The organism is Burkholderia sp. Tr-20355 (genome assembly GCF_017104685.1).
GTDB classification, from domain to species: domain Bacteria; phylum Pseudomonadota; class Gammaproteobacteria; order Burkholderiales; family Burkholderiaceae; genus Burkholderia; species Burkholderia seminalis.
On record NZ_JAAGPK010000035.1, the window covers coordinates 1 to 57,244 of the forward strand.

Annotated in this window: 50 protein-coding genes; 32 read left to right on the top strand and 18 right to left on the bottom strand. The window is 68.2% G+C overall.

Going from position 1 to position 57,244, the window contains the following annotated elements:
• Both G3N62_RS11960 and G3N62_RS11965 read left to right on the top strand, forming a co-directional pair.
• A partial coding sequence (locus G3N62_RS11960) for a methyl-accepting chemotaxis protein (RefSeq protein ID WP_206141239.1) occupies positions 1–969 on the top strand: 969 nt, incomplete at its 5' end.
• 411 nt (positions 970–1,380) lie between these two features.
• The gene (locus G3N62_RS11965) at positions 1,381–2,925 is read left to right on the top strand and encodes a PAS domain-containing methyl-accepting chemotaxis protein (RefSeq protein WP_059558971.1); all 1,545 of its coding nucleotides are present in this window, start codon (positions 1,381–1,383) and stop codon (positions 2,923–2,925) included.
• Positions 2,926–3,039: 114 nt separating this feature from the next.
• Here G3N62_RS11965 and gabD read toward each other — a convergent pair whose 3' ends face one another.
• Both gabD and G3N62_RS11975 read right to left on the bottom strand, forming a co-directional pair.
• Positions 3,040–4,509: an NADP-dependent succinate-semialdehyde dehydrogenase gene (gene gabD / locus G3N62_RS11970; protein ID WP_124670358.1), complete on the bottom strand. Its 1,470-nt coding sequence runs from the start codon at positions 4,507–4,509 to the stop codon at positions 3,040–3,042.
• 100 nt (positions 4,510–4,609) lie between these two features.
• Positions 4,610–5,893 (bottom strand): 4-aminobutyrate--2-oxoglutarate transaminase, encoded by a 1,284-nt coding sequence (locus G3N62_RS11975; RefSeq protein WP_124670357.1) that lies wholly within the window; start codon positions 5,891–5,893, stop codon positions 4,610–4,612.
• Between the two features lie 126 nt (positions 5,894–6,019).
• Here G3N62_RS11975 and G3N62_RS11980 point away from each other — a divergent pair, with 126 nt between their 5' ends.
• A complete protein-coding gene (locus tag G3N62_RS11980; RefSeq protein WP_034187780.1) occupies positions 6,020–7,528 on the top strand; it encodes a PLP-dependent aminotransferase family protein in 1,509 nt (502 codons plus the stop codon).
• A gap of 65 nt (positions 7,529–7,593) precedes the next feature.
• On the opposite strand, the gene G3N62_RS11985 is transcribed toward G3N62_RS11980, so the two are convergent.
• Positions 7,594–8,430 carry a DMT family transporter gene (locus tag G3N62_RS11985; RefSeq protein WP_069706909.1) on the bottom strand — a complete coding sequence of 279 codons (837 nt, stop codon included), beginning with the start codon at positions 8,428–8,430 and terminating at the stop codon, positions 7,594–7,596.
• Positions 8,431–8,545: 115 nt separating this feature from the next.
• Here G3N62_RS11985 and selD point away from each other — a divergent pair, with 115 nt between their 5' ends.
• The 3 genes from selD to G3N62_RS12000 all read left to right on the top strand — a co-directional run bounded on the left by selD (position 8,546) and on the right by G3N62_RS12000 (position 11,582).
• The gene (selD, locus tag G3N62_RS11990) at positions 8,546–9,610 is read left to right on the top strand and encodes a selenide, water dikinase SelD (RefSeq protein ID WP_063851213.1); all 1,065 of its coding nucleotides are present in this window, start codon (positions 8,546–8,548) and stop codon (positions 9,608–9,610) included.
• A 72-nt stretch (positions 9,611–9,682) separates the two neighbouring features.
• A complete protein-coding gene (locus G3N62_RS11995; RefSeq protein ID WP_059558966.1) occupies positions 9,683–10,273 on the top strand; it encodes a LysE family transporter in 591 nt (196 codons plus the stop codon).
• Between the two features lie 229 nt (positions 10,274–10,502).
• Positions 10,503–11,582: a purine nucleoside permease gene (locus tag G3N62_RS12000; protein ID WP_034187784.1), complete on the top strand. Its 1,080-nt coding sequence runs from the start codon at positions 10,503–10,505 to the stop codon at positions 11,580–11,582.
• A gap of 208 nt (positions 11,583–11,790) precedes the next feature.
• Here G3N62_RS12000 and G3N62_RS12005 read toward each other — a convergent pair whose 3' ends face one another.
• Positions 11,791–12,084, bottom strand: coding sequence for a DUF4148 domain-containing protein (locus tag G3N62_RS12005; RefSeq protein ID WP_034187785.1), 294 nt, complete (start codon positions 12,082–12,084; stop codon positions 11,791–11,793).
• Positions 12,085–12,526: 442 nt separating this feature from the next.
• Positions 12,527–13,531: a putative multidrug efflux transcriptional regulator CeoR gene (gene ceoR / locus G3N62_RS12010; RefSeq protein ID WP_034187786.1), complete on the bottom strand. Its 1,005-nt coding sequence runs from the start codon at positions 13,529–13,531 to the stop codon at positions 12,527–12,529.
• A 174-nt stretch (positions 13,532–13,705) separates the two neighbouring features.
• On the opposite strand from ceoR, the gene G3N62_RS12015 reads away from it, so the two are divergent.
• The 4 genes from G3N62_RS12015 to opcM are packed head-to-tail and all read left to right on the top strand — an operon-like array spanning position 13,706 to position 20,608.
• A complete protein-coding gene (locus G3N62_RS12015; protein WP_034187787.1) occupies positions 13,706–14,566 on the top strand; it encodes an alpha/beta hydrolase in 861 nt (286 codons plus the stop codon).
• A 32-nt stretch (positions 14,567–14,598) separates the two neighbouring features.
• A complete protein-coding gene (gene ceoA, locus G3N62_RS12020; RefSeq protein WP_034187788.1) occupies positions 14,599–15,816 on the top strand; it encodes a multidrug efflux RND transporter periplasmic adaptor subunit CeoA in 1,218 nt (405 codons plus the stop codon).
• A 45-nt stretch (positions 15,817–15,861) separates the two neighbouring features.
• A complete protein-coding gene (gene ceoB, locus G3N62_RS12025) occupies positions 15,862–19,062 on the top strand; it encodes a multidrug efflux RND transporter permease subunit CeoB (RefSeq protein WP_034187789.1) in 3,201 nt (1,066 codons plus the stop codon).
• A gap of 10 nt (positions 19,063–19,072) precedes the next feature.
• Positions 19,073–20,608, top strand: a complete 1,536-nt coding sequence (gene opcM / locus G3N62_RS12030; RefSeq protein ID WP_034187790.1) for a multidrug efflux transporter outer membrane subunit OpcM — start codon at positions 19,073–19,075, stop codon at positions 20,606–20,608.
• Between the two features lie 94 nt (positions 20,609–20,702).
• On the opposite strand, the gene G3N62_RS12035 is transcribed toward opcM, so the two are convergent.
• Complete coding sequence (locus G3N62_RS12035; RefSeq protein ID WP_059558960.1) at positions 20,703–21,299, bottom strand: TetR/AcrR family transcriptional regulator; 597 nt, start codon at positions 21,297–21,299, stop codon at positions 20,703–20,705.
• A 129-nt stretch (positions 21,300–21,428) separates the two neighbouring features.
• Here G3N62_RS12035 and G3N62_RS12040 point away from each other — a divergent pair, with 129 nt between their 5' ends.
• Positions 21,429–21,860: a hypothetical protein gene (locus tag G3N62_RS12040; protein ID WP_034187792.1), complete on the top strand. Its 432-nt coding sequence runs from the start codon at positions 21,429–21,431 to the stop codon at positions 21,858–21,860.
• Positions 21,861–21,925: 65 nt separating this feature from the next.
• Here the strand turns inward: G3N62_RS12040 and G3N62_RS12045 are convergent, their stop codons facing one another.
• Entirely contained in the window at positions 21,926–22,816 is an 891-nt protein-coding gene (locus tag G3N62_RS12045; protein WP_124670356.1) for a LysR family transcriptional regulator, read from the bottom strand.
• A gap of 98 nt (positions 22,817–22,914) precedes the next feature.
• On the opposite strand from G3N62_RS12045, the gene G3N62_RS12050 reads away from it, so the two are divergent.
• Positions 22,915–23,355: a PACE efflux transporter gene (locus G3N62_RS12050; protein ID WP_124670355.1), complete on the top strand. Its 441-nt coding sequence runs from the start codon at positions 22,915–22,917 to the stop codon at positions 23,353–23,355.
• Between the two features lie 102 nt (positions 23,356–23,457).
• On the opposite strand, the gene G3N62_RS12055 is transcribed toward G3N62_RS12050, so the two are convergent.
• The 5 genes from G3N62_RS12055 to G3N62_RS12075 form a co-directional block, all read right to left on the bottom strand.
• On the bottom strand, positions 23,458–24,309 hold the full coding sequence (locus G3N62_RS12055; RefSeq protein ID WP_059558958.1) for an alpha/beta hydrolase: 852 nt from the start codon (positions 24,307–24,309) through the stop codon (positions 23,458–23,460).
• A 239-nt stretch (positions 24,310–24,548) separates the two neighbouring features.
• Positions 24,549–24,878: a DUF3579 domain-containing protein gene (locus G3N62_RS12060; protein WP_049029252.1), complete on the bottom strand. Its 330-nt coding sequence runs from the start codon at positions 24,876–24,878 to the stop codon at positions 24,549–24,551.
• 25 nt (positions 24,879–24,903) lie between these two features.
• Positions 24,904–26,265, bottom strand: coding sequence for a sigma-54 dependent transcriptional regulator (locus tag G3N62_RS12065; protein ID WP_059558955.1), 1,362 nt, complete (start codon positions 26,263–26,265; stop codon positions 24,904–24,906).
• Positions 26,255–28,141, bottom strand: coding sequence for an ATP-binding protein (locus G3N62_RS12070; RefSeq protein ID WP_124670354.1), 1,887 nt, complete (start codon positions 28,139–28,141; stop codon positions 26,255–26,257). Before G3N62_RS12070 ends, G3N62_RS12065 begins: the two co-directional genes overlap by 11 nt.
• Positions 28,142–28,286: 145 nt before the next feature.
• Complete coding sequence (locus tag G3N62_RS12075) at positions 28,287–29,651, bottom strand: 2-hydroxycarboxylate transporter family protein (RefSeq protein WP_049028681.1); 1,365 nt, start codon at positions 29,649–29,651, stop codon at positions 28,287–28,289.
• A gap of 430 nt (positions 29,652–30,081) precedes the next feature.
• Between G3N62_RS12075 and G3N62_RS12080 the strand changes: the two genes are divergently transcribed.
• The 11 genes from G3N62_RS12080 to G3N62_RS12130 all read left to right on the top strand — a co-directional run bounded on the left by G3N62_RS12080 (position 30,082) and on the right by G3N62_RS12130 (position 41,172).
• The gene (locus tag G3N62_RS12080; protein ID WP_069706916.1) at positions 30,082–30,912 is read left to right on the top strand and encodes a MetQ/NlpA family ABC transporter substrate-binding protein; all 831 of its coding nucleotides are present in this window, start codon (positions 30,082–30,084) and stop codon (positions 30,910–30,912) included.
• An 11-nt stretch (positions 30,913–30,923) separates the two neighbouring features.
• Entirely contained in the window at positions 30,924–32,351 is a 1,428-nt protein-coding gene (locus G3N62_RS12085) for an LLM class flavin-dependent oxidoreductase (protein ID WP_124670352.1), read from the top strand.
• A gap of 18 nt (positions 32,352–32,369) precedes the next feature.
• The gene (locus G3N62_RS12090) at positions 32,370–33,545 is read left to right on the top strand and encodes an ATP-binding cassette domain-containing protein (RefSeq protein ID WP_034187800.1); all 1,176 of its coding nucleotides are present in this window, start codon (positions 32,370–32,372) and stop codon (positions 33,543–33,545) included.
• A complete protein-coding gene (locus G3N62_RS12095; RefSeq protein ID WP_034187801.1) occupies positions 33,538–34,194 on the top strand; it encodes a methionine ABC transporter permease in 657 nt (218 codons plus the stop codon). The genes G3N62_RS12090 and G3N62_RS12095 overlap by 8 nt, the downstream gene beginning before the upstream one ends.
• Before the next feature lie 53 nt (positions 34,195–34,247).
• Entirely contained in the window at positions 34,248–35,090 is an 843-nt protein-coding gene (locus G3N62_RS12100) for a hypothetical protein (RefSeq protein ID WP_034187802.1), read from the top strand.
• The gene (locus G3N62_RS12105; RefSeq protein WP_059558948.1) at positions 35,087–36,298 is read left to right on the top strand and encodes an acyl-CoA dehydrogenase family protein; all 1,212 of its coding nucleotides are present in this window, start codon (positions 35,087–35,089) and stop codon (positions 36,296–36,298) included. Before G3N62_RS12100 ends, G3N62_RS12105 begins: the two co-directional genes overlap by 4 nt.
• A 178-nt stretch (positions 36,299–36,476) precedes the next feature.
• Positions 36,477–37,685: a zinc metallochaperone GTPase ZigA gene (gene zigA, locus G3N62_RS12110; RefSeq protein WP_185733095.1), complete on the top strand. Its 1,209-nt coding sequence runs from the start codon at positions 36,477–36,479 to the stop codon at positions 37,683–37,685.
• A gap of 60 nt (positions 37,686–37,745) precedes the next feature.
• Positions 37,746–38,666, top strand: coding sequence for a GTP cyclohydrolase FolE2 (gene folE2 / locus G3N62_RS12115; RefSeq protein ID WP_185733094.1), 921 nt, complete (start codon positions 37,746–37,748; stop codon positions 38,664–38,666).
• The gene (locus tag G3N62_RS12120) at positions 38,660–39,241 is read left to right on the top strand and encodes a 6-carboxytetrahydropterin synthase (protein ID WP_124670349.1); all 582 of its coding nucleotides are present in this window, start codon (positions 38,660–38,662) and stop codon (positions 39,239–39,241) included. Before folE2 ends, G3N62_RS12120 begins: the two co-directional genes overlap by 7 nt.
• Positions 39,238–39,798, top strand: coding sequence for a carbonate dehydratase (locus G3N62_RS12125; RefSeq protein ID WP_034187807.1), 561 nt, complete (start codon positions 39,238–39,240; stop codon positions 39,796–39,798). Before G3N62_RS12120 ends, G3N62_RS12125 begins: the two co-directional genes overlap by 4 nt.
• Before the next feature lie 3 nt (positions 39,799–39,801).
• On the top strand, positions 39,802–41,172 hold the full coding sequence (locus G3N62_RS12130) for a dihydroorotase (protein WP_124670348.1): 1,371 nt from the start codon (positions 39,802–39,804) through the stop codon (positions 41,170–41,172).
• On the opposite strand, the gene G3N62_RS12135 is transcribed toward G3N62_RS12130, so the two are convergent.
• On the bottom strand, positions 41,169–41,633 hold the full coding sequence (locus tag G3N62_RS12135; protein WP_034187809.1) for an Lrp/AsnC family transcriptional regulator: 465 nt from the start codon (positions 41,631–41,633) through the stop codon (positions 41,169–41,171). The genes G3N62_RS12130 and G3N62_RS12135 overlap by 4 nt on opposite strands.
• 155 nt (positions 41,634–41,788) lie before the next feature.
• Here G3N62_RS12135 and G3N62_RS12140 point away from each other — a divergent pair, with 155 nt between their 5' ends.
• Complete coding sequence (locus G3N62_RS12140) at positions 41,789–42,418, top strand: LysE family translocator (RefSeq protein WP_034187810.1); 630 nt, start codon at positions 41,789–41,791, stop codon at positions 42,416–42,418.
• Between the two features lie 6 nt (positions 42,419–42,424).
• Here G3N62_RS12140 and G3N62_RS12145 read toward each other — a convergent pair whose 3' ends face one another.
• On the bottom strand, positions 42,425–43,273 hold the full coding sequence (locus G3N62_RS12145) for a helix-turn-helix transcriptional regulator (RefSeq protein ID WP_124670347.1): 849 nt from the start codon (positions 43,271–43,273) through the stop codon (positions 42,425–42,427).
• A gap of 200 nt (positions 43,274–43,473) precedes the next feature.
• Here G3N62_RS12145 and G3N62_RS12150 point away from each other — a divergent pair, with 200 nt between their 5' ends.
• Both G3N62_RS12150 and G3N62_RS12155 read left to right on the top strand, forming a co-directional pair.
• Positions 43,474–44,427, top strand: coding sequence for a DUF2167 domain-containing protein (locus G3N62_RS12150; RefSeq protein WP_034187812.1), 954 nt, complete (start codon positions 43,474–43,476; stop codon positions 44,425–44,427).
• Entirely contained in the window at positions 44,424–45,149 is a 726-nt protein-coding gene (locus G3N62_RS12155; protein WP_124670346.1) for a site-2 protease family protein, read from the top strand. The genes G3N62_RS12150 and G3N62_RS12155 overlap by 4 nt, the downstream gene beginning before the upstream one ends.
• 54 nt (positions 45,150–45,203) lie before the next feature.
• Here the strand turns inward: G3N62_RS12155 and G3N62_RS12160 are convergent, their stop codons facing one another.
• Positions 45,204–46,598: an MFS transporter gene (locus G3N62_RS12160; protein ID WP_124670345.1), complete on the bottom strand. Its 1,395-nt coding sequence runs from the start codon at positions 46,596–46,598 to the stop codon at positions 45,204–45,206.
• A 248-nt stretch (positions 46,599–46,846) separates the two neighbouring features.
• Here G3N62_RS12160 and G3N62_RS12165 point away from each other — a divergent pair, with 248 nt between their 5' ends.
• Together G3N62_RS12165 and G3N62_RS12170 are read left to right on the top strand one after the other, a co-directional pair.
• Complete coding sequence (locus G3N62_RS12165) at positions 46,847–48,424, top strand: aldehyde dehydrogenase (NADP(+)) (RefSeq protein WP_049028986.1); 1,578 nt, start codon at positions 46,847–46,849, stop codon at positions 48,422–48,424.
• 193 nt (positions 48,425–48,617) lie between these two features.
• A complete protein-coding gene (locus G3N62_RS12170) occupies positions 48,618–49,169 on the top strand; it encodes a hypothetical protein (RefSeq protein ID WP_124670344.1) in 552 nt (183 codons plus the stop codon).
• Positions 49,170–49,309: 140 nt separating this feature from the next.
• On the opposite strand, the gene kdgD is transcribed toward G3N62_RS12170, so the two are convergent.
• Positions 49,310–50,224 (bottom strand): 5-dehydro-4-deoxyglucarate dehydratase, encoded by a 915-nt coding sequence (kdgD, locus tag G3N62_RS12175; RefSeq protein WP_049028984.1) that lies wholly within the window; start codon positions 50,222–50,224, stop codon positions 49,310–49,312.
• Positions 50,225–50,454: 230 nt separating this feature from the next.
• Between kdgD and garD the strand changes: the two genes are divergently transcribed.
• From garD to G3N62_RS12195, 4 genes are all read left to right on the top strand, one after another.
• A complete protein-coding gene (garD, locus tag G3N62_RS12180) occupies positions 50,455–52,008 on the top strand; it encodes a galactarate dehydratase (protein WP_049028983.1) in 1,554 nt (517 codons plus the stop codon).
• A gap of 204 nt (positions 52,009–52,212) precedes the next feature.
• The gene (locus tag G3N62_RS12185; protein ID WP_034187819.1) at positions 52,213–52,605 is read left to right on the top strand and encodes a nuclear transport factor 2 family protein; all 393 of its coding nucleotides are present in this window, start codon (positions 52,213–52,215) and stop codon (positions 52,603–52,605) included.
• 79 nt (positions 52,606–52,684) lie between these two features.
• Positions 52,685–53,140: an RbsD/FucU family protein gene (locus tag G3N62_RS12190; protein ID WP_034187820.1), complete on the top strand. Its 456-nt coding sequence runs from the start codon at positions 52,685–52,687 to the stop codon at positions 53,138–53,140.
• 194 nt (positions 53,141–53,334) lie between these two features.
• Positions 53,335–53,772, top strand: coding sequence for a DoxX family protein (locus G3N62_RS12195; RefSeq protein ID WP_049028982.1), 438 nt, complete (start codon positions 53,335–53,337; stop codon positions 53,770–53,772).
• 118 nt (positions 53,773–53,890) lie between these two features.
• On the opposite strand, the gene G3N62_RS12200 is transcribed toward G3N62_RS12195, so the two are convergent.
• Positions 53,891–55,201, bottom strand: a complete 1,311-nt coding sequence (locus G3N62_RS12200; RefSeq protein ID WP_034187822.1) for an MFS transporter — start codon at positions 55,199–55,201, stop codon at positions 53,891–53,893.
• Between the two features lie 321 nt (positions 55,202–55,522).
• Entirely contained in the window at positions 55,523–56,659 is a 1,137-nt protein-coding gene (locus tag G3N62_RS12205; RefSeq protein WP_124610063.1) for a branched-chain amino acid ABC transporter substrate-binding protein, read from the bottom strand.
• Positions 56,660–57,244: the final 585 nt, after the last annotated feature.

The window sequence follows — 57,244 nt, forward strand, 5'->3', positions numbered from 1 at the left end:
TCGCTCGCGGCGTTCGCCGCGGTGACGGCCGGCGTGGCGGCCGCGGCCGGCTGGTGGCTCGACGCGCAGATCGTGCAACCGGTGAAGCGGTTGCACGAGCAGGCGCTGAACGTCGCGACCGGTGAAAGCCGGCGCGGCGTGCGGATGAACCGCGTCGACGAGATCGGCATGACGCTGCGCACGATCAATCAGCTCGGGCTGATGTTTCGCTGGCTCGTCGACGACGTCAGCGAGCAGGTGCACAACGTGCAGCGCGCGAGCAACGAGATCGCGCAGGGCAACAACGACCTGAGCGCGCGCACCGAGCAGGCTGCGTCGAGCGTGCAGCAGACGGCCGCATCGATGGCCGAGATGACGGCGACCGTGTCGAGCAATGCGGAGACGGCCCTGCAGGCGAACCAGCTGTCGGTGTCGGCGAGCGACGCGGCCGAGCGCGGCGGGCAGGCGGTGAGCGAGGTCGTGACGACGATGAGCGAGATCACCGACAGCTCGCGCAAGATCGCCGACATCATCGGCGTGATCGACGGCATTGCATTCCAGACCAACATCCTCGCGCTGAACGCGGCGGTCGAGGCCGCGCGGGCCGGTGAACAGGGGCGCGGTTTCGCGGTGGTCGCGGGCGAGGTGCGCGCGCTCGCGCAGCGCAGCGCGAACGCGGCGAAGGAGATCAAGACGCTGATCGGCGCGAGCGTCGAGCGCGTGGAATCGGGCGCGCGGATCGTCGACGGCGCGGGCAAGACGATGGAGGATATCGTCACGCAGGTGAAGCGCGTGTCGGACCTGATCGCGGAGATCAGCTCGTCGACGGCCGAGCAGAGCACGGGCGTCGCGCAGGTCGACCAGGCGGTCGTGCATCTGGACAACATCACGCAGCAGAACGCGGCGCTCGTCGAGCAGAGCACGGCGGCATCGGAGAGCCTGAAGCAGCAGGCGACCCGGCTGGTGGATGCGGTGAACGTGTTCCGCTGATGGCCGCAAGCGTGCGCGACGGGCGGATTCGATCGAAGATTTCCGAATGTCGCGCACCCTGCGCATGGCTTTTTTTGCTTCAATCGAAATTCGATAAACGAGAAATATTCGTATTCCGATTTTTCCGGCGGCGCATTAAATGGAATTGGCCGAATCGAAATCAATAATCAGACGAATACCCGTTAAACCGTTGTCCGGCAAGGCTTTTGTTTCATCCATAAACAAACGATTCGGCAAAAACAAGATGATGCAAATTTAATGAATATTTTCCCGAATACACCGTAATGTTTTCGTGGAATTTGCCGAAAGCGCAGGAGCACGGCTCACGCGCATGCGAATCGACAGCAATGCGCGCGGGTCTCGAATCAATCCACAAGCGGGCGCAAGATCCGCCATCCGGAGCTCCTCACCATGCGCAACAACCAGCCCGTCACGCAACGCGAATTCGATTTCCCCGATGACGCGACGCTGATGTCGACGACCGATGCCGACAGCTACATCACGTACGCCAACGCGGCATTCATCCAGGTCAGCGGATTTTCTCCCGACGAAATCGAACGTCAGCCGCACAACGTCGTGCGCCATCCGGACATGCCGAAGGAGGCGTTCGCCGACATGTGGGCGACGCTCAAGGGCGGCGAGCCGTGGACCGCGCTCGTGAAGAATCGCCGCAAGAACGGCGATCACTACTGGGTGCGCGCGAACGCGATTCCGGTGATGCGCAACGGCCAGCCGAAAGGCTATATGTCGGTGCGCACGAAGGCGACGCGCGACGAGATCGCGGCCGCCGAAGCGTTGTATCGCGATTTCCGCGAAGGCAAGGCCGGCAATCGCCGCTTCCACAAGGGGTTGATCGTCCGCACGGGTGTGATGCGCGTTGTTTCGCTGTTCCAGACGATGTCGGTGCGCGCGCGCGTGCATGCGGCGCTGGGCGCGCTGGCGCCGGCCGTCGTCGGCGCCGGCTGGGCCTGCGGGCTGACCGGCGGCGCGCTGGCGGCGTTTGCCGGCGCGGCGGTGGGCGTGACGGCGGTTGCCGGCTGGTGGCTCGATGCGCAGATCGTGCAGCCGCTTCGGCAATTGCGCGACGAGGCGCTGCGCGTCGCGACCGGCGAGAGCCGCAGCAGCGTGCGGATGAACCGCGTTGACGAGATCGGCATGACGCTGCGCACGATCAATCAGCTCGGGCTGATGTTCCGCTGGCTCGTCGACGACGTCAGCGAGCAGGTGCACAACGTGCAGCGCGCGAGCAACGAGATCGCGCAGGGCAACAACGACCTGAGCGCACGTACCGAACAGGCCTCGACGAGCGTGCAGCAGACGGCCGCGTCGATGGCCGAGATGACGGCGACCGTGTCGAGCAATGCGGAAACGGCGCTGCAGGCGAACCAGTTGTCGGTGTCGGCGAGCGATGCGGCCGAGCGCGGCGGGCAGGCGGTGAGCGAGGTCGTGACGACGATGAACGACATCACCGCCAGTTCGCGCAAGATCGCCGACATCATCGGCGTGATCGACGGCATCGCGTTCCAGACCAATATCCTCGCGCTGAACGCCGCGGTCGAGGCCGCGCGCGCGGGCGACCAGGGACGCGGTTTCGCGGTGGTGGCGGGCGAGGTGCGCGCACTCGCGCAGCGCAGCGCGAACGCGGCGAAGGAGATCAAGGCGCTGATCGGCGCGAGCGTCGATCGCGTGGAATCGGGCGCGCGGATCGTCGACGGCGCAGGCAAGACGATGGAGGATATCGTCACGCAGGTGAAGCGCGTGTCGGACCTGATCGCGGAGATCAGCTCGTCGACGGCCGAGCAGAGCACGGGCGTCGCGCAGGTCGACCAGGCGGTCGTGCATCTGGACAACATCACGCAGCAGAACGCGGCGCTCGTCGAGCAGAGTGCGGCGGCGTCGGAGAGCCTGAAGCAGCAGGCGGCGCGGCTCGTGGAAGCGGTGAACGTGTTTCGTTGATCGCGGCAGGGAAGGTGACGCGGGCGCGGCGGAGAGGGGCGCCGGCCCGCGTCGGACCGCCCGGTTCCGGCCGGGCGGTCAGGGCCTGTCGCCGAAGCGGCAGGCCCCGAGCCGTCAGACGGCGAGGCAGAGGTACTTGATCACGACGTAGTCGTCGATGCCGTAGTGCGAGCCTTCGCGGCCGAGGCCCGACTGCTTGACGCCGCCGAACGGCGCGACTTCGTTCGAGATCAGGCCCGTGTTCACGCCGACCATCCCGTATTCGAGCGCTTCCGCCACCTTCCACACGCGGCCGATGTCGCGGCTGTAGAAGTAGGCGGCCAGGCCGAACTCGGTATCGTTCGCGAGGCCGATCACTTCCTCGTCGCTGCTGAACTTGAACAGCGGCGCGAGCGGCCCGAACGTCTCTTCCTTCGCGACCTTCATCGCCGGCGTGACGCCCGTCAGCACGGTCGGCTCGAAGAAGCCGTGGCCGAGCGCGTGGCGCTTGCCGCCCGTCACGACGGTCGCACCCTTCGCAAGCGCGTCCTCGATGTGCGCCTCGACCTTCAGCACGGCCGCTTCGTTGATCAGCGGGCCCTGCGTGACGCCCGGCTCGGTGCCGCGGCCGACCTTCAGCTGGCCGACGGCGGCCGCGAGCTTCTGCGCGAACGAGTCGTACACGGCTTCATGCACGTAGAAGCGGTTCGTGCACACGCAGGTCTGGCCGCTGTTGCGGTACTTCGATGCGATCGCGCCCTGCACGGCCGCATCGAGGTCGGCGTCGTCGAACACGATGAACGGCGCGTTGCCGCCCAGCTCCAGCGACACCTTCTTGACCGTCGCCGCGCATTGCGACATCAGCAGGCGGCCGACCGGCGTCGAGCCCGTGAACGACAGCTTGCGCACGATCGGGTTCGACGTCATTTCGCCGCCGATCGCCTTCGGGTCGCCCGTGACGACGCTGAACACGCCGGCCGGCACGCCCGCGCGTTCGGCCAGCACGGCCATCGCGAGTGCGGAGAACGGCGTGGCCTCGGCCGGCTTCACGACGATCGGGCAGCCGGCCGCGAGCGCCGGGCCGACCTTGCGCGTGATCATCGCCGCCGGGAAGTTCCACGGCGTGATCGCCGCGCACACGCCGATCGCTTCCTTCGTCACGACGATGCGCTTGTCGCTCGCCGGCGTCGGGATCGTGTCGCCGTACACGCGCTTGCCCTCTTCCGCGAACCACTCGAGGAACGACGCCGCGTAGCCGATCTCGCCCTTCGCCTCGGCCAGCGACTTGCCCTGCTCGGTCGTGAGGATCAGCGCGAGGTCGTCGGCGTTTTCGATCATCAGGTCGTGCCACTTGCGCAGGATGACCGCGCGTTCCTTCGCGGTCTTCTTGCGCCACGCCGGCCATGCGGCGTTCGCGGCGTCGATCGCGTGACGCGTCTCGGCCGTGCCCATCGCCGGCACGGTGCCGAGCAGGCCGCCCGTCGCCGGGTTGCGGACATCGAACGTCTCGCCGTTCGTTGCGCCTTGCCATTCGCCGTTGACGTACGCCTGCTGGCGGAACAGCGACGGATCTTTCAGTGCCAGGGTTTCCTGAACGGTGCTCATATGAATCGCCTGCTTTGAAAAGGACGGATAAGGACGGATGAAAACGGCCGCCGCCGTCTTCACGACGGCGGCGGCCCATTCAGTTGAAGTGGGCGGGCACTCAGGCCGGCACGCCGACCGTTTCCTTCAGCACTTCCTCGAGGATCGCGAGCGCTTCGTCGAACACGGGCTGCGTGATCGTCAGCGGGAACAGGAAACGCACGACGTTCGAGTACACGCCGCACACGAGCAGCAGCAGGCCGCGCTCGAGCGCACGCGTCTGCACGCGCTTCGTGAATTCGGCATCCGGCTCGCCCGAGCCCGGCTTCAGGAACTCGACCGCGATCATCGCGCCCGGGCCGCGCACGTCGGCGATCTGCGGCACGTCGGCCTGCAGCGAGGTCAGCTTCGCCTTCAGCACGTCGCCGAGCTGCGTCGCGCGTTCGCACAGCTTTTCCTCGTCGATGATCTCGAGCACCGCGTGCGCCGAGGCGACGGCCAGCGGGTTGCCCGCGTACGTGCCGCCGAGGCCGCCGGGCGCTGCCGCGTCCATCACGTCCGCACGGCCGACGACGCCCGACAGCGGCATGCCGCCCGCGAGGCTCTTCGCCATCGTGATCAGGTCGGCCAGCACGTCGTAGTGCTGCATCGCGAACAGCTTGCCGGTGCGTGCGAAGCCCGTCTGGACTTCGTCGGCGATCAGCAGGATGCCGTGTTCGTTACAGGTCTTGCGCAGCGCGCGCACGAATTCGGCCGGCGCCGGGTTGAAGCCGCCTTCGCCCTGGACCGGTTCGAAGATGATCGCGGCGACGCGCTTCGGATCGATGTCGGCCTTGAACAGCATCTCGATCGCCTTGATCGAGTCGGCGGTCGTCACGCCGTGCAGCGCGTTCGGGTACGGCGCGTGGAACACGTCGCCCGGGAACGGGCCGAAGTTCAGCTTGTACGGGGCGACCTTGCCGGTCAGCGCCATGCCCATCATCGTGCGGCCGTGGAAGCCGCCCGAGAACGCGATGACGCCCGGGCGGCCGGTCGCGGCCCGCGCGATCTTGATCGCGTTCTCGACGGCTTCGGCGCCGGTCGTGAAGAATGCGGTCTTCTTCGGGAAGTCGCCCGGCGCGCGGTCGTTGATCTTCTCGGCCAGCTCGACGTACGACGCGTACGGGACGATCTGGTAAGCGGTGTGCGTGAAGCTGTTCAGTTGATCCGAGATCGCCTTGACGATCTTCGGGTGGCGGTGGCCCGTGTTCAGCACCGCGATGCCGGCGGCGAAATCGATGAAGCGACGGCCTTCGACGTCCCACAGTTCCGCGTTCTCGGCGCGGGCTGCGTAGAAATCGCACATCACGCCGACGCCGCGCGGGGTGGCGGCGTTCTTGCGGGCCTGCAGATCGGCATTCTTCACGGTCATCTCCTTGATGTTCTTTCCGGTGAGTAGAAAATCGGGCGCCTTGGCAGCCCATGGAGGCGACTATAATCACATTTGGCTCTGGCAATCAGAGCCATTTCAATAAATATTCAGGAGCCAATCATGCGCGCGAGCGTGTTGTCGGACTGGCTGGCGCAGCGCCTCGTGCGCGGCGGCGCACAGCCGATCTACCGGCAGCTTCACCGGCTGCTGCAACAGGCGATCCTGTCGCGCGAACTGCCGGCCGGCACGCGTGTGCCGTCGTCGCGGCTGCTGGCCGCCGAGCTCGGCATCGCCCGCAACACGGTCACGCAGGTTTACGAACAGCTGGCGCTCGAAGGCTATGTGAATTCGGCGACCGGCCGCGGCACCTTCGTCGCCGACAGCGCGCCGGACGAGATCGTCGGCGTGCCGCCCGACGCGGCGGCCGGGCCCGCCGTCGTGATGCCGTCCGCGCGGCGGCTGTCCGCGCGCGGCACGCGGCTCGTCGAAGGCGCCGGCGTGTCGAAGCGCCAGGGCGGCGCGTTCATGCCGGGCGTGCCCGATGTGTCGCGATTTCCGGCGCGCGTGTGGACGCGGCTGCACAACAAGTACTGGCGGCGCCTGCGCCCCGACCTGCTGACGTACGCACCGGGCGGCGGGCTCGCGCTGCTGCGCGAGGCGCTGGCCGACTACCTGCGCACGTCGCGCTCGGTGCGCTGCACGCCCGAGCAGATCGTGATCACGACCGGCATCCACCAGTCGATCGACCTCGCGGTGCGGTTGCTGACCGATCCGGGCGACGCGATCTGGACCGAGGACCCGTGCTACTGGGGCGTGCGCAGCGTGCTGAACGTGTCGGGGCTGACCACGCGGCCGATTCCGGTCGACGACGAAGGCATCGCGCCGTCGGCCGCCGATCTCGCCGCGCCGCCGAAGCTGATGCTCGTCACGCCGTCGCACCAGTATCCGCTCGGCATGGTGATGAGCCTCGCGCGGCGGCGGATGCTGCTCGAATACGCGCGCCAGCACGGCTGCTGGATCATCGAGGACGACTACGACAGCGAATTCCGCTACGGCAGCCGACCGCTCGCGTCGCTGCAGGGGCTCGACACGGCCGGGCAGGTGATCTACGTCGGCAGTTTCGGCAAGACGCTGTTCCCGGGGCTGCGGGTCGGGTATCTCGTCGCGCCGGAACCGCTCGCGGAAAGTTTCGCGACCGCGAGCGCCGAGCTGTACCGCGAAGGGCAACTGCTGCAGCAGGCGGTGCTCGCGGAATTCATCGCGGAAGGGCACTTCGTGTCGCATATCCGCAAGATGCGCACGCTGTACGGGCAGCGCCGCGAGGTGCTGCTCGAGGCGGTCGCGCGCCGCTACGGCGATACGCTGCAGGCACTCGGCAGCGACGCGGGGCTGCATCTGGTCACGCAACTGCCGGAAGGGGTCGACGATCGCGCGGTCGCGCAGGCCGCGCTCGAACGCAATATCGTTGTGCGGCCGCTGTCCGGTTACTACGCGGATCGCGAGCGCGCCGCGTCGGGGTTGCTGCTCGGTTATGCGTGCGTGCCGGAAGACGAGATCGCGACCGCGTTCGCGACGCTCGCCGAGGCGATCGACGAGCGGGCGTTCGGCAGGGCCGTCGCGGTGGCTTGACGGCGCGGCAGCGGCATCGTCGCGGGGCGGCGCCGGTGGTCGGTGCGAGGCCGGCGCGGGCGCGCCTACAGCCGGATCAGCGCCGCGCCGGCCACCACCAGCGCGCACGCAGCGAGCCGTTGCGCGCCGGGCCGCTCGCGCATCACGAACCAGCCGATCGCGACCGCGAAGATCGAGCTCGTTTCGCGCAGCGCGGACACGGTCGCGACCGGCAGGTGCCGGTACGCGAGGATCACGATCCCGTATGCGGCGAGCGAGATCGTGCCGGCGATCGCGCCCTGCGTGAGTGCCGTGCGCGACGCGAGCACCGCGCGCGGGCCGCCGCGCAGCACGCCGACGAGCACGAGCTGCGGCACGCTCCACAGCAGGTACACCCACGCGATGTAGCCGAGCGCGCTGCCGGACAGGCGCGAGCCGATTCCGTCGCAGATCGAGTACGCGGCGATGAACACGCCCGTGAGCAGCGCATACGGCACGCCTTCGCCGGAGAACCGGAAGCCGCGCCGCAACGCGAGCGACATGATCCCGAACGACACCAGCGCGATGCCCGCGAAGCCGAACGGCGTCGGCCGCTCGTGCAGCATCGCGAGCGCCAGCACCGACACGAGCAGCGGCGAGATACCGCGCGCGATCGGATAGATCTGGCCGAATTCGCCGCTGCGGTACGCGCGCGCGAGCGTGAAGCAGTACGCGACCTCGAGCGTGGCCGACGCGACGATGTACGGCCACGCGGCGAGCGCCGGCGCCGGCAGCAGCGCGGCGCCGGCGATGCCGAACGCGAGATACGGCAGCGACATCGTGCCGAGCTGCACGAGCCGGTCTTCGCTGACGTGGAGGAACGCATTCCAGATGGCGTGCAGCAGCGCGGAGCACAGCACGAGGCCGATGAACAGGTGATCCATGAACGAAGGTGCGGGCGGCGGCGGGCGGGGGACGGCGCCGTCAATTATGTGGGTATCCGGCGCGCTCGCGCGGAATTGTCGATAATAGAACGTTGTTATTCACCGGATGCCGACGATGACCGAAGCCACCCAAGCCCAGCCTGCCGTTCCGCGCCTCACGAGCCTGTCGCACGGGGGCGGCTGCGGCTGCAAGATCGCGCCGGGCGTGCTGTCCGAACTGCTGAAGCGCGCGACGCCGCCCGCGCTGTTCCCGGACCTGCTGGTCGGCACCGAGACGTCCGACGACGCGGCCGTCTACCGGCTCAACGACGAGCAGGCGATCGTCGCGACCACCGATTTCTTCATGCCGATCGTCGACGATCCGTTCGACTTCGGCCGCATCGCGGCGACCAACGCGCTGTCCGACGTGTATGCGATGGGCGGCAAGCCGATCCTCGCGCTCGCGCTGGTCGGCATGCCGATCAACGTGCTGCCGCATGAAACGATCGCGGCCGTGCTGCGCGGCGGCGAATCGGTGTGCGCGGACGCCGGCATTCCGGTCGCGGGCGGCCATTCGATCGATTCGGTCGAGCCGATCTACGGGCTCGCGGCGATCGGCGTCGTGCACCCGTCGCGCGTGAAGCGCAATGCGGCCGCGCGCGCCGGCGACGTGCTCGTGCTCGGCAAGCCGCTCGGCGTCGGCGTGCTGTCGGCCGCGCTGAAGAAGAACCAGCTCGATGCCGACGGTTACGCGCAGATGGTCGCGACGACCACCAAGCTGAACCGGCCGGGCACGGAGCTGGCCGCGCTGCCGGGCGTGCACGCGCTGACCGACGTCACGGGCTTCGGGCTGCTCGGCCATACGCTCGAGCTGGCGCGCGGCGCGCAGCTGACCGCGCGCGTGCACTATGCGTCGCTGCCGTGGCTCGCCGGCGTCGAGGCGTTCGTGGCCGACGGCGTGTTCACCGGTGCGTCGGGCCGCAACTGGGCCGCGTACGGCACCGACGTGCGGCTCGCCGACGGCCTGCCGCCGGTCGCGCAGGCGCTGCTGACCGATCCGCAGACGTCGGGCGGCCTGCTCGTCGCGTGCGCGCCCGACGCGGTCGACGACGTGCTCGCGTGCTTCCGTGCCGACGGTTTCGACCGCGCGGCCGTGATCGGCGAGATGGTGGACGGGCCCGCGCGCGTCGACGTCGCCTGACGCGGATTTTCCGCGCGGGTTCTTTATGCGGTCGCCGGAATCGATGCCTTCCCTCGAAGGCATCGACGATCGATGAACGACTTCCTGTTCGGGCTGATGATCGCGCTGTCGGTCGGGCCCGTTGCATGGATGATCGCGAACTACGGCATGCGCGCCGGCACGGCGACCGGCGTGCGCGCGGCAATCGGCGTTGCCGCGGCGGACGGCTGTCATGCAGTCGTCGCGTTCACGATCGGCGCGATGCTCGCGAGCACGCTCGCGGCGCATCTGTCGTTGTTCCGTAGCGTGGGCGCGGGCGTATTGCTCGCGATGGGCATGCGGATGCTGTGGCAGGCGCTGCGCGACCGTCGGCGCACGCTCGAAGGCGATACGCCGCCGCCGGGTGACCGCCCGTTGATGTCGATGTTCGTCGTCACGCTCGCGAACCCGCTGACGATCCTGTTGTTCTACGGCTATGCAACGGCTGCCGCCGGCGCGCATCGGCACTGGCTGACCGGTGCCGCGTGCGTGTTCGCGGGCAGCCTCGCGGGGCAGCTCGTGTTCGCGTTCGGCGGCAGCGCGATCGGCCGCTTCGTGAAGTCGCCCGGGTGGCTCGCGGCGAGCCATGTGGTCGCCGCGCTCGTCGTGCTCGGTAACGGTGTTGCGGGGCTGATGCGCGTGTAGCGCGGCGGGCAGCGGCCGGCGTCGCACGGGCGGCCAACCCGATAGCATTCCTGATGTTTGCAATGCGGCGGCGAACGCGCGCATTCCGTCACGCAACACGCGTCCATGCGCACGAAACACCGTTCGCCGTTTCGTAGTCGGGTTCCGCATTGCGTACGCCCGTTCTATACTCCCTCGCGCAGTCTCCGAGAGCCGTTCTCACCCAACATCATCGAAACAAGGAACGCCGATGCTGACTCGCTCCATCCTTTCCGCTGCCGCATTCTCGCTCGCGGCCTGTGCGACCGCGCCGTCGATCGCGCAGGACAACCAGGGCAACAACGCGGGCAACCATGCATTCGCCGAGACCGGTGCACAGGGCCGCCCGGTCAAGGTCATGATCATCACGATGTTCGGTCCGGAGGGCCAGGCGTGGCTCGACCGGCTCGGCCCGTGGCGCGACATCGCCGTGCCGGGCCTGTCGCCCGACTACCCGGCCGTTCACTGCAACAAGCAGGACGTGTGCGTCGTGACGACCGGCATGGGCTATGCGAACGCGTCGGCGACGATCATGGCGCTCACGTTCTCGCAGCGCTTCGATCTGCGCCGGACGTATTTCCTGGTGTCCGGCATCGCGGGCGTCGACCCCGCGCAGGGCACGGTCGGTTCGGCCGCGTGGTCGAAATACCTCGTCGATTTCAGCCTGCAGTGGGAGCTCGACGCGCGCGAGATTCCCGCCGGCTGGAACACGGGTTTCCTCGGCATCAACACGAAGAGCCCGAACGACAAGCCGCCGCTCGACTATCGCACCGAAGTGTTCCAGCTCAACCCGCAGCTGACCGACGCCGCGTACGCGCTGTCGCGCAACGTCGTGCTCGCCGACAGCGCGCAGGCGCAGGCTGCCCGCGCGAAGTTCACGTATGCGCCGGCGAACCGGCCGCCGACGGTGATCCAGTGCGATACGTCATCGGGCAACACGTGGTTCTCCGGCACGCTGATCGGCGAGCGCGCGCGCCAATGGACGAAGATCCTGACCGACGGCAAGGGCACCTACTGCATGACCGCGCAGGAAGACAACGCGACGTATGAGGCGCTCAAGCGCGCGGCGAGCGTGAAGCGGGTCGACCTGTCACGCGTCGCGGTGCTGCGCACGGGGTCCGATTTCGACCGCCCGTATGCGGGGCAGACGAGCGCCGACAACCTGCTGAACTACGCGGACCAGGGCGGCTTCGCCCCGGCGACCGAAAACCTGTACCGCGCGGGTAATCCGCTGGTTCAGGACATCGTCACGCACTGGGGCGAATGGCGCGACGGCGTGCCGCGCCGTTGACGGCCGGACGATGACTCGGCCGGCGGTCAATGCGATCGCGGGGCCGAACGGAACGGCGTCCAGACCGGCGTGGTGTCGTCCCAGTGATCGAGCGGCGAAGGAAGGGTGTCGTTCATCATGTGCTCCTGCAAGTCACTGACTCGGCGAGTCGTCGAAAGGTGTGCCGCGACGCCGCGCACGGGCCGACCCGTTGCGCGGCGTCGCGCGTTTACCGGCCCCCGCCGGCGAGCTGGTTGCTTTCCGGCAGCGAGCGATACGGGCCCTGGGCGAGTTCGAGCCCTTGCGGATACGAATTCGCCTTGCGCAGGTACGCGAGCGTGCCGTCCTTGCGCGCTTGCACGACTTCCGCGCTCACTTCGGCACGCGTACGCGGGCCATTGTGCTGCGCGTACCACGACGTATTGCCGTAGTCGCCGGCGTGCGGCGTGCCCGAATCGGCGAAGGCCGGTGCGGACACGGCGAGCGTGAGCGCGAGGGCGGAGAGAAGATGGCGGCGGTTCATGGCATAACTCCTGTGTCGGTATGAGTCAGCGCTTCAGCGCTGACTCGGATCCCATGTCGGAGCGGGCGTCCGAGCGCTGCTCCGGTCCCATCGAGCGGGATCTGTTCGATGCGCAACGAGGTGCGCGACAGGGTTTACTCTAGGTATCTGTTCGGTCGCGATAAATGCGGCAGACGCGAATTGATTTGTCGCCGCACCGGAACAATCGACATCCGCATGGACGACAGGGTTATGCGGAAATTGCCGGCAGCCCCGTGCAGCGGGGCGCACGCGGGTGCGGCGGCCACCCGCGACGGCGCGCGCGGGCGATTGCTGCTCGCGACACAAAGGTTTGCTGCGGAATCGGGAAGGATCGGATGCGCCGAGCGCATCGGCGGCTTGAAGACGGCGAGGAGAGCGGACGATGCGCGGGCCGCGCGGCCCGCGCATGCAGGTCAGACGATTACGCGACCCATTCGTTGATGACCGGCGTGTCGAGCGCCGGTGCGCGTTCGGCTTCCTCGAACGTGCGCTTGCTGCACGTCGCGTCGAGGCTGCCCTTGCCGCTCAGCAGCGGGCAGCGGTCGAACACCTCGGCCACCCAGTCGACGAACACGCGCACCTTCGGCGACAGGTGGCGGCTGTGCGGATACACGACCGAGATCGGCATCGGCAGCGGCTTGACGCCGGGCAGCACTTCCTTGAGCCGGCCTTCGCGCAGCTGCGGCAGCACCATGAAGAGCGGCGGCTGGATCAGGCCGAAGCCTTCGATCCCGCAGGTCACGTACGCATCCGCGTCGTTCACCGACACGATGCTGTTCATCTTCACCTCGATTTCCTTGCCTTCGGTGAGGAACGTCCAGTCGATCGTGCGGCCGGTGCGGCTCGAGAAATAATTGACGGCCTTGTGCTGGCCGAGATCGTCGATCGTCTGCGGCTCGCCGTGGCGCTCGAGATACGCGGGCGCGGCGACCGTCACGCATTCGAACAGGCCGACGCGACGCGCGACCAGAGACGAATCCTGCAGCGCGCCGACCCGGATCACGCAGTCGACGCCTTCCTGCAGCAGGTCGACCGGCCGGTCGGACAAGCCGAGCTGCAGGTCGATGTCCGGATAGCGTGTATGAAATTCGCACAGCGACGGAATCACGAGCAGCCGCCCGATCGAGCCCGGCATGTCGATACGCAACTTTCCGTGCGGTTTCCGGTTGTTGGCCTGGAAGCTCGCTTCGGTTTCCTCGACGTCCGCGAGGATCCGCACGCATCGTTCGTAGTACGCGGCGCCGTCCGGCGTGAGCGACAGCCGGCGCGTGGTCCGGTGCATCAGCCGCACGCCGAGGAAGGCTTCGAGATTCTGGATGATCGTCGTGACGGACGCTCGCGGCAGGCCGAGCGTTTCTGCTGCCTTGGTGAAGCTGCTTGTATCGACGACGCGAGTAAACACCTGCATGGCCTGAAGCCGGTCCATCACAACCTCCGCAATCTAATTTGCCGCCGGAACAACAAGGCTGCGCTACCTCGTGGGTAAACGCAGCCTCGGATTGTTCGGGGGCGTTGAATTGTGTTGCCGGATTATAGGCATTTATCCCAATGTCTGCCGGACCCAGAATTCGTTCCATCTCGAAATGGATGCTGCATCGTCATGGACGCTTCTGAATTCAGCAAATTCCTGAAAGCCGCGTTGCCCGCGCAAGCCTTGGCGGGCGCGGCGCTGACGGTCGCCGAAGTGGAAATTCCCGGCTACGCGCAGGACATCGTGCTGCGCCTCTACCGCCGCCCGGACAAGACCGGGTTGCCGGTAGTGCTTTATTTCCACGGCGGCGGTTTCGTCCGCGGTTCGCTCGAGGACGCGGATTTCGCCGCGCGTTTTTTAGCAGAACGCTTACCAGCACTCGTAGTGTCGGTCGATTATTCGCTCGCGCCGGCCTTTCCCTTTCCGGCCGCGCCGGAGGATGCGTATCGCGCGGCCGTGTGGGTCGCGACGCGGGCCCGCGCGTTCGGCGGCAACCCGAAGAAGATCGGGGTCGCCGGCCACGACGCGGGCGGCCAGCTCGCGAATTGCCTCGCCTTCATCGCCCGCGACCGCGGTGAAGTGTCGATCGCCGCGCAGGCGCTGTTCGGACCGATGCTCGACCCGAGCATGACGCGCATCGGCGACGCCGAGCGCCTCGCGTCCGACATCACCCCGCGCGAATGCGCGGCCTGTTATCGCGCGTATCTGCCACAGGCGGCGCAGCGCATGCATCCGTACGCGGCGCCGCTCGAGTCGGTGCGCCTCGCGGGGCTGCCGCCGACGCTCGTCGTCACCGCGCAGAACGACGTGCTGCACGTCGAAGCGGAGAAATATGCGAGCTGCCTGATCTCGTCGGGCGTGCTCACGCAGGTGATCCGCTATCCGGACATCACGCACGCCGCGCTCGCGACACACGAAGCCGCGTTCGAGGAAGCCGTGCGCTTCTTCCAGTGCCGCTTCCAGGCGCGCCAGCCGAACCGTTCCGAATAACCAAAACCATTCCACGTTTACTGGAGATCCACATGGCCATCCTACGCACCTCCCGCTCGCGAATCGCCACCGCGGCGATCGTGACGCTCGCCGTCGTCGGCCTCGGCACGTTCGGCGCGATGCGCGTGAACGCGAACGCGCCCGAGAAAGCGGCGGCGCCGCTGCCCGAAGTCGACGTCGCGACCGTCGTGCCGCAAACCGTGACCGACTGGCAAAGTTATTCGGGCCGCCTCGAAGCAGTCGAGAAAGTCGACGTGCGTCCGCAGGTGTCGGGCACGATCGTCGCGGTGAACTTCAAGGACGGCGCGCTCGTGAAGAAGGGCGACGTGCTGTTCGTGATCGACCCGCGCCCGTACCAGGCCGAAACCGATCGCGCGGCCGCGCAGCTGGCCGCCGCGCAGGCGCGCAACGGTTATGCGCAGACGGACTGGCAGCGCGCGCAGCGGCTGATCGGCGACAACGCGATCGCGAAGCGCGACTACGACGAGAAGCAGAACGCGGCGCGCGAGGCGACGGCGAACCTGAAGGCCGCCGAAGCCGCGCTGGAAACGGCGCGCATCAACCTCGGCTATACGCGGATCACCGCCCCCGTGTCGGGCCGCGTGTCGCGCGCGGAAATCACGCTCGGCAACGTCGTGTCGGCCGGCGCGTCGGCCGCGCCGCTGACGACGCTGGTATCGGTGTCGCCGATCTACGCGTCGTTCGACGCGGACGAGCAGACCTACCTGCAATACATCAACGGCGCGCGCAACGGCCGCAAGGTGCCGGTGGAGCTCGGCCTCGCGAACGAAACGGGCTACTCGCGCAGCGGCGAGATCGATTCGGTCGACAACCGGCTCGATACGTCGTCCGGCACGATCCGCGTACGCGCGCGTTTCGACAACGCCGACGGCGCGCTCGTCCCGGGGCTCTATGCACGCGTGAAGGTAGGCGGCAGCGCGCCGCACGAGGCATTGCTCGTCGACGACGCGGCGATCAACACCGACCAGGACAAGAAGTTCGTGTTCGTCGTCGACCAGCAGGGCCGTGTGTCGTACCGCGAAGTGCAGCAGGGAATGCAGCACGGCAACCGGCGCGTGATCGTGAGCGGGCTGTCGGCCGGCGATCGCGTGATCGTGAACGGCACGCAGCGCGTACGCCCCGGCGAGCAGGTGAAGCCGCACATGGTCCCGATGACGGGCGGCGATGCGCCGTCCGCGCCGCTCGCGAACAACGCGAAGCCGGCCGCACCGGCGAAGGCGGATTCGTAAGCGGCCCGCCGCTTCGCATCCGCGTTCAACCAGACAGAGCCACACATGAACATTTCCAAATTCTTTATCGACCGGCCGATCTTTGCAGGAGTCCTATCGGTGATCATCCTGCTCGGCGGGGTGATCGCGATGTTCCTGCTGCCGATTTCGGAATATCCGGAAGTCGTGCCGCCTTCGGTGATCGTGAAGGCGCAGTATCCGGGCGCGAACCCGAAAGTGATCGCCGAGACGGTCGCGTCGCCGCTTGAAGAGCAGATCAACGGCGTCGAGGACATGCTCTACATGCAGTCGCAGGCGAACAGCGACGGCAACATGACGATCACCGTCACGTTCAAGCTCGGCACCGATCCGGACAAGGCCACGCAGCTCGTGCAGAACCGCGTGAACCAGGCGCTGCCGCGCTTGCCGGAAGACGTGCAGCGGCTCGGCATCACGACGGTGAAGAGCTCGCCGACGCTGACGATGGTGGTCCACCTGATCTCGCCGGACAACCGCTACGACATGACCTACCTGCGCAACTACGCGCTGATCAACGTGAAGGATCGCCTGTCGCGGATCCAGGGCGTCGGCCAGGTGCAGCTGTGGGGTTCGGGCGACTACGCGATGCGCGTATGGCTCGATCCGCAGAAGGTCGCGCAGCGCGGGCTGTCGGCCGAGGACGTCGTGCAGTCGATCCGCGAGCAGAACGTGCAGGTCGCGGCCGGCGTGATCGGCGCGTCGCCGTCGCTGCCCGGCACGCCGTTGCAGCTGTCGGTGAACGCGCGCGGCCGTCTGCAGACGGAAGACGAATTCGGCGACATCGTCGTGAAGACGACGCCGGACGGCGGCGTCACGCACCTGCGCGACATCGCGCGGATCGAGCTCGACGCGTCCGAATACGGGCTGCGCTCGCTGCTCGACAACAAGCCGGCCGTCGCGATGGCGATCAACCAGTCGCCGGGTGCGAACTCGCTGCAGATCTCGGACGAAGTCCGCAAGACGATGGCCGAGCTGAAGCAGGACATGCCGGCGGGCGTCGACTACAAGATCGTCTATGACCCGACGCAGTTCGTGCGCTCGTCGATCAAGGCCGTCGTGCACACGCTGCTCGAGGCGATCGCGCTGGTCGTGATCGTCGTGATCGTGTTCCTGCAGACCTGGCGCGCGTCGCTGATTCCGCTGATCGCGGTGCCGGTGTCGATCATCGGCACGTTCTCGCTGCTGCTGGCGTTCGGGTATTCGATCAACGCGTTGTCGCTGTTCGGGATGGTGCTCGCGATCGGGATCGTCGTCGACGATGCGATCGTCGTCGTCGAGAACGTCGAGCGGAACATCGAGAGCGGGATGAACGCGCGGCAGGCGACCTACAAGGCGATGCAGGAAGTGAGCGGGCCGATCATCGCGATCGCGCTGACGCTCGTCGCCGTGTTCGTGCCGCTCGCGTTCATGTCGGGCCTGACCGGCCAGTTCTACAAGCAGTTCGCGATGACCATCGCGATCTCGACGGTGATCTCGGCGTTCAACTCGCTGACGCTGTCGCCGGCGCTGTCCGCGATCCTGCTGAAGGGCCATGGCGACAAGGAAGACTGGCTCACGCGCGTGATGAACCGCGTGCTCGGCGGCTTCTTCCGCGGCTTCAACAAGGTGTTCCATCGCGGCGCGGAGAACTACGGCCGCGGCGTGCGCGGCGTGCTGTCGCGCAAGACGCTGATGCTCGGCGTGTACCTCGTGCTGGTGGGCGCGACCGTGCTCGTGTCGAAGGTCGTGCCGGGCGGCTTCGTGCCCGCGCAGGACAAGGAATACCTGATCGCGTTCGCGCAGCTGCCGAACGGCGCGTCGCTCGACCGTACCGAGAAGGTGATCCGCGACATGGGCTCGATCGCGCTGAAGCAACCGGGCGTCGAGAGCGCGGTCGCGTTCCCGGGGCTGTCGGTGAACGGCTTCACGAACAGCTCGAGCGCGGGCATCGTGTTCGTCACGCTGAAGCCGTTCTCGGAACGGCATGGCAAGGCGCTGTCGGCCGGCGCGATCGCGGGCGCATTGAACCAGCAGTACAGCACGATGAAGGATTCGTTCGTCGCGGTGTTTCCGCCGCCGCCGGTGCTGGGGCTCGGTACGCTCGGCGGGTTCAAGATGCAGATCGAGGATCGCGGCGCGGTCGGCTACGCGAAGCTGTCGGATGCGACCAACGACTTCATCAAGCGCGCGCAGCAGGCGCCTGAACTCGGCCCGCTGTTCACGAGCTACCAGATCAACGTGCCGCAGCTCAACGTCGATCTCGATCGCGTGAAGGCGAAGCAGCTCGGCGTGCCGGTGACCGACGTGTTCAACACGATGCAGGTGTATCTCGGCTCGCTGTACGTGAACGACTTCAACCGCTTCGGGCGCGTGTACCAGGTGCGCGTGCAGGCCGATGCGCCGTTCCGCCAGCGCGCGGACGACATCCTGCAGCTGAAGACGCGCAACGACAAGGGGGAGATGGTGCCGCTGTCGTCGCTCGTCACGGTGACGCCGACGTTCGGCCCCGAAATGGTCGTGCGCTACAACGGCTACACGGCGGCCGACATCAACGGCGGCCCGGCGCCGGGTTTCTCGTCGGGCCAGGCGCAGGCCGCGATCGAGCGCATCGCGCATGAAACGCTGCCGCGCGGCGTGCGGTTCGAGTGGACCGACCTCACGTACCAGCAGATTCTTGCCGGCGATTCGGCGATGTACGTGTTCCCGATCAGCGTGCTGCTCGTGTTCCTCGTGCTCGCGGCGTTGTACGAAAGCCTGACGCTGCCGCTCGCGGTGATCCTGATCGTGCCGATGAGCATTCTGTCGGCGCTGACGGGCGTGTGGCTCACGCAGGGCGACAACAACATCTTCACGCAGATCGGCCTGATGGTGCTGGTGGGGCTGTCGGCGAAGAACGCGATCCTGATCGTCGAGTTCGCACGCGAGCTCGAACACGACGGCAGGACGCCGCTCGAGGCCGCGATCGAGGCGAGCCGGCTGCGTCTGCGCCCGATCCTGATGACGTCGATCGCCTTCATCATGGGCGTGGTGCCGCTCGTCACGTCGACGGGGGCCGGGTCGGAAATGCGCCATGCGATGGGGGTCGCGGTGTTCTTCGGGATGCTGGGCGTGACGCTGTTCGGGCTGATGCTGACGCCGGTGTTCTACGTCGTGCTGCGGACGCTCGCGGGCGGCAAGATCCACGTCGCCGGCAAGGATTCGTCGGGTTACGGCGTGCCGCCGTCGGGCGCGTCGGCTTCGGATGCTTGAGGAAAACAAGATGGACAACATGCACAACACGAACGGCCTGATGCGCTTCGCGAAGGTGGCGGCCGCGAGCACCCTGCTCGCGACGCTGCTCGCCGCGTGCGCGGTGGGCCCCGACTACCAGCGTCCGGATGCCGCGGCGCCCGCCGCATTCAAGGAAGCGCCGACGCTTGCCGCCGGCGAGCAGGCCGGCACCTGGAAGACGGCCGAGCCGTCAGATGGCGCCCATCGCGGCGAATGGTGGAAGGTATTCGGCGACCCGGTGCTCGATTCGCTCGAGACCCAGGCGCTCGCCGCGAACCAGAACCTGAAGGCCGCGGCCGCGCGTGTCGAGGAAGCGCGCGCGGCGACGCGTTCGGCGCGTTCGCAATGGTTCCCGCAGGTCGGCGCCGGTTTTGGGCCGACGCGCGAAGGGCTGTCGTCGGCGTCGCAGTTCCAGCCGCAGGGCACGGGCCCGACCAACGCGACGCTGTGGCGCGCGCAGGGCACGGTGTCGTACGAGGCCGACCTGTTCGGCCGCGTCGGCCGCAACGTCGAGGCGTCGCGTGCGGACCAGGCGCAGAGCGAAGCGCTGTTCCGTTCGGTGCAGCTCGCGCTGCAGGCCGACGTCGCGCAGAACTACTTCGAACTGCGCCAGCTCGATGCGGACCAGGACCTGTACCGCCGCACGGTGGAGCTGCGCGAGCAGGCACTGACGCTCGTGCAGCGCCGCTTCAACGAAGGCGACATCAGCGAGCTCGACGTGTCGCGCGCGAAGAACGAGCTGGCCAGCGCGCAGGCCGATGCGGTCGGCGTCGCGCGCCGGCGTGCGGCGTCCGAGCATGCGCTCGCGATCCTGCTCGGCAAGGCGCCCGCGGATTTCGGGTTCAAGGAAACGCCGATCGTGCCGGTCGCGGTGAAGATTCCGCCGGGCCTGCCGTCCGCGCTGCTCGAACGCCGTCCGGACGTGTCGGCGGCCGAGCGCGCGATGGCCGCCGCGAATGCGCGGATCGGCCTCGCGAAGTCCGCGTACTTCCCGAAGCTCGATATCACGGGCTCGTTCGGTTATGAAGCGTCGACGCTCGGCAACCTGTTCCTGTGGTCGAGCCGCACGTTCCTGCTCGGGCCGTTCGCCGGCACCGCGCTGACGTTGCCGCTGTTCGACGGCGGCCGTCGCGCGGCCGGCGTGCAGCAGGCGCGCGCGCAGTACGACGAGCAGGTCGCGAACTACCGGCAGCAGGTGCTCGTCGCGTTCCGCGAGGTCGAGGACAATCTGTCCGACCTGCGCCTGCTCGACGACCAGATCCGCGCGCAGGATGCGGCCGTCAACGCGTCGCGCCGTGCGGCGAAGCTGTCTCGGACGCAGTACCAGGAAGGCGAGGTCGCCTATCTCGACGTGATCGACAGCGAGCGCTCGGTGCTGCAGTCGCAACTGCAGGCGAACCAGTTGACCGGCGCGCAGGCCGTGTCGACCGTCAACCTGATCCGCGCGCTCGGCGGCGGCTGGGGCGCGGCGCCGACGGCGGTCGGCGATGCGGCCTCCGTGAAGGCGGAAGTCGCAGCACGTTGACGCGGCGGCCCGTCAAGGGCCGTTCAGGCAGATGGTGGAGGCCAGTACCCCGATTCGCGGCAACGCGGATCGGGGTTTTTTCATTGGCCGGTCGTCAGGGCTGCCGTTCGGGCTGCACGTCCGTGCGCTCGGCGATCACGACTGCGTAGCGGCCGACCGCGTCGGCGATGCGCTGCGCGAGTTCGGGATCGCGCACGGCACGCGCGAGCGTGACGCCGCCCGACAGCAGCGCGAGGAACGCGATCGCGCGGTCGTCGTCGGGTGGGTCGCCGAGCCCGGACGACACTTCGTCGACGATCTGCCGCAACGCCTGTTCGTACGCGTCGCGCGTGTCGTCGTCGGCGCGCATCACTTCGGGCGACAGGCTCGGCAGCGCGCAGCTTTCGCCGAGTGCGCAGGTGCGCCGCGGCCCGAGATAGAACGACACGAACGGGCGCCGCCAGCGCGCGCCGTGTTCGGCCTTGAGCGCCGCGACGCCTTGCCGGAGCTGGTCGAGGCCGTCCAGCACGACGGTGCGGAACGCTTCGCCTTTCGATTTGAAATGCCCGTAGAACGCGCCGTTGGTGACGCCGGCCGCTTTCGTCAGCGGACCGATGCCGGAGCCGCCGTAACCCTCCTGGCGGAACAGGCGGCTCGCGGCTTCGAGGATGCGCGTGCGGGTTTCGTGCTTGTGCTCGACGGAATAACGCATGACAGGCTCGCTTCAGAGCGATCGCTCTCTTTATGACTTGCATAGAGAGCGATCAGTGTCTAATGTATAGAGAGTGACTGATATTTATATCACGTCACGATTCCGATGACCTGACCTGGAGAAAGTGCGATGCCGATTACGCTGACAGTATCCGAAGGGGTTTTCACGCCGGACGACGAGGGGCCGGTGTTTGCCGAGTTGACCGATGCGCTGCTGGAAGTCGAGGGCTTGACCGGGAACGGGTTCCTGGCGCCGAACGTGGTGGGCACGCTCAACGTGCTGCCGCGTAACAGGACCTTCGTGCACGGCCGCGCGGCGCCCGCCGCGTTCGTCGAACTGAAACTGCCTGCCGTGGCGCTCGCGGCGCCCGACAAGCAGCGGCAATTCGTCGAACGGGCGACCGGGATCGTGCTGCATCGCGCGGGCGGGCGCCTGACGCCGGCGCAGGTATGGGTGAATGTCGTGCATGCGGCCGATGGCGGATGGGGCATTGCCGGGCGGCGGTACGACAACGCAGCGCTCGTCGATTCGATTCAGGGCGCGGCGGTTGCCTCGCATTGATCGCAACTAACGGTCAGGCCGCCGGGCGTTGACCGACGGCGTGGCGGCGATGGCCGCCACGCCGGCTATTTGCCGTCGCCGGCCGCCCGCAGCGCGCGCACCAGCTCGCTCGCCGCCTTGCCGAGCTCCGTATGCTTCGGCCGCCGCAGATAAACGGGCAGCGGCAAGCCGTTGCGGATGTTCGCGAACACGAGCGGCGCGAGTTCGCCGTCGGCGACATACCGGCCGATCATGGATTCGGGCAGGTTCGCCCAGCCGTGCCCGGCCTTCACGAGCGAGATCGCGGTCGCCATGTCGGTCACTTTCCAGGTGCGGTTGCCGATCAGCGGCCGCACGTCGGTCAATGGCCGTTCGGGATCGGCGATCACGATCTGCCGGAAGCCCGACAGCCGCTCGATCCCTTCGGGATGCGCGGCTTCGGCGAGCGACGGATGATCGGGCGCCGCAACGGCTAGCAGCGTCTCGGTCCACAGCGCATGAATCTGCTCCCGCGGATGCAGGTCGAGCCCGCCGTACGCGACGCAGAGATCGACGGTGCCGCGATGCAGGGCGTCGACGATCGCGTCCTGCGGCGCGGTCACGATGCTGATCGCGAGCGCCGGGTATTTCGCGGCAACGGCGGTCAGCGCACGCGCAACGGGCGCGCCGTCGAGTTCGGCCGCGAGCCCGAGCCGCAGCGTGTCCTCGACGCCTTCCGACAAGTGCCGCGCCTGCGCACGCAGCGCATGCAGCCGATCGGCGATCGCACGCGCATCGGGCAGCAGCGCGATCATCGCGGCGGTTGGCGTCGGTTCGCGCGAGCCGCGATCGAACAGCACGAGATCGAGTTCGGCCTCGAGGTTCGCGATCGCCATGCTGACGGCCGACGGCGTGCGACCGAGCGCACGCGCGGCTGCCGAGAACGAGCCTTGGTCGATCACGGTCAGCAGCATGTCGATGTGATCGCTGGTCAGCATCGGCGGCCTCCTGTCAGCAAAATTGAAAGGACCTGACTTGGGCGGGCGGCGGCCCGCTGATAGTCTCGCCACCTTGTTCGACATGAAGGTGGATGGTCATGCAAGGGTGGAAGAGACGCATAGTTTACGTCGTGATGTTCGAGGTGCTCGGCATCCTCGTCGCGTCGTCGGTGCTCGGCATGCTGAGCGGGGCGAGTGTCGCGGCGAGCGGCCTGCTGGGCGTGATGATCTCGACGACGGGCGTCACGGTCAATTTTCTGTACAACCTCGCGTTCGAGGCATGGGAGCGGCGCAGCGCGGCGGCGACGCGCACGGTCGGGCGGCGTGTGGTGCATGCGATCGGGTTCCAGGTCGCGCTGGTGACGTTCCTGATTCCGCTGATCGCGTGGTGGCTCGACGTGTCGCTGTGGCAGGCGTTCCTGTACGACGCGGTGCTGATCGTGTTCTTCCCGATCTTCACGTTCACGTACAACTGGGCGTTCGACAGCGTGTTCGGATTGCCGGATGCGGTGACGCGCAAGGCCGAACCGGTCGTCTGAGGCAAAGGCAGGCGCAACGGCGCGACGCGGGGTTGGCCGCCCGCATCGTTTCGTGTCGGAGGGGAAAAGGCGTGACGGGCGGCGCGACAGCCGCCCCGGAAATCACGCGGCGACGAATTCGTGCACGTAACGGTTGAACACGGCGGGGCTCGCGGCGTTCATCCCGTGCGACGCGCCGGCGACGGTCTGCCGTTGCGCGTTGGCGATCCACTGCGACAGCGTATCGACGTTGTGGCGGAACATCTTCGGGCTGCGCTGGCCGTCGATCAGCAGCGTGCGGCATGCGATATCGCCGGCCGTGTGCTGCGAATACGCGGGCAGCGGGTCGCGCAGCTGTTTCGGCAGCGTGCTCGCGTTGTCGATCGCCATCGTGCGGAAGCGCGACGTGCTCTTTTTCCACGCGCCCGGCAGGCTCACCGAATCGACGAACATCTCGAGACCGGATTCGACGTCGCCCTGGCCGATCAGGTTCACGGCTTGCGTACGCAGCGCGAGCGCGGCGGCCGGCAGCGCGGCTTCGCGCACGCCCGGCTGCTGCAGCGGGCCGCCCGGATCGGCGAGCACGAGCGACTCGACGAGGTGCGGATGCTGGCGCGCGACGTTGAATGCAACGCTGCCGCCACGCGAATGGCCGACCAGGTGCACGGGGCCGAGATCGAGCGCGTCGATGAATTCGGCGAGCTCGTCGACGTGGTTCTGCCAGCTGAACTCGTCCTGGATGCCCGCTTCGACGGCCGGCCAGTAGTGGCTGAGGCTCGGCGCGATGCAGCGGTAGTGGGCCGACAGCGCGGCAAGTTGCGGATCCCAGTAGCGGTAGTCGCACAGCGAGCCGTGCACGAACACCATCGGCGCACCGCTGCCCCGCTCGACATACGGCAGGCTGATGCCCGACGAAAGCGTCGCAAATTGCAGGTCGGGGTTCGCGAGCACGGACGGCTCGATTCGCATGTTCATGACTGAAAGGCTCAAAGGTGCGTCAACACGACGCAACTATGCATCACGGCGACCTGCAAGGAAAACGCATAATTTTCATCGTGACGATCAATTTTTTTGATGGCTGCGGCGGAAACCCTTGTCGCAGCGTGGTCATGTGTCGAGGCCTTCAATCGTCTGACGATTCATTTCGCCGATGAAAGGGCGCGCGACGGCCCGCGCGCATGCGCCTTCGCCGCGAAAAAGAGGAGGCCCGCGTGTCAGCGCACCGTCAACGCGGGCGCGGTCTGAAGCGCGACGGGAAGGTCGTTGTCGGCGGCGAACTGCATCGCGAAGGCGAATGCGTCCGCGCATACGGTGCGCAATTCGTCCGACACGAACAGGCATTTGACGTTGTCGACGACGACGGGCATCGCGAGCCGCGACAGCGCGCAGGGATAGCCGGGCCGCCGTTCGCCGACGAACAGCGTGATGACGCCCGCGAGGCGCTCGGGCCAGTCGCTCGGGCGGAAGGTCTTCCGCGCGTGCGTGATGCCGCGGATCAGGTGGCCGGTGATGCGTCCGCGTTCGGTGACTTCGATGCGATCCATGCTGTCGTGCGTGCGCTCGTTCGCGTCATTCGCCACCGTCGGCCGCCGCGTCGCCGCGCGCGGGGATCCGCAGGTTGCGCAGCTTGTGATAGAGCGTCTTCTTCGGCATGCCGAGCGCGACGCTGGCATCGGCCACGTTGCCGTGGTGACGCTGCAGCATGTCCTCGATCAGCATCCGTTCGAAATACGCGAGCTGCTCCGCGAGCGTGCCGCCCACGACCGGCGCTGCGCCGGACGACAGCAGGCTGTCGCCGGTCAGCCCGAGCACGAAGCGGTCGGCCACGTTCTGCAGCTCGCGCACGTTGCCGGGCCACGCATGCGTCATCAGCTCGGACACCTGCGCGGCCGTGACGACCGGCGCCGGCTGCCCGAAGCGCCGCGCGGCCGCGAGCACGAAATGCTCGAACAGCAGCGGTACGTCCTCGCGCCGCTCGCGCAGCGGCGGCAGCTCGATCTGCGCGACGTTGAGGCGATACAGGAGGTCCGCGCGAAAGCGCCCGTCGGCCGCGAGTTCGGCGAGATCGGCCTTCGAGGCGGCCACCACGCGGCAGTCGACCGGAATCAGCTCGTTCGCGCCGAGCCGCTCGACCACGCGCTCCTGCAGCACGCGCAGCATCTTGATCTGCAGCGCAATCGGCATCGTCTCGATCTCGTCGAGGAACAGCGTGCCGCCGTCCGCCCATTCGATCTTGCCGATGCGCTTCTTGATCGCGCCCGTGAACGCGCCGGCTTCGTGGCCGAACAGTTCGCTCTCGAAGATCTGCTCGGGCAGGCCGCCGCAATTGAGCGCGACGAAGTGCGCGTCGCGCCGGCCGCCGAAGTCGTGCAGGCTGCGTGCGATGAGCTCCTTGCCGGTACCCGTCTCGCCGGTGATCAGCACCGACACCGCGGTGTCGGCGAGGCGCAGGATCTTCTTGCGCACGTCGGCCATCGCGGGCGACTTGCCGAGCACGAACGCTTCGATGCCCTGCCAGTTGTTCAACGCCGCGCGCAGCCCCTGCACCTCGAGCGTCAGGCGGCGCTTCTCGACCGCGCGCGCGACGCGCCCGGCGATCACGTCCGACGAAAACGGCTTCTCGATGAAGTCGTACGCGCCGACCTGCATCGCGCCGACGGCCGTCGAGATGTCCGCGTGGCCGCTGATCAGCACGACCGGGATCTGCGCATCGACGGCCATCACGCGGTCGAGCAGCTGCAGCCCGTCGATGCCTGGCATCCGCACGTCCGACACGATCACGACCGGCGCGCCCGGTGCGACGTGGGCGAGCGCGTCGGCGGCCGACGCGAATGCGTCCACCGGGAACCCGGCGAGCGCGACGGCCTGCTCGACGCCGATCCGGACGTTTTCATCGTCCTCGACGACCAGCACGCGAATCTTATCTTCCATGCTCTATCCTCTGTTGCGGCGTGGCCGCCGCGAATTCGATACTGAACTGCGCGCCGCCCTCGTCGCGGTTCGTCGCGGCGATCCTCGCGCCGAACGCCTCGACGAGGCGCGACGTGATCGCGAGGCCGAGCCCGAGGCCCTGGCCGCGCGGCTTGGTCGTGACGAACGGCTCGAACAGGTGCGGCAGCACGTCGGGCGCGATGCCGGCGCCGCTGTCGGCCACCGTGAAGCGCACGCGGCCCGCTTCGTCCGGCCCGGCGGCTTCGATGACGATGCGGCGCACCGGTGCGTCGTGCACCGCGTCGAGCGCGTTGCCGAGCAGGTTCACGATCACCTGCTGCAACTGGCTCGACTCGGCCGACACGGTCGTGCCGGGGGCGATGTTCACGTCGAGCCGCACGCCTTCGTCGCGAATCCGCGCGTCGTAGATCAGCCGCGCATGCGCAACGGCCTCGTTCAGCGACACCGCGACGCGTTCGACGTCGGGCTTGCGCGCGAAGGTCTTCAGCTCACCGGTGAGCACGGCCATGCCGTCGACCAGCTTGCCGATCCGTTCGAGGTTCGCGAGCGCCGGCGCCGGCTGGCCGCGCTCGAAGAACGTGCGCGCGTTGTCGCACAGCGTGCGGATCGCGACGAGCGGCTGGTTCAGCTCGTGGGTGAGGCCGGCGGCCATCTGCCCGAGCACCGCGAGCTTGCCCGCATGCACGACTTCCTGTTGCGACGCGCGCAGCCGCTGCTCGGTGCGCTCGCGCTCGACGATCTCGCGCTGCATCCGCTCGTTCGCGGCCGTCAGCGCGGCCGTGCGCTGCGCGACGGTCAGTTCGAGCCGGTCGTTCGCGCGGCGCAGCGCGTCCTGCGCGTTCAGCCGCGCGACGATCGCCCGGCGGCGCTGGATCGCATAGCCGGCCAGCAGCGCCGCGATCAGGAACGCGCCGGTGACGAACACGAACGCCGTCTGCTGCTGGCGCCGCGCGCCCGCGATGTCGAGCAGCACCATCAGCGAATCGCCGGCCTGCGGCGCGGGGCGCGACATCACGAGATAACGCGTGGTGTGGCCGGCGCGGCGTGGATCGGGGAACGTGCCGAACCACGCGGCCGAGCTGCGGTCGCCGATGCGGCGGTACGGCAGCGCGTCGACGGTGCGGCCCGCGTATTGGCGCGACGCCTGGATGTCGCGCTGCTGCTGCGCGGTGATCGGGCGCAGCGCGGTGAATTTCCATGCGGGCTCGGTCGAGATCACGACCACGCCGTTGCCGTCGACGACCATCGCGGCGACGCCCGGCGCGCGCCAGGCCGATTCGAGCGGATCGACGCTGATCTTCACGGCGGCCACGCCGATCGGCACGCCGTCGTCGCGCACCGCGCTCGCGAAATAGACGCCCGGCACGCCCGTGTTGGTGCCGATCCCGAAGAAGCGGCCGCTGCCGCGCGCGAGCGCGTCCTTGAAGTACGGCCGGTACGACACGTTGGTGCCGACGAAGCTGATCGTCTCGTTCCAGTTGCTGGCGGCGATCACCTCGCCCTGCAGGTCGATCACGTCGACCGCGCCGCTGCCGGCGTCGCGGTTCACGGCTTCGAGGTAGGTGTTTACCGAGTGCACGAGCGCGGGCGCATCGTGCGGCGCGGCCTTCAGCATCGCGCGTACGCCGTCCTGCCGCGCGACGAGGCCCGGCAGGATCTCGAAGCGGCCGAGTTCGCTCTTCAGGCTCGACGCATACAGGTCGAGCCGGTGCGCGCCGGTTTCCTCGAGCGCGTCGATCGCGCGTTCCCACGCGAAATCGACGGCGGCGCCCGCCACGCCGACATACAGCGCGGCGGCCGACGCCCAGCCCCACCACGGGATTCCCTTGAAGCCCTTTTGCACGTTCGCCCTCATCGAAGCCCGCTACCGTCCGTCCGCCACCGGCCGTCCGCCACCTGCCCTCCGCAACCGGCCCTCCCTAACGACACGCGCCGCGCGCCGGCGAGGCCGGCGGCGGCGCGTGCGAAGCAGCCTGCGCGACGGTGCGCGCGGCCGCGCATCAACCGAAGTGCGCGACCAGGATCAGCGTCACCGTGACGACGATCGCGCCGCCGATCCGCGTCGCGATCTGCGCGAACGGCATCAGCTGCATCCGGTTCGCGGCGGTCAGGATCGCGACGTCGCCGGTGCCGCCTTGCCCGCTGTGGCAGGCGTTCACGATTGCGGTGTCGATAGGGTACATCTTCAGCAGGCGGCCGACCACGAAACCGGTGCCCATCAGCGTCGCGACGGTCGACACGATCGTGACCACGTTGACGATCGTGAACGCGGCGGTCAGCTTGTCCCACGGCGTCATCGCGACGCCGATCGCGAACAGCAGCGGATACGTGACGGCGGTCGAGAAGAACTTGTAGACGACGAACGCGCCTTCCTGCAGCGGCGGCGACACCGCGCGCGCGAGCTTCACGAGCACCGCGAGGAACAGCATCGCGACCGGCGCGGGCAAGCCGAACAGCTTGTGCGCCATCAGGCCGACGAGGTACAGCGTGATGGCGGTGATGCCGGCGCCCGCGATGTGCGTGACATCGACGTGGCCGCGGATCTCTTCGCTTTCCGGCGTCATGTCGCCGCTTTCGCCGACCTGCAGGCGGCCGTTGCCGGTCAGGTGCGGCAGCCGCTTGCCGAGCATGTCGAGCGCGCCCGACAGGATGATCGCGGTCAGGCTGCCGAGCATCACCGGCGGCAGCACCATCGCGAACATCTCGCCCTGCGGCAGGTGCATCAGTTCCGAATAGCCGATCGACAGCGGAATCGCGCCTTCGCCGACGCCGCCCGCCATGATCGGCACGACGATGTACAGCAGCGTGTGGCGCGCGCCGAGGCCGAGCGCGGTGCCGACGGCCGTGCCGACGATCGCCGCGGCGACCGAACCGGCCGCGAGCGGGATGAAGATCTTCACGAAGCCCTGGATCAGCACGCGGCGATCCATGCTCAGGATGCTGCCGACGATGATCGACGCGATGAACAGGTACAGGAAGTTGGTCGACTTCGTGAATTCGACGGTCAGGTTCAGCACCGGCTTCGGCAGCACGTGGTAGTACGTGAGCGCTGACGGCACGAAGGTCGCGAAGATCGCGGCCGCGCCGATGTTGCGCAGGAGCGGCAGGCGCTTGCCGAGTTCCGCGCAGGTGAAGCCGAAGAACGCGAGCACGGCGATCGCCATCGAGATTTCGCCCGGCACCTTGCCCGTCACCGCGAAACCGACGATCAGCGCGAACAGGATCACGTAGACGGGCAGCGGGATGATGCCGATGCGGATTTCCATCAGCTTCCACCAGCCTTCCGGCCAGAAGCGTGCGCGCGTGGCGGGGCCGGCTTCGGCAATCGGCTCGGGATGGGACGGGGTATGGATAGAGGTCTGCAAGACGTGTCTCCTGATGTTGGAATGCCTGCATCGCTTCGCGGCATCGTGTGCCGTCTGTTACGCAACCCCCGTGCCAGGAATCCGGCCTGCCGGAATATTTTCAATCCGTTGATTCATAAGGGATTTGTTTCGTCTGCGGAAAGGGTTGGCCGGCCGGCTGGCCGAGATTTCGGAATTCGCCGCGCGCCCAGGCCGAGATTTCGGCCTGGCACCCGGTCCGGCGTCCGGCCGGCCCTTCGGGCGCGCCCGGCCGCCCGCCATATCGCCGCGCGCGATTTTCTTCCCACAATCGCTTCGTAGACCGCCTCCGCGCCGCTCTCTATCATCGGCTGATCCTTTTCCGATGCGATGACGACCGTCCGGAGAACGCCCATGCGTTCGCCGCGGCGCCGCTCATCCGTCGATACCGTCTTTGGACAGGAGTGGTTTCATGCTGCATCCCGTTTTTTCCGCCCGCTTTTCCGCCGGCCGCACGGCTCGCCTGCTGATGGCCGCGCTGCTCGGCGTCGTGCTGCTGAACGGCGCGCGCGCCGACACCCCGCCGCTGAAGGTCGGCATCTCGACCAGCCCGCAGATCGAGGCACTGAAGATCGCCGCGAAGGAAGCGAAAGAGCAGGGGCTCGACGTGAAGATCGTCGAGTTCACCGACTGGAATACGCCGAACGCCGCGCTCGCGAACAAGGACATCGACGTCAACTACTTCCAGCACATCCCGTTTCTCGAGAACGCGAAGAAGCAGGGCGGCTACAACTTCATCTCGATCGCGCCCGGCACGATCATGAAGATCGGCCTCTATTCGAAGAAGGTGAAGCGCTTCGACGAACTGAAGGACGGTGCGCGCGTCGCGATCGCGAACGATCCGGTCAACGGCGGGCGCGGCTTGCTGCTGCTGCAGCGCGCCGGGCTCATCACGCTGAAGCCGGGCGCCGATTACCGCGCGACCACGCACGACATCGTCGCCAACCCGAAGCATCTGAAGATCATCCCGCTCGAGGCGTCGCAGCTCGCGCGCTCGCTCGACGACGTCGATCTCGCGCAGGGCTACCCGAGCTTCATCAAGCTTGCCGGCACGACCGATCCGAACAGCGCGCTGCTGTTCGACGGCACCGAGAACAAGAACTTCGCGATCCAGTGGGTCGTGCGGCCCGAGAGCGCGAACGATCCGCGCATCCGCAAGTTCATCGCGATCTACCAGCACTCGCCGGCCGTGCGCCGTGCGCTCGACAACGCGTTCGGCTCGCTGTACGCGATCGCGTGGTGACGGAGGCAGGCATGACGACGGCGAACCGCAAGAAGATCCTGCTCAACGCGTTCAACATGAACTGCGTCGGGCACATCAACCACGGGCTGTGGACGCATCCGCGCGACCGCTCCGCGCACTACACCGATCTCGACTACTGGGCCGATCTCGCGAAGACGCTCGAACGCGGCAAGTTCGACGGGATCTTTCTCGCGGACATCGTCGGCGTATACGACGTGTTCGGCGGCGGCCCCGAAGCGGCGCTGCGCGAATCGGTGCAGGTGCCGGTCAACGATCCGCTGCTGCTCGTGCCCGCGATGGCGCAGGTCACGCGGCATCTCGGCTTCGGCGTGACCGCGAACCTGACCTACGAGCCGCCTTATCTGTTCGCGCGCCGCATGTCGACGCTCGATCATCTGACGAAAGGCCGCGTGGGCTGGAACATCGTCACCGGCTACCTCGACAGCGCCGCGCGCGGGATGGGCCTCGCGCAGCAAATCGGCCACGACGACCGCTACGAGCGCGCGGACGACTACATGGACGTCGTCTACAAGCTGTGGGAACAGAGCTGGGACGACGACGCGGTGATCCGCGATGCGCAGGCGCGCGTGTTCGCGCAGCCGGGCAAGGTGCGGCGCGTGAAGCACGACGGGCCGTTCTATTCGGTCGACGCGATCCATCTGAGCGAGCCGTCGCTGCAGCGCACGCCGGTGCTGTACCAGGCCGGGTCGTCGGCGCGCGGCGTCGAGTTCGCGGGCCGTCACGCGGAATGCGTGTTCGTGAACGGGCAGAGCAAGGCGGCCGCGCGCGCGGCGGCGCTCGACATCCGCGCGGCCGCCGCGCGGCAGGGCCGCGATCCGGCATCGATCCGGATCTTCGCGGGCGTGAGCGTCGTGACGGCCGAGACCGAGCGGCTCGCACGCGAGAAATTCGACGAATACCGGCGCTATGCGAGCCCCGAAGCCGGCCTCGCGCATTTCGCGAGCTCGACCGGCATCGATTTCGCGCAGTACGGCCTCGACGAGCCGATCTCGTACGTGAAGACCGATTCGATCCAGTCGGCCGTCGACGCGATCTCGCGCAAGAGCACGACCGGCACGTGGACCGTGCGGCGCATGCTCGAACAGATGTCGCTCGGCGGCCGTTACGCGCCGATCGTCGGCTCGCCGTCGCAGGTCGCGGACGAACTGCAGTCGTGGATCGACGAGACCGGCATCGACGGCTTCAACCTGACGCGCACCGTGATGCCCGAATCGTTCGAGGATTTCGTCGACTGGGTCGTGCCGGAACTGCAGAACCGCGGCGTCTACAAGGAAGACTACGATCCCGCGCCGACGCTGCGCGAGAAGCTGTTCGGCGCGGGCCCGCGCCTGCCCGCGTGGCACACCGGCGCGCAGCACCGGCCGGCCGCCGCGGCGCAAACCGAACCCGCGCATCCCGCGCATCCCGCGCATGCGTGAACCTGACGGAGCGAAGCGATGACGCAATTGTTCGATACGCTGGGTTTCATCGAGCCGTCGGCCGTGCGGGCCGGCGCGGGGGCCGCGGCGCGTGACGAAGCGGCCGCGCGATATGACGGCGTGGCCGTCTCGCTGGAGCAGGTCGGCAAGGTATTCGCGACGCCGCGCGGCCACGCTGCCGCGCTGCGTGACGTGACGCTCGACGTGCGGCGCGGCGAGGTGTTCGGGATCATCGGCCGCAGCGGCGCCGGCAAATCGACGCTGCTGCGGCTCGTGAACGGTCTCGAACGGCCGAGTTCGGGCCGCGTGCGCGTGCAGGGCGTCGACGTCGGCGCGCTCGACGAGGACGGGCTCGTCGCGCTGCGTCGGCGCACCGGCATGGTGTTCCAGCATTTCAACCTGCTGTCCGCGAAGACGGTGTTCGAGAACGTCGCGCTGCCGCTGAAGATCGCCGGCGTGCCGAAGGCCGAGCGCGTGCGCAAGGTCGAGGCGCTGCTCGATCTCGTCGGGCTCGCGGCCAAGCGCGATGCGTATCCGGCGAGCCTGTCGGGCGGGCAGAAGCAGCGCGTCGGCATTGCCCGCGCGCTCGTGCACGATCCCGAGGTCCTGCTGTGCGACGAGGCGACGTCGGCGCTCGATCCGGAGACGACGCAATCGATCCTCGCGCTGCTCGCCGACATCAACCGCCGCCTCGGGCTGACGATCGTGCTGATCACGCACGAGATGGAAGTGATCCGCGCGGTGTGCGATACGGTCGCGGTCATCGAACAGGGGGAAGTGGTCGAAACGGGCGCCGTGTGGCGTGTGTTCGGCGATCCGCGCCACGGCGCGACGCGCGCGCTGCTCAGTACGCTGCAGCATGACCTGCCGGCCGAGCTGGCCGCGCGTGTGCAGCCGCTGCCCGAACAGGCCGCGTTGCCCGACGGTGCGCAGGTCGTGCTCGACGTCCGCTATACGGGCGAGAGCGGCGGCGAGCCCGACGTCGGCGCGCTCGCGGCGGCGCTCGGCGGCTCGGTGCGGTTCCTGCACGGCGGCATCGAGCGTATTCAAGGCCATGCGCAGGGGCGGCTCGTGATCGCGGCCGCGCCCGGCGTGGACGACACGGGCGCGCAGCCTGCGCGCCGCGCGGTCGCCGTGCTGCTCGAACGCGCGCGGCGCCACGCGAATCACGCGGAGGTGCTCGGTTATGTTTGAGCTCTGGTGGCCCGAACTGCTCGACGCGATCCGCGACACGCTGTCGATGGTCGCGGCATCGGCCGCGATCGCCGCGCTGCTCGGCATTCCGCTCGCGGTGATCCTCGTCACTACCGCACCCGGCGGGATCTACGCGCGGCGCGGCGTGAACGCGGTGCTCGGCGCGCTCGTCAACGTGTTCCGCTCGACGCCGTTCATCATCCTGCTCGTCGCGCTGCTGCCGTTCACGCGCGTGCTGATCGGCACGACGATCGGCGTGTGGGCAGCCGTCGTGCCGCTGTCGATCGCCGCGATCCCGTTCTTCGCGCGGATCGCCGAAGTGAGCCTGCGCGAAGTCGATCGCGGGCTGATCGAGGCGGCGCTCGCGATGGGCGCGAAGCGCCGCCACATCGTGTGGCACGTGCTGCTGCCGGAGGCGCTGCCCGGCATGCTCGGCGGCTTCACGATCACCGTCGTCGCGCTGATCGGCTCGACCGCGATGGCGGGCGCCGTCGGCGCGGGCGGGCTCGGCGATCTGGCGATCCGCTACGGCTATCAACGTTTCGACACCACCGTCATGGCGACCGTGATCGTGATCCTGATCGCGCTCGTCTCGGCCGTGCAAATCACGGGCGACCGCCTGGTCCGACGCGTGACCCGGCGTACCTGAGCGACGCCACAAGCGTCCGCTCGTTTCATTCCTGATCCTGAGAGAACCTACCCATGACCTTGCCCATCGGCGCTCCGCGCGAGTGGAACGGAGCATTCGAGGAAGCGCTGTTCCTGGACGTGGCGCGACGCCACCGTCCGGACTTTCCGGCCAAGCTCGCGACACCGCCGCGCGAGCCGCGCAACGACGACGAACTGGCCGCCGTCGCCGACTACTACACGAAGATGGCGTCGCACGACCTGTTCATCGTGCAGGTCGTCGCGAAGGCGATCGACACGCTGTTCCGCGACGATCCGCATTTCCAGCTGATCCTGTCGCGCCAGCTCGGCGACGACGGCGCGCACGCGGTGATCGGCCGCGAACGCGTCACCGAACTGACGGGGCGCGATCCGCTGCCGGAAGTCGACCGGCTCGTCGCCGCGCACTGGGCGCGCATCGGCGACATCGCGGTGCGCGACGTCGCGGGTTTTCTTGCGTTCGAATGGCATTACGAGCTGCACATCCTCGCGAAGCTGTGGATCCAGCGCAAGACCGGCCGCATTGGCGACAGCGCGATGCGCGAGCATGGCGAGAACCGGATCCGGCCGGACGAGGAGTGGCATCGCGTGCAGATCGTCCAGTGGTGGTTCGACACGCTGAAGGCGCTGCCGGCCGCCGAGCGCGACGCGCTGATCGATCGCGTGATCGCGGCCGACGAGGAAACGCAGGCACGGCTCGACGGTTATCTGCACGACGAATACGCGCACACCGCGCACGTGTTCGGCGCCGATATCGCCGAATACCGCGCGATCTACGACGACTGGCGGCGCGAGATCCTGTCGCGCCTCACCGGCCGCCGGCTCGAGGCGCTGGTGCCGCTGTCGGGCGCAACCGTCGCACAGGAAGCCCTTGCATGAACGATCCACGCGGCCCGGCGACCTTCGCGCCGGATACCGATGCACCGGCCGTCGACCGCGACGCGCTGGCGCGCGCGATCGACGCGCTGCGCGTGACCGCCGCCGAGCGCGACCGAACGGGCGGTCACGCGGCGCAGGAGAAACAGTGGCTTGCCGACGCGGGCCTGTTGACGCTCGCGGTGCCGCGCGCGTTCGGCGGGCAGGAAGCCGCATGGCCCGAGATCTACGACGCGATCCGGCAGGTCGCGCGCGTCGACAGCGCGCTCGCGCATCTCGTCGGGTTCCAGTGCCTGCAGGTGGTGAGCGTCGACGTATGGGGCAACCCGGCGCAGCGCGAACGCTATCTGCGCGGCACGGTCGAGCAGCGCTGGTGGTGGGGCAATGCGGTCAATCCGCTCGATACGCGGCTCATCGCCACGGCGACGCCCGACGGCGGCTACCGGCTCGACGGCGTGAAGGGCTTCTGTTCGGGTACGCGCGGGTCGCAGCGCATGACGGTGTCCGCGCACGATCCGGCAACCGGCCGCACCGTGTTCGGCGTCGTGCCGACCGATCGTCCGGGGATCACGGTCAACGAGGACTGGGACCCGATCGGCCAGCGCCAGACCGACAGCGGCAGCGTGCGCTTCGACGGCGTGACGCTCGCGGCGGACGAGGTGCTGCATCGTTCCGAAGCGCCGCCGACGCCGCGCGCGACGCTGCGCACGCTCGTGTCGCAGCTCGTGCTGACGAACCTGTTCGTCGGCCTGGCGGAAGGCGCGTTGGCCGAGGCGCGCGATTACGTGCGGCAGCACGGCCGCCCGTGGATTCACGCGGACGTCGCGCAGGCGGAAGACGATCCGTACACGCTGCAGCGTGTCGGCGACATGCGCGTGCGCGCGATCGCCGCGGCGGCACTGGCCGATCGCGCGGCCGCTGCGTTGCAGCGCGCGTGGGCGCGTCAGGATGCGCTGACGGCCGACGCGCGCGCCGACGTCGCGCTTGCGGTATCGGAAGCGAAGATCGTCGCGCAGCGCGCGGCGCTCGACAACGGCGAAGCACTGTTCGACGCGTGCGGCGCGCGCGCGACGGCCGCGTCGCTCGGCCTCGACCGTTTCTGGCGGAATGCGCGCACGCATACGCTGCACGATCCGCTCGACTACCGGTTGCGCGATGTCGGCCGGTTCGCGCTGACGGGGGAATTGCCGCAGGCGTCGCTTTATACGTGACGGCAATACGGGCGCGGGGCCGCTGCGCGGCGGCTCCGCGCCGACGGTCCGGTGCGGGCGCTTGCCGTTCCGGCCGACACGTCGTTCGATCGGAGCGCTGGACGTTCGAAATGATATGTTATATCGTTGCGATACAATATATCATCTGCTCCTCGACCTCCTCTTCCGGAATCGCCCGATGCGCACCGCACCCCGTCCGTCCACGCGGCTTCCCGTGACCGTCCTGTCCGGCTTCCTCGGCGCCGGCAAGACGACGCTGCTCAACCACATCCTCAACAATCGCGAGGGCCGGCGCGTCGCGGTCATCGTCAACGACATGTCCGAGGTCAACATCGATGCGGCGCTCGTGCGCGACGGCGGCGCGGGCCTGTCGCGCACCGACGAGAAGTTGGTCGAGATGAGCAACGGCTGCATCTGCTGCACGTTGCGCGAGGATCTGCTGATCGAGGTCGACCGACTCGCGCGCGAAGGGCGCTTCGACCAGCTCGTGATCGAATCCACCGGCATCTCGGAGCCGCTGCCGGTGGCCGAGACGTTCACGTTCGAAGGCGAGGACGGCCGCAGCCTCGGCGAAGTCGCGCGGCTCGACACGATGGTGACGGTGGTCGACGCATTCAATTTCCTGCGCGACTACGCGTCGCGCGACAGCCTGCGGTCGCGCGGCGAATCGATGGGCGACGACGACGCGCGCACGGTCGTCGATCTGCTGGTCGACCAGATCGAGTTCTGCGACGTGATCGTGATCAACAAGATCGACCTGATCGACGCCGGCGCGCGCGAGCGGCTGGTCGCGCTGCTGCGCGGGCTGAACCCGCGCGCGCGGATCGAGATCGCCGAGTTCGGCAAGGTGCCGCTCGAGCGCGTGCTCGACACGGGCCTGTTCGACTTCGACGAGGCGTCGCGCGCGCCGGGCTGGCTGCAGGAGATGCGCGGCACGCATACGCCGGAGACCGACGCGTACGGGATCCGCAGCTTCGTCTACCGCGCGCGGCGGCCGTTCCATCCGCGGCGCTTCTTCGAGCTCGTCGAAAGCGAATGGCCGGGCGTCGTCCGCTCGAAGGGGTTCTTCTGGCTGGCCACGCATCCGACCGTCGCCGGGTCGTGGTCGCAGGCCGGGGCGGTCGCGCGGCACGGGCCGGCGGGGTACTGGTGGGCGGCCGTGCCGCCCGAGCGCTGGCCGCGGGACGCCGAGGCCGTCGCGCAGATCCGCGCGCGCTGGGACGAGCGCGTCGGCGACGCCCGCCAGGAACTCGTGCTGATCGGCATGGACATGGACGAGCCCGCGCTGCGTGCGCGCCTCGACGCGTGTCTGCTGACCGACGCCGAGATGGCCGCCGGCCCCGAACACTGGACCACGTGGGACAACCCGTTTCGCGACTGGTCCTGACCTGAACGCGCGCTGCCTGCATCGATCCGGATGGACAAGGCGCGCCACCGGAATCCGAGCATGAATGCAGCCCTTCCCGATGTTTCCCTGACCGATGCCGCGCCCGGCCGCCGTCCGCTCGAATGGGTCGGCATGCAGGGCATCGACCTGCCCGTCGCGGTGGCCGAGCCCGGCTGCCGGCGCGACGTGCATGCCCGCGCCGACGTGCAGGTCGATCTGCCCGCACCGCACGTGAAAGGCATCCACATGTCGCGGCTGTACGGGCTGCTCGACCGGCTCGCCGACGGCGAAGCGCTGTCGCCGGCCGGCCTCGGGCGCGTGCTGCGCGCGATGGTCGACAGCCATCGCGACTGCGACACGCGCAGCGCGCGCGTGCGGCTGCGCTTCGACCTGCTGGCCCGCCGCCCCGCGCTCGTGACCGAGGGGCTGGCCGGGTGGAAGGCGTATCCGGTGCGGATCGACGCGACGCTCGCCGGCGAAGCGTTCGAGCTGCGCGCCCAGGTGACGGTCGCCTATTCGTCCACATGCCCGTGCTCGGCCGCGCTGTCGCGGCACTGGGTCGAACAGGCATTCCTGGCCGCGTTCGGCCGCGAGGATCGCGTGGCGCCGGCGGCTGTCGCCGCATGGCTGAAACGGCATGCGTCGGCCGCCACGCCGCACAGCCAGCGCAGCGAAGCCGTCGTCGGCGTGGCGCTGCCCGCCGCCGGCGCGACGCTGGGGCTGATCGACCTGATCGATCGCGTCGAGCACGCGCTCGGCACGCCGGTGCAGACGGCCGTCAAGCGCGCGGACGAACAGGCGTTCGCGGTGCTGAACGGCGGCAACCTGATGTTCGTCGAGGATGCCGCGCGCCGCGTGCAGGCCGCGCTGGACGGTCGTCACGAGAATCCGTGCGTCCAGGTGCGCCATCTGGAAAGCCTGCACCCGCACGATGCGGTGGCCTGGGCCGCGCCGATGGCGGAAGGCGCCGGCGCATGCTGATCCGCAAGCTGTTCCGGTTCGAGAATGCGCATGTCGTGCGCGGCTGCAGCACGCGGCGCTGCTCGCATTCGATCCACGGCCATTCGTACCGCGTCGAGTTGCTGCTCGAAGCGCACGCGCTGGACCACGGGCAGATGGTCTACGACTTCGGGCTGCTCAAGGGCGACGTGCGCGACCTGATCGATGCGTTCGATCATGCAGTGACGCTGTGGTCGGACGACGATCCATGCTACGTCGAAAGCATGCGTCGTTTTTCCGAGCGCTGGGTGGTGCTGCCCGTGTCACCGAGCGCCGAACAGTTCTCGCGCGTGTTGTTTCGCCTCGTCGACGCGGCGCTGAGCGGCACGCGCATGTCGAACGGCGAAGCCGACGTGCGGCTGCATTCGGTCATCGTGCACGAGACCGAGACCGGCTACGCGCAGTGTTTTCGCGACGACGCCTTCAATCCGCGCATGGGCCCGATCGACCTCGATGCGATCGTGTTCGCACCGGCCATCGCCGCGCAGTGGCGCGATCCGGGCCTGTTCGAGCGGCTCAGGCGCGGCCCCCTCCTTTCCAGGCAGGAATCCTCATGATCCGAAAGAACCCGCGCGGCGACCTGCCGCGGATTCATCCGAACGCCTTCGTCGACCCGACCGCCATCCTGTGCGGGCACGTGATCGTCGAGGAGAACGTGTTCATCGGCCCGTACGCGGTGATCCGCGCGGACGAAACGGATGCCGACGGCCGGATCGCGCCGATCGTGATCGGCGCGCATTCGAACATCCAGGACGGCGTCGTGATCCATTCGAAGTCGGGCGCGAGCGTGACGATCGGCCGGCACACGTCGATCGCGCATCGCGCGATCGTCCACGGGCCGTGCAAGGTCGGCGACGGCGTATTCGTCGGGTTCAACAGCGTGCTGTTCAACTGCACGATCGACGACGGCTGCGTGGTGCGCTACAACGCGGTCGTCGACGGCTGCCATCTGCCGCCGGGCTTCTACGTCCGTTCGACCGAACGCATCGGGCCGGAAACCGATCTCGCCGCGTTGCCGCAGGTCACGGCCGATGCGAGCGATTTCTCCGAGGACGTCGCGCGCACGAACAATGCGCTGGTGCTCGGCTACAAGCACATCCAGAACGAGTTCTGAGTCATGGGCGAGCGGATGGGGCATGACGCAACCGACACGCCGATGCGTCGCCACGTCGACCTGCTCGTGCAGGGCGGCACGGTGATGACGCCCAACGGCGCCGAACGGATCGACGTCGCGTGCGCGGCGGGCCGCGTGGTCGCGCTGGGCGCGTTGCAGGGCAGCTGGCGGGCCGACGTCGTGCTCGATGCGCGCGGATTGCATGTGCTGCCGGGCGTGGTCGACAGCCAGGTGCATTTCCGCGAGCCGGGGCTGACGCACAAGGAGACCTTCGAAGCCGGCACGCGCGGCGCGGTGCTCGGCGGCGTCACGACCGTCTTCGAGATGCCCAACACGCATCCGTTGACGCTGAGCGGGCAGGACCTGCAGGCGAAGCTGGACCTGGCGCGCGGTCGCGCGTGGTGCGACTACGCGTTCTATATCGGCGGCTCGGCCGTGAATGCGGAGCGGTTGCCGGCACTCGAGCGCCTGCCCGGCTGCGCGGGCGTGAAGGTATTCATGGGCAGTTCGTTCGGCGACCTGCTGGCCGACGACGCAACCGTGTTGCGCCGGATCCTGCGCAACGGGCGCCGGCGCATGGCCGTGCATGCGGAGGACGAGGCGCGGCTGCGCGAACGCAAGGCGATCGTGGAAGCGAGCGGCGACGTGCGCGATCATCCGCGCTGGCGCGACGAGGACAGTGCGCTGATCGCGACGCGGCGCATCGTCGGGCTGGCGGCCGAAACGGGCCGTCGGCTGCATGTGCTGCACGTGTCCACGGCGGACGAAATGGCGTTTCTTCAACACCATCGGCGGCGCGTGACGGTCGAGGTCACGCCGCACCACCTGAGCCTCGCTGCGCCGGATTGCTACGAGCGGCTCGGCACGTTCGCGCAGATGAATCCGCCCGTGCGCGAGCGGCGTCACCGGGACGCGTTGTGGCAGGCCGTCCGCGACGGCGTGGTCGACGTGATCGGCAGCGATCACGCGCCGCATACGCGCGACGAAAAGCGCCGCCCGTATCCGCAGTCGCCGAGCGGGATGACCGGCGTGCAGACGCTGCTGCCGCTGATGCTCGACCACGTGCATGCGGGCCGCTTGAGCCTCGAACGGCTGGTCGACCTGACCAGCGCCGGGCCGGCGCGCATTTTCGGCATCGAGGGGAAAGGGCGCATCGCGGCCGGCTACGACGCCGATTTCAGCATCGTCGACCTGCAGGCGCGACGGATCATCCGCGACGAATGGATCGCCAGCGTGAGCGGCTGGACACCTTACGACGGGTGCGCAGTCACGGGCTGGCCCGTGCATACGGTCGTGCGCGGGCAGGTCGCCGTGCGCGACGGCGCGCTGAACGGGCAGCCGGCCGGGGAGGCCGTCACGTTTCTGGACGCCTAGATCGGCAGGCGAACCGTCTGCTTGATGCGCTTCAGCGGAATCTCGGTTTCGACGTTGCGGACGCCTTCGATCTGCGTGAGCGTTTCCATCTGGAAGCGCTGGTAGTCGTCGAGATCGCGCGCGATCACGCGCAGCAGATAGTCGTAGCTGCCGGCCATCAGATGACATTCGAGCACTTCGGGCGCCTGCTCCATCTCGCGCGCGAAGCGCTCGACCGTCGTCTTGTCCTGGCGCTCCAGCGTGACGCGCACGAACGCGCTGAATCGCAGGTCGACGGCGGCGGGATTCAGCAGCGCGACATAAGCGTCGATCACGCCCTGTTCCTCGAGCAGATGAACGCGGCGCAGGCAGGGCGTGGCCGACAGCCCGGCCTGTTGCGCGAGTTCGGCATTCGTCTGATTCGAATTCCGTTGCAATGCGCGCAGAATGCGCCGATCGATCGCATCCAGTTTGATTGACATTTTTGACTGCCATGAGCGTGATTGCTAGAGAATAGCGCCAAATCAGGCCGGTGAAGTAGCCAAATTTGCATTCAATCTCCACGGAAGGGCGTCGATAATCTGACGACCGGCCGGGCGATTCCCGTCCGTCGGCCATCCCGTTCTGGAGTGCTCTCATGTCGCATCTATCCTGGTTGCCGTTCATTGCAACGTCGCTGCTGGTCATCGTCACGCCGGGCCAGGACATGGTTCTCGTGATGTCGCGCACGCTGTCCGACGGCACGCGCGCGGGCCTCGTGACCGCCGCGGGCGTCAGCGTCGGGTTGCTCGTGCACACGATGCTCGCGACGCTCGGGCTGGGCGCGCTTCTTCAGGCATCCGAATGGTTGTTCACGGCGCTGAAGGTGATCGGCGCGCTGTACCTGCTGTACCTCGGCATCACGTTGCTGCGTTCGTCGGGCGAACTGTCGCTCGCGAGCAGCAGCAGCGGCGCGCAGGTGTCGCGGCTGCGTACGTTCGCGCAAGGCGCGCTGTCCAACGTGTCGAATCCGAAGGTCGCGCTGTTCTATCTGGCGTTCCTGCCGCAGTTCGTGCCGGCGGGCACCGCGCATCCGATGCGGTCGCTGTTCGTGCTGGGCGCGACGTTCGCCGGCCTGACGTTTCTCGTCAAGGGGCCCGTCGCGCTGTTCGCCGGCCTGCTGTCGGCATCGATCCGGCGCAACCCGCGCATCCTGACGCGCCTGCACCGCGTCAGCGGCGTGGTCCTGCTGGGGCTTGGCGTGAAGCTGGCGCTCGAGCGCCGCTGATGGCGGTCATGACGCGGGCAGGGTGTCCGCCAGCGCCCGCATCGCGTCGACCGTCTCCGGATTCGCCGGAAAGAACGCCTCGATCGCGAGTTCCGACAGCGTCACGTCGACCGGCGTGCCGAACACCGTCGTCGTACTGAAGAACGTCAGCTCGCCGGCCGCCGTGCGCAATCGCAATGGCACGGCGATATCCGCGAAATCGGCGCGTGCCGGCGGGGTGTCGGGCTGGCCGCCCGGCGCCGGATACGCGGCGAGCTCGTCGCGCAGCGCATGCAGCGTGCGGTCGCCGCTCGCGTCGATCTGCCGCTGCAGCCGATGCAGGATGTGCGCGCGCCATTCATGCCAGTTGGCGATCTGCGAGGCGAGGCCGTCCGGATGCAGGCTCAGCCGCAGCACGTTGACGGGCGGCTGCAGCAGCGCCGGATCGGCCTGCGCGACCAGCGCGCCGAGCATCCGGTTCGCGGCGAGCAGCACCCAGTGACGGTCGACCGCGAGCGCCGGGTAGGGCTCGTGGCCGCGCAGCACGGCTTCGACCGCGTGGCGCGCGGCGTCGAGTTGAGGATCCGAAAACGGCCGTTCGCGAAACAGCGGCGCGAAGCCGGCCGCGACGAGCAGCGCATTGCGTTCGCGCAGCGGCACGTCGAGGCGTTCGGCGAGGTGCAGCACCATCTCGCGGCTCGGCTGCGCGCGGCCCGATTCGACGAAGCTCAGGTGGCGCGCGGAGACTTCCGCGTCGAGCGCGAGCGCCATCTGGCTCAGGCGCCGGCGCTGGCGCCACGTGCGCAGCAGCGGGCCGACGCCGGACGCGCGGCCGGCGGACGGGGAGGGCGAATGGGCGGCGGCGGTCGGGTTCATGACGCGGATGATAGGCAATCTCGCGCACCTTGGGCATTACCTGTCAGGTAAGCATCGCGCCGCTCCCCGGGCCCTGGCGCGTCGCGGCGCTGCGTTACCATGGCGACCGTGCCACCTGAGAGGCGGCGCCGGACCCGCGAGACCAATCACGGGCCGGTGCCGCGCACATTCACGACAAGGCATTCCAGGGGAATCCAACAATGAAAAGACTTGCCGTCCGGCTCGCCTGCGTGGCGACGCTCGCACTCGCCGCGACCAGCGGCCACGCGCAGACCGAAGCTGCGCAGGTGGAAATGAGGGCCGCCGCCGCGGCCGCCAACGAAGCGGTCGTGAAAGGGCCGACCGACATCGACGTGAAACACGAGGCCGTGCTGAAGCTGAAGGCCGGCGAGTCGTTCGTGCCGGCCGCCGAGGCCGGCCGCTACCTGCGCTCGATGGGTAATTCGATCGACGAAGCGAAGCTGGTCGGCCTCGTGCTGCCCGACGACCCGGACGCCGACTGGATTTCGGTCGTGTCGTTCGAGCCGAGCGGCTATATCCGCGACGACGACGCGAAGGACTGGAAGCCCGACGAGCTGCTGAAGAGCCTGCAGGCCGGCACCGAGGAAAACAACCCGGCGCGCAAGGAGCGCGGCCTGCCCGAAACCGAGGTGGTCGGCTGGGCGAAGGCGCCCGCGTACGACGCGGCCACGCACCGGCTCGTGTGGTCCGCGATCATCCGCGACAAGGGCGCGGCGCCGAATGCCGCAAACGACGGCGTGAACTACCGGACGCTCGTGCTGGGCCGCGACGGCTACCTGTCGCTGACGATGGCGTCGACGCTTGCCGACCTGCCGAAATACAAGGCATCGGCCGACGACCTGCTGTCGAACATCAGCTTCAACGACGGCAAGCGCTACGCCGATTTCAACCGGTCGACCGACCACGTTGCCGAGTACGGGCTGGCGGCGCTGATCGTCGGCGTCGGCGCGAAGAAGCTCGGCCTGCTCGCGCTGATCGGCGCGTTCGCGGTGAAGTTCTTCAAGATCGGCGCGGTCGCGCTGCTGGCCGGCGGCGCGGCGCTCAAGCGCTTCTTCGGGCGCAAGCCGAAGGCCGCCGCGGTGCCGGCGGTCGCCGACGCGTCCGAGGCAGCCGCCACGGAGCGCAAGGAATGACGAAGCTGCTGCTGCTGATCTTCGGCGGCCTCAAGCTCGGCAAGGTGCTCGTGTCGGCGGGCACCATGCTGGCGTCGATCGCGGTCTACGCGCTGTTCTACGGCTGGCGGTTCGCGGCCGGTTTCGTCGCGCTGCTGCTGGTGCACGAGGCCGGCCACTACGTCGCCGCGCGGCGGCGCGGGCTCGACGTCGGGCTGCCGACCTTCATCCCGTTCGTCGGCGCATGGATCCAGCTGAAGGCGATGCCGCACGACGCGGAAACCGAGGCATACGTCGGGCTTGCCGGGCCGTTCGTCGGCACGCTCGGCGCGCTGGCCTGCTACGCGGCCGCGCGGCACACCGACAGCAACCTGCTGCTCGCGCTGTCGTACACGGGCTTCTTCCTGAACCTGTTCAACATGATTCCGCTGTCGCCGTTCGACGGCGGGCGGATCACCGCGGTGTTGTCGCCGCGCATCTGGTTCGCGGGCGTGCCCGTGCTGATCGCGCTGTTCGTGTATCGCCCGAGCCCGCTGCTGATCGTGATGGCGATCCTCGCGCTGCCGCAGCTGAAGCGCGCGTGGCGCTACGATCCCGACGCGCCGGAGAACCGCGTGTACTACGCGACGTCGATCGAGACGAAAACGACGTACGCGCTCTGCTACGTCGGCCTGCTCGCGTTCCTTGCGCTGATGACGTCCGGCGTGCACGACATGCTGCGCGTCGTGCATTCCGCCGCTTGATGCGAAAACGGCGGCCGCGCGAAAGCGGCCGCCGTTTGCATGGAACGTCGACCCTCAGGCGTCGCGATGACGCAATTCGACGCGCTTGATGTCCTTCACGATCACGAGATAGCTGAACACGGTGACGAGCGCGTTCAGCCCGACGAACACGAGCGCGCCGTTGAACGAGCCGCTCGCGCCGACGAGGTAGCCGATCGCGATCGGCGCGACGATGCCGGCCGTGTTGCCGAACATGTTGAACAGGCTGCCCGACAGGCCGATCGCCTCCTTCGGCGCGGTGTCCGCGACGACGGCCCAGCCGAGCGAGCCGATCCCCTTGCCGAAGAACGACACGGCCATCAGCACGATCACCAGCGCTTCGCTGTCGACGTAGTTGCAGCCGATGATCGCCATCGACAGCGCCATCCCGCCGACGATCGGAATCTTGCGCGCGAGCGTCAGCGACACGCCGCGACGGATCAGCGCGTCCGACAGCATTCCGCCGAGCACGCCGCCGAGGAACCCGCAGATCGCGGGCAGCGACGTCATGAAGCCGGCCTTCAGCAGCGACATGCCGCGCGCCTGCACGAGATAGATCGGGAACCACGTGAGGAAGAAGTACGTGAGCACGTTCACGCAGTACTGACCGAGGTACACGCCGATCAGCATCCGGTTCGACAGCAACTGGCGCACGTAGTACCAGCCGGCGACGCGGCCGCCTTCCGCGCGCGTGCCGCCGGCGTCGCGCGGCCCGGCTGGCCGGCCCGCCGATCGCACGAGCCCGCCGCCCTGTTCGATATGGTCGAGTTCCGCGCGGTTCACCGCCGGATGGTCGGCCGGGTCCTTCATGACGCGCAGCCACAGGAACGCGAGCGCGATGCCGGCCAGGCCGAGCCACAGGTACACCTGGTGCCAGCCGTACGCATGCGTGAGCCACGCCATCAGCGGCGAGAACACCACGGCCGCGAAGTACTGCGCGGCGTTGAAGATCGCCGACGCGGTGCCGCGCTCGGCGGTCGGGAACCAGCTCGCGACGACTTTCGCATTGGCCGGAAACGCGGGCGCCTCGGCGATGCCGACCGCGAAGCGCATCGCGAACAGCGCGGCGACCGCGAACGCGGCGCTGCCGCCGAGGCCGATCGTGCTCTGCAGCAGCGTGAACGCCGACCACAGGAAGATGCTCGCCGCATAGACGCGCCGTGCGCCGAAGCGGTCGAGCAGCCAGCCGCTCGGCAGTTGCGCGAGCACGTACGCCCAGCTGAACGCCGAGAAGATGTAGCCCATCGTCACCGGATCGATGCCGAACGCCTGGCGGATCGGCGTGCCGGTGATCGACAGCGTCGCACGGTCCGCATAGTTGAGCGTCGTGACGACGAACAGCATCGCCAGGATCCAGTAGCGCACGGCGGTCCGGCGCGCGGTGCGCGCGAGGTCGAGCGGAAGATCGCGAGAAGAAGTCTGATGGCTCACTTTAAATGTACGTCGTCGTATGACATGACTGAAAGTTTATTGATAATGGCCGGATGCATAAACTTCGGGTTTTCCCTTTGAAGCGTGTCGCCACAGTGTGGGAAAGTCGTGAGAACCTGGCCGGACAAGGCTTGCGGGTGTATCGTCGGCGCCCTCGCAAACGGCGGACAGGGTGCGATGATGTCAGCGGACATCGTATCTGTTGAGCTACAATGAGCCATTCATTCCCGAACCACGGAGCACATCCCATGCAACTGACAGGAGAGATGCTGATCGGCGCCGACGCGGTGGCCGGCTCGGCCGGAACCTTGCACGCGTTCGACCCGACGCAGGGCGCGCCGATCGACGCGCCGGCGTTCGGCGTCGCGTCGCCGGCCGATATCGACCGCGCGTGCGAACTCGCGCGCGACGCGTTCGATGCGTACCGCGCGCAGCCGCTCGCGGCCCGCGCGGCGTTTCTCGAGGCGATCGCCGATGAAATCGTCGCGCTCGGCGATGCGCTGATCGAGCGCGCGCACGCCGAAACGGGCCTGCCCGTCGCGCGGCTGCAGGGCGAGCGCGGCCGCACCGTCGGCCAGCTCCGGCTGTTCGCGCGCGTCGTGCGCGACGGGCGTTTCCTTGCCGCGTCGATCGATCCCGCGCAGCCCGCGCGCACGCCGCTGCCGCGTTCGGACCTGCGTCTGCAGAAAGTCGCGCTCGGGCCCGTCGTCGTGTTCGGCGCGAGCAATTTCCCGCTCGCGTTCTCGGTGGCCGGCGGCGATACGGCGTCGGCACTCGCGGCCGGTTGCCCGGTGATCGTCAAGGCGCACGAGGCGCATCTCGGCACGTCCGAGCTGGTCGGCCGCGCGATCCGCGCCGCCGTCGCGAAAACCGGCATGCCGGCCGGCGTGTTCTCGCTGCTGATCGGCCCCGGCCGCGCGATCGGCCCGGCGCTCGTCAGCCATCCGGCGGTCCAGGCCGTCGGCTTCACCGGCTCGCGGCAGGGCGGCATGGCGCTCGTGCAGCTCGCGAACGCGCGTCCGCAGCCGATTCCCGTCTACGCGGAAATGAGCAGCATCAACCCGGTCGTGCTGTTCCCGGCCGCGCTCGCCGCGCGCGGCGACGCGATCGCGACGGGCTTCGTCGATTCGCTGACGCTCGGCGTCGGCCAGTTCTGCACGAACCCGGGCCTCGTGCTCGCGATCGACGGCCCCGATCTCGACCGCTTCGAAACCGTCGCCGCGCAGGCGCTCGCGAAGAAGCCGGCCGGCGTGATGCTCACGCACGGCATTGCCGATGCGTACCGCAGCGGTCGCGGCAAGCTGGCCGAGCTGCCGGGCGTGCGCGAAATCGGCGCGGGCGAGGCGGCGCAGACCGACTGCCAGGCCGGCGGCGCACTGTACGAAGTCGGCGCGCAGGCGTTCCTGGCCGAACCGGCGTTCAGCCACGAGGTGTTCGGGCCGGCGTCGCTGATCGTGCGCTGCCGCGATCTCGACGAAGTCGCGCGCGTGCTCGACGGGCTCGAAGGCCAGTTGACGGCCACGCTCCAGATGGACGCCGACGACAAGCCGCTCGCCCGCCGGCTGCTGCCGATCCTCGAACGCAAGGCCGGGCGCCTGCTCGTCAACGGCTACCCGACGGGCGTCGAGGTGTGCGATGCGATGGTGCACGGCGGGCCGTTCCCCGCGACGTCGAACCCGGCCGTCACGTCGGTCGGCGCGACGGCGATCGAGCGTTTCCTGCGGCCCGTGTGCTACCAGGACTTCCCGGACGACCTGCTGCCCGAAGGGTTGCAGGACGGCAATCCGCTGGCGATCCCGCGCTTGCGGGACGGGAAGGCGGAATAACGAGGGGCGGCCCGGCAATCGACGCCGGGCCGCTCCCCGGAGGGACGAAAGCGGAGGCGGCCGACGGGTCGCCTCCGCTTTTTTCGTGGTGTCTTCCGCGTTTCCCGAATTTCTCCTACAGTACCGGTGCCTCGGGCCGCCCGGCCCGCGGGCGAGCCTGAGAGACCGACAAAAGACAACGAGGGAACCCTCCATGAACATCAACAAGCGTGGCGATCACCTGTTCGCGGCCGGATTGTGGAAAGCGATCGGCGACGTCGCGAAATCCGTGCGCACCCAGATCGGCCAGTACAGCGAAGGGCGTGTGCTCGCGAACGCGCTGCAGGAATTCCAGCGCGACCTCGGCGGCAGCGAATTCGACGTGACGATCAACCAGGGGCGGCTCGTCACGGGTGCCGACGCCCATTCGCTCGTGTTCGGGCAGGCCGTTCGCCGTTTCCGGCAGGACATGGAAGCGCTGGTGTTCGCGCTCCAGTACCGGCGCAGCATCGACGAGCGCGACCCGAACCTGCGTACCGACGCGCTGATGCAGGCGAACAGCCAGCTCGCGACCGCGAAGCAGTCGGCGACGATCACCGTCGGCCGGTTCTTCGATGCGGTCGTCGACCGCGACGTGCTCGGGCAGATCCTCGGCGGCGAATCGAATGCGCGCGCCCGCGCGGGCGCACAGGGGCAGATCGAGGCGACGCGGGTCAAGCTGGGGAACGTGCGCTACCGGATCGTCGGGATCATCGCGCAGATGTGACGGCGCCACGCATTGCGGTGGATGCGTGCATCGTCACGGAAAGGAAGGGCAACGAACGATCGCGGCCGGCGCGTGCCGGCCGCGATGCAGGCGTGCCGGCCGCGGCGCCGATGAGGGCCCGCGCCGCCGGCGAACGCCGCTTACTGCGGGCCCATCTTCTTGATCAGCACGTCGAGCTCGGCGGCTTCCGCCTCGGTGAGGTCGACGAGCGGCGCGCGCACCGGGCCCGCGTCATGGCCGACGAGCCTTGCGCCTGCCTTCACGATGCTGACCGCATAACCGGCGCGGCGGTTGCGGATCTTCAGGTACGGCAGGAAGAATGCGTCGATCAGGCGGCCGACCGTCGCGTGGTCGTCCTTCGCGATCGCCTCGTAGAATTCCATCGCCGTCTTCGGGATGAAGTTGAATACGGCCGACGAGTACACCGGCACGCCGAGCGCCTTGTACGCGGCCGCATAGACTTCGGCCGTCGGCAGGCCGCCGAGGTACGCGAAGCGGTCGCCGAGGCGGCGGCGGATCGTGACCATGCTCTCGATCTCGCCGACGCCGTCCTTGAACCCGATCAGGTTCGGGCAACGGTCGGCGAGGCGCTCGAGCATGTCGGCGTTCAGCTTCGAATTCGCGCGGTTGTACACCACGACGCCGATCTTCAGCGCGCGGCACACCTGCTCGACGTGGTCGGCGATCCCTTCCTGGCTCGCTTCGGTCAGGTAATGCGGCATCAGCAGCACGCCGCTCGCGCCGAGGCGCTCGGCTTCCTGCGCATACTCGATCGCGACGCGCGTGGCGCCGCCCGCGCCGGCGAGGATCGGCACCTTGCCCTTGCAGGTTTCCGTCGCGACGCGGATCACGTCCGAATACTCGCGCTGCGTGAGCGAGAAGAATTCGCCGGTGCCGCCCGCCGCGAACAGCGCACTCGCGCCGTACGGCGCCAGCCACTCCAGGCGCTCGGCGTAGGTGGACGGACGGAAGTTGCCGCCGGCGTCGAAATCCGTCAGCGGAAACGACAGCAGGCCGTGGGAGATGATCTGTTTGAGTTCTTGCGGTGAAGTCATGATTGGGTCGTCCGTCTAGCGCGAGTGCTGGGTTCGTCGGGAAACGGCATGCGAGCCGAATTGGCGATGTCGTTGTATGTCATCGTACAACGAGGGAAAAGGTGGCGCAAGCGGTTTGCTGGCCGTTCAAGGTCAGGGTCTTTCCGGATCAGGGTTTACGCAGCATCGCGGGTTGAGGTTGAATGTCGTATGATGACTAACGATATCGCCGATAGCCTTCAGGAATTGCAATGACTGCTTCCCCTCTCTACATCCGCGTGCATCCGGCCGACAACGTCGCGATCGTCGTCAACGACGGCGGCTTGCCCGAAGGCGCGACGTTCGCCGACGGGCTGACGCTGTGCGAAGGCGTGCCGCAGGGGCACAAGGTCGCGCTCGTCGATCTCGCGGCCGGTGATCCGGTCGTCCGCTACAACGTGGTGATCGGCTATGCGCTGACGGACCTGCGGCGCGGCAGCTGGGTCAACGAGCGCACGATGCGCATGCCCGAGCCGCCGGGGCTCGACGACCTGCCGCTCGCGACGCGTGCCGCGCCGCCGCTCGAGCCGCTCGAAGGCTATACGTTCGAGGGTTTCCGCAATGCCGACGGCTCGGTCGGCACGCGCAACATCCTGGCGATCACGACGACCGTGCAGTGCGTGTCGGGCGTCGTCGAGCATGCGGTGAAGCGGATCAAGGACGAACTGCTGCCGCGCTACCCGAACGTCGACGACGTGGTCGGGCTCGAACACACGTACGGCTGCGGCGTCGCGATCGACGCCCCCGACGCCGACATCCCGATCCGCACGCTGCGCAACATCAGCCTGAATCCGAATTTCGGCGGCGAAGTGATGACCGTGAGCCTCGGCTGCGAGAAGCTGCAGCCCGAGCGCCTGCTGCCGCCCGGCGCGATTCCGGTGACCGCCGACGGCACGGCCGGCAACGGCGGCGTCGTATGCCTGCAGGACGCCGCGCACGTCGGCTTCAACTCGATGATCGACTCGATCATGAAGATGGCCGAAGCGCATCTCGAGCGGTTGAACCGCCGCCGCCGCGAGACGTGCCCGGCGTCGGATCTCGTCGTCGGCGTGCAGTGCGGCGGCAGCGACGCGTTCTCGGGGCTCACCGCGAACCCGGCCGTGGGCTTCGCGGCCGACCTGCTGGTGCGCGCCGGCGCGACGATCATGTTCTCGGAAGTGACCGAAGTCCGCGACGGCGTCGCGCAGCTCACGTCGCGCGCGGCGAACGAAGCGGTGGCGCGCGAGATCATCCGCGAGATGGACTGGTACGACCGCTACCTGCAGCGCGGCCGCGTCGACCGCAGCGCGAACACGACGCCCGGCAACAAGAAGGGCGGCCTGTCGAACATCGTCGAGAAGGCGATGGGGTCGATCGTGAAGTCGGGCAGCGCGCCGATCGCCGGCGTCGTGCGTCCCGGCGATCGCGCGCGGCAGAAGGGGCTGCTGTACGCGGCGACGCCCGCGAGCGATTTCATCTGCGGCACGCTGCAGCTCGCGGCCGGGATGAACCTGCACATCTTCACGACCGGCCGCGGCACGCCGTACGGCCTCGCGCAGGTGCCGGTGATCAAAGTCGCGACGCGCAGCGATCTCGCGCGCCGCTGGCACGACCTGATGGATCTCGACGCGGGGCAGATCGCGACCGGCGCGGCGACGATCGAGGACACCGGCTGGGCGTTGTTCCGGCTGATGCTCGACGTCGCGAGCGGCAAGCGCCGCACGTGGGCCGAGCAGTGGAAGCTCGCGAATGCGCTGACGCTGTTCAATCCGGCGCCGGTGACCTGATGCGCGCGAACGCGGCGGCACGCCGGTGCGGGCGCCTTCGGGCGCCCGTTTTCGTTGGGGGCCGCGCGGGCACGCCGGTCGCGGCCGGCGCGATTTCCTTACCTCCCGCGTAATCGACCGCCCGCGCGAGCCCGGCGACGATGGCGGCACGCGGACACGAAACGTTCGCGACATCGTCCCTTCATCGACACCAGGAGTCTTGCCATGAACACCGCCCGATCCGCTGCGTCCGTTCACACCGGCCTGATCGACCGCTACATCGACGCATGGAACGAACCCGACGTCGCACGCCGCCGCGCGCTGATCGATGCGACCTACGCGAGCGACGCGGCGTATCGCGATCCGCTGATGAGCGGCGACGGCCACGCGGGCATCGACACGATGATCGCGGCGGTGCAGGAACGCTTTCCCGCCTGCCGCTTCCGCCGCACGACCGACGTCGACGGCTTCGGCCGGCACCTGCGGTTCTCGTGGGCGCTCGTGTCGCCCGACGGCGCGGCGATCGTGAAGGGTTCGGACTTCGGCACCGTCGACGCGTCGGGCCGCCTCGCATCGGTCACGGGTTTCATCGACGAAATGCCGGCCGCGGCGTCGTAATGCGGGCGATGCATGCGCAGCGGCCGCCGGGATCGGGTAACGTTACGCGGTTCCTTCCCGATCCCGGAGACTAGCCGACATGCTGAAGAATCTCGACCCGCTGCTGCACGCCGACATCCTGCACACGCTGCGCGCGATGGGCCATGGTGACGAAATCGCGATCTGCGATGCGAATTTCCCGGCGGAATCCGTCGCGGAGCACACCGTGGTCGGCCGCGCGCTGCGGATCGACGGCGCCGATTCGGCGCGCGTCGTGCGCGCGGTGCTGTCGGTGCTGCCGCTCGATACGTTCGTCGACACGCCCGCGTGGCGCATGGAAGTCGTCGGCGACGCGGCCGCGGTGCCGCCCGTGCAGCGCGAAGTGCAGGCCGAGATCGACCGCGCGGAAGGGCGCGCGGTGCCGCTGACCGGCGTCGAGCGTTTCGCGTTCTACGAGCGCGCGCAGCAGACGTACGCGGTGATCGTCACCGGCGAGCTGCGCGGCTACGGCTGCTTCATCTTCAAGAAAGGCGTGCTGTTGAGCGACGCCGGCTAAACGCGTTTTTCGATGCGCCGGGCTGCCGGTGCCGCGGCCGCAGTGTAAAGATTTGCTACAACCTTTTTCTTGGACACCGCGGAAAGACCCTCTATGCTGGCCCATTTGCCGCGCGCCCCGCAGGGCCGCGCGGCGCTCCCGAGCCGCATGGGCGCGCCCGTGCGGACGGCCGAATTGCATACGAGGAGAAAGGCATGACGCGTTCCGTCGATTCCGGCGTCATTTTTTTCGCACGCCTGGCGCTGGCGGCGTTGTTTTTGTGGGGCGGCATCATGAAGCTGCTCGGCTACGGTGATTTCATCGCGTATCTGCATGCGATGAACGTGCCCTATCAACAGGTCGTCGCGCCGATCGTCGTCGCGATCGAGGGGCTCGGCGGCCTGCTGCTGATCGTCGGCTACAAGGTGCGGCCGCTCGCGCTGCTGATGGCGGTCTACACGATCGCGACCGCGATGGTCGGGCATAATTTCTGGGACGCGACGAATGCCGCCGTCCAGCACGACATGGTGATCCACTTCTGGAAGAACGTCGCGATCGCCGGCGGTTTCCTGCTGCTGTTCGTCACCGGCGCCGGTGGCGCGAGCATCGACGCGCTGCGCCGCCCGAGTTCGTCGTACGGCGTGCTGCGTTGAACTGAATCGATCCGCGGCGTCGCGCCGCACCAAGTCCGCACCAAGTCAAAAGGGCCGAATCCCGCACGTCGCGGGATTCGGCCCTTTCCGCATGAAACCGGCGCTTGCGCGCCGACGTTCAGCGCGCGTCCTTCACGTCCTTCGCATCCTTCGAGAACTGCACGGCGATCGCGCCGAGCACGCAGATCGCCGCGACGTACACGACCGGCGCGAGCGGGTTCGACTTCATCATCAGCGACACGATCACCGGCGTGAGGCCGCCGAAGATCGCGTACGCGACGTTGTACGAGAACGAGATACCCGAGAAGCGTACGACGGCCGGGAAGCTCTTGACCATCACGAACGGCACCGCGCCGATCGTGCCGACCATGAAGCCCGCGATGCCGTAGTAGAGCGGCAGCGTCGACGTGTCGGCCGCGACCTGCGCGAACAGCAGGTAGTAGCACGCGGCCAGCCCGATGCCGCCGATCGCGAGCACGCGCTTCGCGCCGATCCAGCCCGCGAGCGACCCCGCGGTGATGCAGCCGGCCGTCAGGCACAGCGTCGCGACGCTGTTCGCGAACAGCGTCGTCGCGGGCGTCAGGTGGAACTGCTTCTGCAGCAGCGCGGGCGTCATCAGGATCACGACGACGATCGCGGCCGACAGCATCCACGTGAGCAGCATCGACACGATCACCGCGCGGCCGTGGTCGCGCAGCACGGCCTTCAGCGGAATCTCGGCCGCGAGCGCCTTTTTCGCCTTCATTTCGGCGAACACCGGCGTTTCGTGCAGCCAGCGGCGCAGGTACACGGAGAACAGCCCGAACACGCCGCCCAGCAGGAACGGAATGCGCCACGCGAACGCGGCGACTTCCGCCGTCGAGTAGCGGGTGTTGATGCCGGCCGCGACCAGCGAGCCGAGCAGGATGCCGGCCGTGAGGCCCGCGGTCAGCGTGCCGCACGCATAGCCGATGTGGCGCGACGGCACGTGCTCGGACACGAACACCCACGCGCCCGGCACTTCGCCGCCGACCGCCGCGCCCTGCAGCACGCGGAACAGCAGCAGCAACACCGGCGCGAGGATGCCGATCGTGTCGTAGGTCGGCAGCAGGCCCATCAGCAGCGTCGGCACCGACATCATCAGCACGCTCAGCGTGAACATCCGCTTGCGGCCGAACAGGTCGCCGAAGTGCGCCATGATCACGCCGCCGAGCGGGCGCGCGAGATAGCCGGCCGCGAAGATGCCGAACGTCTGCAACTGGCGCAGCCAGTCGGGAATGTCGTGCGGGAAGAAGAGCTGTCCTATCGCCGGTGCGAAGAACACGAAGATGATGAAGTCGTAGAACTCGAGGGCGCCGCCGAGTGCGGCAAGGCCAAGGGTCTTGTAGTCGCTGCGCGTGAGCGCGCGTTCGGCGGCGCGAGGCACGCCGCTCAATTCGGAAGCTTGCATGGTCAGGACGGTCGGTTTTCGAATGTTGTTGTCGGTGCTGCGTCTCCAGGGCCCGCTATCGGCATGGACTGACAAGGCGCGGCTGGCGTCGTCGAAGCGTGCCGCGTGCCGGGTAAGGCACGAAACACGCACCGCCGCACCGGGATGGGGCACGGCGGAGACGAGGCGTCAAAGCGGGTGGGGGGATTCTACAGGAGCGCGAAATGCCTGCACGCGGGCGCGCGTCGAGGGCGGCTTCGGGCCGTGCGGCCGAAGCGTGCGCGGCGCGCGCGGCGGGTGAGCCGCCGCGCCGCGCGGAAGGGAGCGTGCGTGTCGGCCGCTTCAGTTGCCGGCGATCGTATCGACCGGCTTGAACGTGCCGTGCTCGACCTTGTAGATCGTGACCGGCGCGTCCTTCAGGTCGCCCTTCGCGTCGTACGCGATGCTCGGGGCCGACACGCCCTTGACCGACACCTTGCCGAGATACGGCGTGTACACCTTCGGATCGGTCGAGTTCGCGTCCTTCATCGCGGTGAGCAGCGCGATCGTGCCGTCGTACGAGTAGGGCGAGTAGGTGATCACGTCTTCGTTGAAGCGCGCCTTGTAGCGTGCCGCGTAGCCCGAGAAGCCCGGCATCTTTTCCTTCGGCAGCCCGCCCATGTAGACGATCGCGCCTTCTGCCGCGTCGCCGCCGACCTTCAGGAACGTCGGCGAGCGCGACATCTCGCCCGTCACGAAGGCCGACTTCATCCCGAGCTGACGCATCTTGCGGATCATCGGCGACGATTGCGCGTCGCCGCCGCCGTAGAAGATCGCGTCGGGATTCATCCCCTTCAGGTTGGTCAGGATCGCGGAGAAATCGAGCGCCTTGTCGTTCGTGAAGTCGCGCTTGACGATCGTGCCGCCCGCCGCTTCCACGGCCTTCGCGAATTCGTCGGCGATGCCCTGGCCGTAGGCCGTGCGGTCGTCGATGATCGCGATGCGCTTGAAGCGCAGCGTCTTCACCGCGTAGGTGCCGACGATGCGGCCGGCCTGCGCGTCGCTCGTCAGCAGCCGGTAGGTCGTCTTGTAGCCGCGCGCCGTGTATTGCGGCGACGTCGCCATCGAGATCTGCGGCAGGCCCGCGCGATCGTACAGGTCGGAGGCCGGAATGCTGGTGCCCGAGTTGAAGTGGCCGATGATCCCGCGGACGTTGTCGTCGATCAGCCGCTGCGCGACGGTCGTGCCGGTGCGCGGGTCAGCCTGGTCGTCCTGCGAGTCGAGCTGGAACGTGACGGGCTTGCCGCCGATCGTCGGATGCGTCGCGTTGAAATCGGCGATCGCAAGCTGCACGCCTTTCTGCATGTCCGTGCCGTAATTCGACTGCGGGCCGGTCAGCGGTGCGGCGAAACCGATCTTGACGACGTCGGCGGCGCCGGCGTGCGCGCCCGACAGTGCGCAGGCGGCGGCCAGCGCGACGTGCGATACCTTCAGCTTCACTTTCACTTCCCCTTGATGGCGTGGTTGGGCCGCCGCCGGCATGCGTGCCGGCGCCGGTAAACCGGGCGAGACGGTTCGGTCGGCAGGCCGATGCGAGGGCCGTGCAGGCCTGCCGCGGGCTGCCCGTGCTGTGCCGGAATCGGCGTGCGCGACGGTGGATGCGGCGGGCCGTGCGTGCCGATTGCCGCAGCGGCGGGATGTCGTCTCGTGACCGTGAAGCAAGTCTAGATAGCGAAAATGCGGGCGTCTTGCGCGTTCGATGCGTGACCGGCGACGATATCGGCATATCGTCGATAACCCTGATATATGCTGAAATCGTCATGGTGAATGCGCAAACGCGCCAAGACGCGGGCCGTCCGCATTTTTAGGATGGCGGTTCCGGATGTGCGTTGCCGCGGGTGTCGTAAGGCATGCCGGCGGCACGGGAATCGTGATCGCAGCCGGTCGTGCACACCTGCCACAGTGGTTGCGTGCGCAACTTGTATCGCTGGCCGATAGCGCTCGACCGCGATGCGGCCGCCCGCCGCCAACCAGCCTGCCCCGCGCTCGGCGCGACGCGATCGAAGGGGCGCTTCTATAATCGAC

Coding starts and splice junctions, on each gene's coding strand:
- G3N62_RS11965 (WP_059558971.1), top strand. CDS start 1,381: ATGCGCAACAACCAGCCCGTCACGCAACGCGAATTCGATTTCCCCGAT.
- gabD (WP_124670358.1), bottom strand. CDS start 4,509: ATGAGCACCGTTCAGGAAACCCTGGCACTGAAAGATCCGTCGCTGTTC.
- G3N62_RS11980 (WP_034187780.1), top strand. CDS start 6,020: ATGCGCGCGAGCGTGTTGTCGGACTGGCTGGCGCAGCGCCTCGTGCGC.
- G3N62_RS11985 (WP_069706909.1), bottom strand. CDS start 8,430: ATGGATCACCTGTTCATCGGCCTCGTGCTGTGCTCCGCGCTGCTGCAC.
- selD (WP_063851213.1), top strand. CDS start 8,546: ATGACCGAAGCCACCCAAGCCCAGCCTGCCGTTCCGCGCCTCACGAGC.
- G3N62_RS11995 (WP_059558966.1), top strand. CDS start 9,683: ATGAACGACTTCCTGTTCGGGCTGATGATCGCGCTGTCGGTCGGGCCC.
- G3N62_RS12000 (WP_034187784.1), top strand. CDS start 10,503: ATGCTGACTCGCTCCATCCTTTCCGCTGCCGCATTCTCGCTCGCGGCC.
- G3N62_RS12005 (WP_034187785.1), bottom strand. CDS start 12,084: ATGAACCGCCGCCATCTTCTCTCCGCCCTCGCGCTCACGCTCGCCGTG.
- ceoR (WP_034187786.1), bottom strand. CDS start 13,531: ATGGACCGGCTTCAGGCCATGCAGGTGTTTACTCGCGTCGTCGATACA.
- G3N62_RS12015 (WP_034187787.1), top strand. CDS start 13,706: ATGGACGCTTCTGAATTCAGCAAATTCCTGAAAGCCGCGTTGCCCGCG.
- ceoA (WP_034187788.1), top strand. CDS start 14,599: ATGGCCATCCTACGCACCTCCCGCTCGCGAATCGCCACCGCGGCGATC.
- ceoB (WP_034187789.1), top strand. CDS start 15,862: ATGAACATTTCCAAATTCTTTATCGACCGGCCGATCTTTGCAGGAGTC.
- opcM (WP_034187790.1), top strand. CDS start 19,073: ATGGACAACATGCACAACACGAACGGCCTGATGCGCTTCGCGAAGGTG.
- G3N62_RS12035 (WP_059558960.1), bottom strand. CDS start 21,299: ATGCGTTATTCCGTCGAGCACAAGCACGAAACCCGCACGCGCATCCTC.
- G3N62_RS12040 (WP_034187792.1), top strand. CDS start 21,429: ATGCCGATTACGCTGACAGTATCCGAAGGGGTTTTCACGCCGGACGAC.
- G3N62_RS12045 (WP_124670356.1), bottom strand. CDS start 22,816: ATGCTGACCAGCGATCACATCGACATGCTGCTGACCGTGATCGACCAA.
- G3N62_RS12050 (WP_124670355.1), top strand. CDS start 22,915: ATGCAAGGGTGGAAGAGACGCATAGTTTACGTCGTGATGTTCGAGGTG.
- G3N62_RS12055 (WP_059558958.1), bottom strand. CDS start 24,309: ATGAACATGCGAATCGAGCCGTCCGTGCTCGCGAACCCCGACCTGCAA.
- G3N62_RS12060 (WP_049029252.1), bottom strand. CDS start 24,878: ATGGATCGCATCGAAGTCACCGAACGCGGACGCATCACCGGCCACCTG.
- G3N62_RS12065 (WP_059558955.1), bottom strand. CDS start 26,265: ATGGAAGATAAGATTCGCGTGCTGGTCGTCGAGGACGATGAAAACGTC.
- G3N62_RS12070 (WP_124670354.1), bottom strand. CDS start 28,141: ATGAGGGCGAACGTGCAAAAGGGCTTCAAGGGAATCCCGTGGTGGGGC.
- G3N62_RS12080 (WP_069706916.1), top strand. CDS start 30,082: ATGCTGCATCCCGTTTTTTCCGCCCGCTTTTCCGCCGGCCGCACGGCT.
- G3N62_RS12085 (WP_124670352.1), top strand. CDS start 30,924: ATGACGACGGCGAACCGCAAGAAGATCCTGCTCAACGCGTTCAACATG.
- G3N62_RS12090 (WP_034187800.1), top strand. CDS start 32,370: ATGACGCAATTGTTCGATACGCTGGGTTTCATCGAGCCGTCGGCCGTG.
- G3N62_RS12095 (WP_034187801.1), top strand. CDS start 33,538: ATGTTTGAGCTCTGGTGGCCCGAACTGCTCGACGCGATCCGCGACACG.
- G3N62_RS12100 (WP_034187802.1), top strand. CDS start 34,248: ATGACCTTGCCCATCGGCGCTCCGCGCGAGTGGAACGGAGCATTCGAG.
- G3N62_RS12105 (WP_059558948.1), top strand. CDS start 35,087: ATGAACGATCCACGCGGCCCGGCGACCTTCGCGCCGGATACCGATGCA.
- zigA (WP_185733095.1), top strand. CDS start 36,477: ATGCGCACCGCACCCCGTCCGTCCACGCGGCTTCCCGTGACCGTCCTG.
- folE2 (WP_185733094.1), top strand. CDS start 37,746: ATGAATGCAGCCCTTCCCGATGTTTCCCTGACCGATGCCGCGCCCGGC.
- G3N62_RS12120 (WP_124670349.1), top strand. CDS start 38,660: ATGCTGATCCGCAAGCTGTTCCGGTTCGAGAATGCGCATGTCGTGCGC.
- G3N62_RS12125 (WP_034187807.1), top strand. CDS start 39,238: ATGATCCGAAAGAACCCGCGCGGCGACCTGCCGCGGATTCATCCGAAC.
- G3N62_RS12130 (WP_124670348.1), top strand. CDS start 39,802: ATGGGCGAGCGGATGGGGCATGACGCAACCGACACGCCGATGCGTCGC.
- G3N62_RS12135 (WP_034187809.1), bottom strand. CDS start 41,633: ATGTCAATCAAACTGGATGCGATCGATCGGCGCATTCTGCGCGCATTG.
- G3N62_RS12140 (WP_034187810.1), top strand. CDS start 41,789: ATGTCGCATCTATCCTGGTTGCCGTTCATTGCAACGTCGCTGCTGGTC.
- G3N62_RS12145 (WP_124670347.1), bottom strand. CDS start 43,273: ATGAACCCGACCGCCGCCGCCCATTCGCCCTCCCCGTCCGCCGGCCGC.
- G3N62_RS12150 (WP_034187812.1), top strand. CDS start 43,474: ATGAAAAGACTTGCCGTCCGGCTCGCCTGCGTGGCGACGCTCGCACTC.
- G3N62_RS12155 (WP_124670346.1), top strand. CDS start 44,424: ATGACGAAGCTGCTGCTGCTGATCTTCGGCGGCCTCAAGCTCGGCAAG.
- G3N62_RS12165 (WP_049028986.1), top strand. CDS start 46,847: ATGCAACTGACAGGAGAGATGCTGATCGGCGCCGACGCGGTGGCCGGC.
- G3N62_RS12170 (WP_124670344.1), top strand. CDS start 48,618: ATGAACATCAACAAGCGTGGCGATCACCTGTTCGCGGCCGGATTGTGG.
- kdgD (WP_049028984.1), bottom strand. CDS start 50,224: ATGACTTCACCGCAAGAACTCAAACAGATCATCTCCCACGGCCTGCTG.
- garD (WP_049028983.1), top strand. CDS start 50,455: ATGACTGCTTCCCCTCTCTACATCCGCGTGCATCCGGCCGACAACGTC.
- G3N62_RS12185 (WP_034187819.1), top strand. CDS start 52,213: ATGAACACCGCCCGATCCGCTGCGTCCGTTCACACCGGCCTGATCGAC.
- G3N62_RS12190 (WP_034187820.1), top strand. CDS start 52,685: ATGCTGAAGAATCTCGACCCGCTGCTGCACGCCGACATCCTGCACACG.
- G3N62_RS12195 (WP_049028982.1), top strand. CDS start 53,335: ATGACGCGTTCCGTCGATTCCGGCGTCATTTTTTTCGCACGCCTGGCG.
- G3N62_RS12200 (WP_034187822.1), bottom strand. CDS start 55,201: ATGCAAGCTTCCGAATTGAGCGGCGTGCCTCGCGCCGCCGAACGCGCG.